The sequence below is a fragment of the Massilia eurypsychrophila genome, from assembly GCF_002760655.1.
Classification (GTDB): Bacteria; Pseudomonadota; Gammaproteobacteria; order Burkholderiales; family Burkholderiaceae_D; genus JAFCUW01.
In genome coordinates this window covers 115,343-171,153 of record NZ_PDOC01000006.1, presented here as the reverse complement: position 1 = coordinate 171,153, position 55,811 = coordinate 115,343, and the positions used below count along the sequence as shown (strand labels likewise).

Here is a 55,811-nt window from a genome sequence, read left to right as displayed (position 1 = left end):
CGCCGTCCTGTCGGGCAACCGCAACTTCGACGGCCGCATCCACCCGTACGCCAAGCAGGCTTTCCTCGCCTCGCCGCCGCTGGTTGTCGCCTACGCCATTGCCGGCACCATCCGCTTCGACATCGAAAAAGACGTGCTGGGCTACGCCGACGGCAAGCCGATCAGGCTGGCCGACATCTGGCCGCTCGACGAGGAGATCGACGCCATCGTCGCATCCAGCGTCAAGCCCGAGCAGTTCCGCCAGGTCTACACGCCGATGTTCGCGCTGCAGGCCGACAAGGGCGACAAGGTCAGCCCGCTGTACGACTGGCGCGCGCCGAGCACCTACATCCGCCGCCCGCCGTACTGGGAAGGCGCGCTGGCCGGCGCCCGTTCGCTGGCCGGCATGCGCCCGCTCGCTGTCCTCGGCGACAACATCACCACCGACCACCTGTCGCCGTCGAACGCCATCATGATGGACAGCGCCGCCGGCGAGTACCTGCATAAAATGGGCCTGCCGGAAGTCGACTTCAATTCCTACGCCACCCACCGCGGCGACCACCTCACCGCGCAGCGCGCCACCTTCGCCAACCCGACCCTGAAAAACGAGATGGTCAAGGTCGACGGCAAGGTCAGGCCCGGCTCGCTGGCCCGTATCGAACCGGAAGGGCAGGTCACCCGCATGTGGGAAGCGATCGAAACCTACATGGAGCGCAAGCAGCCCTTGATCATCATCGCCGGCGCCGACTACGGCCAGGGTTCTTCGCGCGACTGGGCCGCCAAGGGCGTGCGCCTGGCCGGCGTCGAGGCAATCGCCGCCGAAGGCTTCGAGCGCATCCACCGCACCAACCTGGTCGGCATGGGCGTGCTGCCGCTCGAATTCAAGCTCGGCGTCAACCGCATCACGCTCGGCATCGACGGCACCGAAACCTTCGACGTCATCGGCGCGCGCACGCCGCGCGCCACCTTGACCCTGGTGATCAACCGCGCCAACGGCGAGCGCGCGGAAGTACCCGTCACCTGCCGCCTCGACACGGCCGAAGAAGTGTCCATCTACGAAGCCGGCGGCGTGCTGCAGCGCTTCGCCCAGGACTTCCTCGAATCGACAGCAAAGGCGGCCTGACCATGTCCCACCTACCTCAGGTGAAAATCGCCGCCACCTACATGCGCGGCGGGACCAGCAAGGGCGTCTTCTTCCGCCTGCAGGATTTGCCGCAGACCGCGCAGATGCCGGGCCCCGCCCGCGACGCGCTGCTGCTGCGCGTGATCGGCAGCCCCGACCCGTACGGCAAGCAGATCGACGGCATGGGCGGCGCCACGTCGAGCACCAGCAAGGCCGTCATCCTGTCGCGCAGTAATCGTGAAGGCCACGACGTCGACTACCTGTTCGGCCAGGTCGCCATCGACAAGGCGTTCGTCGACTGGAGCGGCAATTGCGGCAACCTGTCGTCCGCGGTCGGCTCGTTCGCCATCAGCGCCGGCATGGTCGACCCGGAACGCATCCCGCAAGACGGCGTGGCCACCGTGCGCATCTGGCAGGCCAACATCGGCAAGTCGATCATCGCGCACGTGCCGGTCAGCGGCGGCGCGGTGCAGGAAACGGGCGAATTCATGCTCGACGGCGTCACCTTCCCGGCGGCCGAAGTGCAGCTCGAATTCATCGATCCGGCAGCCGAGGAGGAGGGCGCCGGCGGCGCCATGTTCCCGACCGGGAACCTGGTCGACGACCTCGAGGTGCCCGGCGTCGGCACGCTCAAGGCGACCATGATCAATGCCGGCATCCCGACCATCTTCATCAACGCGCGCGACATCGGCTACACCGGCACCGAGCTGCAGGAAGCGATCAACGGCGACGCCAAGGCGCTGGCCATGTTCGAGGCCATCCGCGCCCACGGCGCCGTGCGCATGGGCCTGATCCAGCACGTCGCCGAAGCGGCCAAGCGCCAGCACACGCCGAAGGTGGCGTTCGTGGCCGGCCCGTCCGATTACGTCTCGTCGAGCGGCAAGCAGGTCGGCGCCGCCGACATCGACCTGCAGGTGCGCGCCCTGTCGATGGGCAAGCTGCACCACGCGATGATGGGCACCGCGGCAGTGGCCATCGGCACCGCGGCGGCCATTCCCGGCACACTGGTGAACCTGGCCGCCGGCGGCGGCGCGCGCAGCGCGGTGCGCTTCGGCCATCCGTCCGGCACCTTGCGCGTCGGCGCCGAAGCGAGCCTGGTCGACGGCCAGTGGAACGTCGGCAAGGCCATCATGAGCCGCAGCGCGCGCGTGCTGATGGAAGGCTGGGTGCGCGTCCCCGGCGACGCATTTTAAGTGAACCAAATGGCGTTTTTCATGGTCTGACTCTGTAGGAGTCAGACTCGCGCCGACCCTTTGCATTCCCCTCCTGGCCGACATCGTCGACCGCATTCCCGCCCTGGCCCTGCACTGCGGCCAAATACAGCGCCAAGGCCGGTCCTCCGAACGGTGTATATGTTTCCCAATTGCCGCTCTTTGTGGTTTATGATCCTTTAACAGCGGCCCGGTTGAGAGGCCGCGTGCGCACCATTTTGCACGAAGCGGGGACATGGATCGATTACCAACACATCAGCTCACGCTGAGCATGGAAGGCGCGCTGCGGCTGATCGGCGCGCCGGCGTGCGCGGTTGACGGCGCCGGCATTGTCATCGCCGCCAACGCCGAACTTGAAACGCTGCTCGACGCGGCGCTGGCCGGCCGCGCGCTGGCCGACTTCCTCGTGCCGGCCTGCCTGGCCCCTGGCCTGGCGCGGTTGCGCGCCGGCGTCGCCGCGCCGCAGACGTGGGACGCGGTGCTGCTGGTCGGCAGCGAGGAGATCGCGGTGCAGTTGCACGCCAAGCCGCTGGCCGCCGGCGGCCCTGGCTGCACCGTCGTCATCACCGACACGCGCCGCTTCGTGCGCGACCAGGCCGAGCTGCGCCAGACGCTGCTCGAACAGAAGGCCATCCTCGACAACGCCTCGGTCGGCATCCTGTTTAGCAATCGCGGCATGATGATGTCGTGTAACCCGCGCTTCGCCGAGATGTTCGGCTACACGTGCGAAGAGATGACCGGTCAGCCGTCGGTGAGTCTGTTTACGTCGCCGGAAGCATACCGCCGCTTCGGCGAGGACGCCGGTCCGCTGCTTGGCAAGGGCCTGCCGTTCGAACGCGGCGAAATGCAGTTCGTGCGGCGCGACGGCTCGCTGATCTGGTGCCGCGTGCGCGCCAAGGCGGTCGACACCGACCGCAGCCAGGAAGGCACCATCTGGATCCTCGAGGACGTCACCGACGCGCGCCAGACGATGGTCGAGGTGCAGGCGATCATGACGAATGCGTCGGTCAGCATCCTGTTTACCAAGAACCGCCTGATCACGCGCTACAACCGCGGCTTCGCCGAGATGTTCGGCTACGAGGGCGACGAAGGCCTCGGCCTGCCGGGGCGCGCGCTGTACCCCGACGACGCTACTTACGCGGCGGTCGGCGCGGTGGCGTTCCCGCTGCTGTCGGTCGGCAAGCCGTTCCAGACCGAAGTCGAGATGGCGCGCAAGGACGGCTCGGTGATGTGGTCGCAGCTGATCGCCTACGTCGTCAATCCGGCCGACCCGGCCGCCGGCACCATCTTCATCATCGAGGACCGCACCGAGCACAAACGGGCCGAAGAATCGCTGCGCAATACGCTGCTGGAAAACCAGGCGATCCTCGACAGCGCGGTGCTCGGCATTTCGGTGGTGGAGAATGGCTTCAACCTGCGCTGCAACCGCAAGATGGAAGAGCTGTTCGGCTACGCCCCGGGCGAAATGGCGGGGCTGTCGGTGCAGGACCTGTACCCCGACATGCGCGGCTGGGACGAGGCGCGCAGCGAGACCTCGCGCGACTTCCACGCCGGCCGCGTCAGCATGTACGAGTACCAGCTGGTGCGCAAGGACCGCAGCCTGTTCTGGGCGCGCCTGTCGGGGCGGCCGTTCGACCTGGCCGAAGTGACCGGCCGCTCGGTATGGCTGGTCGACGACGTGACGGCGCGCCGCGAGGCGGCCGAATCGGTGCGCCGCGCGCGCGACGAACTGGAAGTGCGGGTGCTCGAGCGCACCGCCGAACTGGCCGGCGCCAACGCGCTGCTCGAGGCCGAGATCGTCGAGCGGCGCCAGGCCGAGGCGCGCGTGCACCACATGGCGTATCACGACAACCTGACCGGGCTGCCGAACCGCGCGCTGCTGGCGGACCGGCTCGACCGCGCCATGATGGCCGCCGAGCGCACCGAGCGCAAACTGGCGGTGATGTTCATCGACCTGGACCGCTTCAAGACGATCAACGATTCGCTCGGCCACCAGACGGGCGACCACTTGCTCAAGGAAGTGGCCGGACGGCTGTGCCGCGCGGTGCGCGCCAGCGACACGGTGGCGCGCCTCGGCGGCGACGAGTTCGTGGTGCTGGTGCCGGGCATTCGCAGCGCCGACGAATGCAACCGCGTGGCCGAAAAAATCATCGACGCGCTGGCCTCGCCGTTCCCGTTCGAAGGGCGATTGCTGCACATCACGCCGTCGATCGGCATCTGCGTCTATCCGGACGATGGCGGCGACGTCGAGACCTTGATGCGCCACGCCGACGCGGCCATGTATCACGCCAAGGCGAGCGGGCGCAACAACCACCAGTTTTTCACCGAGCGCATGAACCAGGCGGCGGCGCTGCACTTCGAACTCGAGAGCAGCTTGCGAGGCGCGCTGGCCAAGGAAGAATTCGAGCTGTTCTACCAGCCGATCATGGACATCGGCACGCGCCAGGTGCACACGATGGAGGTGCTGCTGCGCTGGCGCCGGCCGGAACATGGCCTGATTTTGCCGGACCACTTCATTCCGATCATCGAGGAGAACGGCCTGGTCGTGCCGGTGGGCGAATGGGTGATCCGGCGCGCCTGCGAGCAAAGCATGGCGTGGCAGCAGATGGGATTGCAGCCGGTGCCGCTGGCGGTGAACCTGTCGCCGCGCCAGTTCATGAACCGCGGCCTGATCGATTCGATCCGGCGCATCCTCGACGAGACCGGCATCGACCCGGCGCTGCTCGAGTTCGAGATTACCGAGACGGCGCTGATGCAGCACGGCGAGCAGACGCTCGAGATCCTCGGGCAGATCAATGCGATGGGCATCCGCTTGTCGATCGACGACTTCGGCACCGGCTATTCGAGCCTGGCGTACCTGAAGCGCTTCCCGGTCAGGAAGCTCAAGATCGACCGCGCGTTCATCAAGGACCTGGAAGAGAGCGCCGAAGACCGCGCCATCGTGTGCGCCATCATCGCCCTGTCGAACAGCCTGCAGCTGTCGGTGGTGGCGGAGGGCGTCGAGACCGAAGGCCAGTTCGACATACTGCTGCAAAACGGCTGCCGGTTCGCGCAGGGCTACCTGTTCTCGCAGCCAACCGAAAGCGCCGCGGCGCAGGCGCTGCTGCGGCCCGCGTGAATCCGGATGAATCCCGACACGCGGCGCCTGTTGCCGGTATCTAAGCAGCGTCAACCACGCCGACTCGTCCGCGCGCTTCAACATGCTGTTGGGCAAAGGCGAAGCCGCCGCCCGCCGCGCCTGGATCGAAGACCACGGCAACGAAACCGAAGCCGACATTCAAGCCCCCAAAAAATTGGGGTCAGACCCGTTTAATCGACACCTGATCCTGACGAAGACCGAATAAAAACAGGGTCTGACCCCAATTAATTTACCGCTAGCGGTATCTGCGGCGCGAGGCAAAGGCGGAGATTCAACAACCTAAAAGAATTGGGGTCAGACCCGTTTGTTCGCAGGCGAGAAGTGAGAATGGCCGAATAACAAACGGGTCTGACCCCGAATTGCTCGTGAGCCCGGCTAGTTGAGGGTGGCCACTACCGGCACGTGGTCGGAAGGCTGCTCCCACTTGCGCGGCGCGCGGTCGATGGCGCAGGCGGTGCAGCGCGCCGCCAGTGCGCCGGAGAGCAGGATATGGTCGATGCGCAGCCCGCGGTTGCGGCGAAACGCCAGCTGGCGGTAGTCCCACCAGCTGTACGATTTGTCGGCCTGTTCGAACATGCGGAACGAGTCGACCAGCCCCAGTTCGTTCAGCGCCAGCAGCGCGGCGCGCTCGCGCTCGGAGCAGTGGATCTGGCCTTCCCATTCGGCCGGATCGTGGACGTCGCGGTCGGCCGGCGCGATGTTGTAGTCGCCGAGGATGGCCAGCTGCGGGTGCGCCGCCATTTCGTCGGCCAGCCACTCGCGCAGCGATGCCAGCCATGCCAGCTTGTAGGCATACTTATCCGAATCGACCGCCTGCCCGTTGGGTACATAGGCGCAGATGATGCGCATGCCGTCGATGGTGGCGGCGAGGATGCGCTGCTGCGCGTCCTCGTAGCGCGGGTTGTTGGCGACAACGTCGGTGATCGGCAGCTTCGATAGAATCGCCACGCCGTTGTAGGTCTTCTGGCCGCTGAAGACGACCTGGTAGCCGGCGGCGTTGATGTCGGCGACCGGGAATTTATCGTCCGTCAGCTTGGTCTCCTGCAGGCATAGCACGTCGACCGGGTTGTCGGCTAGCCATTGAAGCAGATGGGGCAGGCGGACTTTGAGTGAATTAACATTCCAGGTGGCGATTTTCATTTTGCTTGTTTGATGAGGTGGGCGCGGCGGGCAGTATTGACGCTGGATGAGATTGACGCAATACCGCGTGCTGCGGCGTGCGAAAACTGCGGCATTAAATCAGGTTAACCACTTGCTTATATCGCTGCAGGAAATAACGGTTGCCAGGAATATTTAATGTGCATACACAAAAAGCGTTGTCACTCTGACTTAGCCGGGCTATAAGTGTAGCAAAGTGTAACAAAATAGAGACAAACCCAGCAAATAACCTATTGTTACTGAGGGGGAATGAATAATTGCTTTATTATAACGATCGGTGTAGTATTGATATATTGACGGTTTGCAATTGAAATACGCGGTTCGTATTTGTTTTTGAGCAAGAGTAACGAGCCCTCGACAGCCAGTGGAATTGACTGTGCCGACAGGTGATACTATTTTGAAATGTTGCAGTTTCAATAGTTTGTGAAATGCGACTACAGCATTTGTGAAGGAAAAAAATGCGCAATGCATTTGAGGCATGGGCACAACGTGACGGACATATCGTCCGCCGCCGTGAGGACAAGCCTGACGAATATCTGGTGTTCGAGACACAGCGCCGTTGGGTAATCTGGCAGGCTGCGCTCGCGCATGGCAAGACCGCGGCGGCAACGCCGAAGTCAAGCACCAAGGCGTCGCCGAAGGAGGTCGCCACCGAGCCGGTGCGCGCGAGCGCGCAGAAGGCGCTGCAAGGCGGCAGCGACGAGGCGGCGATGCGCAATCGCGTACTCAACGAAGTGCTCGACGCTTTCAGCGACCTCGATGACGCCGCCGGTATCGAAGGCGCGCTGAAGGTCATCCAGAGCCTGAAGAAAAAGCAGAAGGCGCTGGCAGAAGACAAAGCCGAGGGCTGATGCATTATCGGCATTACAAGGGCGGTCTGTATGAGCTGGTCTGCATGGCCACGCTCGAATCGGACCTGTCCGAGATGGTTGTCTACCGCGGGGCCGATGGTTCGATCTGGACCCGGCCCAAAGACGTATTTTTTCAGCTGGTCGACGTCGACGGCCAACTGGTGCCGCGCTTCGCGCCGGTCTGCTGACGTTTCTGGCCCAGCGCCATTCTCTCTTTTCCCGGGATTCCTATGCAATTGACCAAAGCAGCTGTTGGCCTGGCTTTGTCCGGCCTGTTCTTTGCCGCGTCGGCTGAAACCGTCGGCTCGGTCGATACCGCCTTCAAGCTGATCGGACCGGATCACAAGGTCGTCGTCGAAGTGTTCGACGACCCGAAAGTGGTGGGCGTGAGCTGCTACCTGTCGCGCGCCAAGACCGGCGGCATCAAGGGCGCCGTCGGCCTGGCCGAAGACACCGCCGACTCCTCGGTGGCGTGCCGCCAGGTCGGCCCGCTGTCCTTCCCCGGCAAGGTGCCGCGCCAGGAGGAAGTGTTCTCCGAACGCGCGTCGATCTTCTTCAAGCACGTGCGGGTCGTGCGAATGGTCGACCCGAAGCGCAATGCGCTGGTCTACCTGACCTATTCCGACCGCCTGATCGACGGCAGCCCGAAGAACAGCGTGACGGCGGTGCCGGTGCCGGCCAACCAGCCGATCCCGCTGAAGTAAATTCATGATTGCCGGGATGGCGCCGTAAACAGGTCAGGATGAATCAACGGACCGCTCTCGTGAACCATAAACTGAAAACCGTCATGCTGGCTTGCGTGGCCGCCGCCGCGCTGCAAGGCTGCGCCACCGTGTTCGACACCAACGAGCAGGAGATCGCGGTCCGCGCGGTGCTCGACCATCGCGAAGTGGGCGGCGTCGGCTGCGTGTTGTCGAACAAGGCGGGCCGCTGGTTCGTCATGGCGCCCGGTCGCGTGACGGTGCGCAAAAGCGTCTACCCGCTGGTTGTCGACTGCAAGAAGGAAGGCGTCGGCGCGGCCAGCGAGACGGTCGACTCTCACTTTGGCATCATCAAGCTGGTAGGAAACTTCGTCGCCAGCGGCGGTTGGGGCTACCTGGTCGACCGCGATTCCGGCGCCGGCTTCGACTACCCCGTGACGCTGACGGTGCTGATGCGCCGCGCCGTGCCCAATACCCAGGATGAGGAGCAGCCCGGCGCCAGTAATCAGGTGTATTGAAATCCAGCGCCCAAAGAAAAGGCCGCCCACAAGGCGGCCTTTTCTTTTGGTGAACCGCTTACTGCGCGCGGTTGATCAGGAAGGTCGACAGCAGCGGCACCGGACGTCCAGTAGCGCCCTTGGCGCCGCCGGACTTCCATGCGGTGCCGGCGATATCGAGGTGCGCCCAGGTGTAGCTGCGGGTGAAGTTCTCGAGGAAGCATGCGGCCGTGACGCTGGCGCCGCCGGGCGAGCCGATGTTGCCGAGATCCGCGAAGTTCGACTTGAGCTGCTCGTTGTAGGCTTCTTCGATCGGCAGGCGCCATGCGGTGTCGCCGGTCTGGCGGCCGGCGTCGAGCAGTTCGCGCGCCAGCGCTTCGTGGGCGTCGTCGCCGCGGGTGAACAGGCCGCTGTTGTGGTGGCCCAGCGCGACGATGCAAGCGCCCGTCAGGGTGGCGATATCGACCACCGCGGCAGGCTTGAAGCGCTCGGCATAGGTCAGCGCGTCGCACAGCACCAGGCGGCCTTCGGCGTCGGTGTTGAGCACTTCGATGGTCAGGCCGTTCATCGAGGTGACGATGTCGCCCGGTTTGGTGGCGCGGCCCGACGGCATGTTTTCGCAGGCGGCGATGACGCCGATCACGTTCAGCTTCAGGTCCATCTCGCCGAGCGCGCGAAAGGTGCCCAGTACCGAGGCGGCGCCGCACATGTCGTACTTCATTTCATCCATGGCCGGACCCGGCTTGATCGAGATGCCGCCGGTGTCGAACGTGATGCCCTTGCCGACCAGGACCACCGGCGCGTCTTTCGATTTGCCGCCCATGTGTTTGAGGACGATGAACTTCGGCGGCTCGTCGCTGCCGTTGGTGACCGACAGGAAGCTGCCCATCTTCAGCGCCTCGAGCTGCTTGCGCTCGAGGACTTCGACGTCGAACTGGTATTCCTTGGCCAGCTTGCGCGCCGTGTTGGCCAGGTAGGTCGGGGTGCAGACGTTGGCCGACAGGTTGCCCAGTTCCTTGGTCAGGTCCATGCCGTTGGCGATCGCTTCGGCCTGCGCCAGCGCGGTCTTGGCGCGGCTGTCGGCGCTCGCGACGGCCAGGGTGACCTTGCGCACGCCGGTCGGCGCCGGATCTTTTTTGCTCTTCTGGCCGTCGGTGCGGAAAACGCTCTCGTGGGCGGCGCAGACGATGGCGCGCAGACCCCAGCCGAGGTCACGCTCTTTCACATCTGTCAGCGGGAGTGCGATAATGGCATCCGCGGCGCCGAGTTGGGTGAAGGCCTTCAGCGTGGCGCCGACGGCCGAGGTGAAGCTCTTCTCGCTGATCGTTTCGTCGGCGCCCATACCGACCAGCAGCACGCGCTCGGCGCCGCCGCCGCTGCGGCGCAGCAGCAAGGTGGTGCCTGGCTTGCCGGTGATGTCGCCGGATTTGAGCGCGGCGCTGATGTCGCCATCTTGATCGAGGGCCTTGGCCGCTTGCGACAGTTTTTTGTTTTCAAATACCGCAACGGCGATGCAGCCCGATTTGGCCGCCGCGATGGGGTTTTTTGTGTCGAATGCTTTTATGCTAAAGTCCATTTGATTCTCCGTTTCGTTTGAGACGCGCACTGCCTAACCTGTGATTATAACTTTCGAATGATCTTCCAACGCGCTCTCCGACGAGAACTGGCCAGTTCCGCCGGCGCCACCTTCACGGTGCTGTTCTCGATCCTCGTCACCTGGACGCTCATATCCATCCTGGGCAAAGCGGCCGGCGGCAAAGTCGCCTCGGGCGACGTCATCGCGCTGATCGTCTTCGCAGTGCTGAATTATCTGCCAACTATCCTGATCCTCACCAGCTTTATTTCGGTTTTGATGGTCGTCACGCGCAGCTACCGCGATTCGGAGATGGTGGTCTGGTTTGCGTCCGGCCAGTCGCTGATGCGCTGGGTCTACCCGGTGCTCACGTTCGGCCTGCCGCTGGTGGTGCTGACGGCCGCCCTGAGCTTGTTCGCCACGCCGTGGGCGAAAATGAAAAGCACCGAATTTGTCGAGCGCTTCGAAAAGCGCGAGGACCTGAAAAAAGTCTCGCCCGGCCAGTTCAAGGAATCGACCGGCTCGAACCGCGTGTTCTTCGTCGAAGGTGCCGCCGCCGGCTCGAACGCGGTGCAGAACGTGTTTGTCAATACGATCGAAAAAGATGGCAACACCGTGGTGGTGGCGAAAGAGGGCGTGATCGAATCCGACGGCAAGGGCGGCCAGTTCCTGGTGCTCAAGAACGGGCGCCGCTACCAGGGCGTGCCTGGCCAGGCCGATTTCCAGTCGATGGAATTCGAGCGCTACAGCATGCGCGTGACAACCAAGGTGCCGGTGCTCGGCCAGAATGTACCGTTCGGCAGCATGTCGACGGCGGCGCTGCTGGTCGAGCCGAACCGCTACATGCTGGCCGAACTGCTGTGGCGGATCGCCTCGCCGATCATGTGCGTGCTGCTGATGCTGCTGGCCATTCCACTCGGCTTCGTCAATCCGCGCGCCGGCAGTTCGGTCAACCTGATGCTGGCCATGCTGATCTTTATCACCTACTCCAACCTGATCAAGGTGTCGGAGGCCAGCGTCGCGCAGGGCAAGGCGAGCTTCAGCGCCGCCTGGTGGCCGCTGCACCTGCTGGTCGCGCTCAGCGTGCTGGCGCTGTTTGCCTGGCGCCTGAACGTCAACCACCGCTACCATCCGCTGGTGCTGCTGAACGCGATCAAGCATCGCCGCAACCCGCGCGAGGCGATCGCCAAATGAAGATCCTCCAACGTTATTTTGCGGTCAGCATCATGCAGGCCGTGTTCTTCGTGCTGGTGGCGCTGCTGGCCCTGACGGCGTTCATGGACCTGACGGGCGAACTCGGTTCGGTCGGGCAGGGCGGCTACATGATCCAGCACGCCTTCCTGTACGTGCTGATGCTGCTGCCTGGCCACGTGTACGAGGTGATGCCGATGGCGGCGCTGATCGGCACCATCTTCACGATGGCGCAGTTTGCCGCCAGCTCCGAATTTACCATCATGCGCGCGTCGAGCATGTCGACGCGCAGGGCCGCGTGGATGCTGTTCAAGATCGGCATCGTGTTCGTGCTGATCACCTTCGTGTTCGGCGAGCTCATAACGCCGCGCACGGCGCCGCTGGCCGAAAAGCTCAAGCTGTCGGCCAAGGGCGCGGCGGTGTCGCAGGAATTTCGCTCGGGGATGTGGACCAAGGATGTGGTGCGCAGCGACGGCATGAAGGGCACGGTGACCGGCTCGCGCTTTTTCAACGTGCGCCAGTTCCGCACCGACGGCCAGCTGATCGACGTCAAGCTGTACGAGTTCGACTCCAGCTTTCGCATGCGCTCGCTGATCACCGCGGCCACCGCCACGTTCGAGGGGAGTAACACCTGGCGCCTGGCCGAGGTCACCGAGACGCTGTTTTCGAACAGCAGCGCGCTGCCGCCGCCGGATGCGCAGGGCGCAAAGGGCGCAAGCTACCAGAGCATGTTCACCAGCCAGGAAACCAGCGCGGTATCGACCAGGAAGCTGCCGAGCATGAAGCTGATCTCGGAGATCACGCCGAAGATCCTGTCGGTGTCGTCGGCCGACCCGGAGCGCATGTCGGCCAACGAGTTGGCGGTCTACACGCGCCACCTGGCCGAGAACAAGCAGGAGACGGACCGCTTCAAGATCGCCTTCTGGAAGAAGCTGATCGACCCGCTGGCCATTTTCGTGCTGATGGCGATGGCGCTGCCGTTCGCCTACCTGCAGTCGCGCAGCGGCGGCATCAGCCTGAAGATTTTCATCGGCATCATGATCGGAGTGAGCTTCATGTTGATCAACACGCTGTTCTCGCATCTGGGCCTGCTCAGTACCTGGCCGCCCTTCGTCACCGCGGTGGCGCCAAGCCTGCTGTTCCTGATGCTGGCACTGGGGGCGCTGTGGTGGGTGGAGCGACACTGATGGGCCGCGCACTCATCCTGTTTGCGCACGGCGCTCGCGCCGCGTCGTGGGCGGCGCCGTTCGAACGGCTGCGCGACCTGACCGCGGCGCGCTTGCCGGACGTGCCGGTGTCGCTGGCGTTCCTGGAATTGATGGAGCCGCGCCTGCCGGCCGAGGTGGCGCGGCTGGCCGCGCAGCGTATCGACGAGATCACGGTGGTGCCGGTGTTCCTGGGCCAGGGCGGGCACCTGCTGCGCGACCTGCCGCTGCTGGTCGACCAGTTGCGGCTCGATCATCCGGGCGTGACGATCAAGGTGGCCGGCGCGGTCGGGGAAGATCCGGCGGTGCTGGCGGCGATGACGGATTATTGTGTCGGGTCGCTCTAGCTAGCGTCGCAGGCGCTTGCTGTCGGACCGTCTCAGGCGGTCAGGCGTACTGCTTCTTCTTCGGTGTCGGACTGCTGATGCTCGCGCATTTGCAGGGCGTCGCCCAGCATGACCAGGACCGGGCCGCGCGCTTCGCCCAAGCCGCGCGCCAGGGTCGCCAAAGTCAGGCGCGAGATGCGCTGGTCGGCACGGCTGCAGTTTTCAATCACCACCACCGGCGTGTCCGGGCGCCAGCCCTGGTCGAGCATGCGCTGCGCCGTGACGATCGCCTCGCGCCCGCCCATGTACTGCACCAGCGTGTCGGTGTCGGGCACCTTGACCTGGTCGGCATGTTCCGGCGCGGTGCTGGACGTGAAGAAGGCAACGCTGCGCGAGACGCCACGCTTGGTCAGCGGCTGCTTGGTCGCCGCCGCCGCCGCCAGCGCGGTGGTGATGCCAGGGACGACTTCGACCTCGACGCCGGCGCCTTCCAACGCGCGCAGCTCTTCGTCGGCGCGGCCGAACAGCATCGGGTCGCCGCCCTTGAGCCGCACCACCAGCGCATATTTCTTGGCGCAATCGAGCATCTGCTTGTTGATGAATGCCTGCGCGGTCGACAGCTTGCCGCAGCGTTTGCCGACCGCGACCTTCACCGCCTGCGGGCACAACTCGAGCATCTCGGGCGTCACCAGCGCGTCGTGCAGCACCACGTCGGCAAGCGCCAGCAGGCGCGCACCGCGCAGCGTGATGAGGTCCTGGGCGCCGGGGCCTGCGCCGATCAGATAGACTTTGCCGAGTGCTTTCATGCTGTGCTCCTTAAGCGTCGAGACGGATCATGCCGGCTGCGACCGTCTGGTGCGTCACTTCGTCGATCAGGATGAAGGCGCCGGTGGCGCGGATGTCGTCGTAGGCGTCGGCCGCCAGCGGCTGCTGCACCGTCAGGCCGATGCGGGCGATGTCGTTCAGTTTAAGCCCTTCGGCCGGATGGCGCTGCTGGGTGTTAATGTCCAGTAGCGTGTCGACTTTCGTGACCTTGGCAGCGGTCTGGCGGGTGCCGTGCTTGATCCAGTACTTGCGGCGCACGTCGAGCGGCTCGTCCGACATCCAGCAGACGTCGGCCACCACGTTCTTGAGCAGGGTGGCCGGCTGCGCGGCGCCGGCCAGCAGGTCGCCGCGCGAGATGTCGAGGTGTTCGCCCAGCAGCAGGGTGATCGACTGGCCGACCACCGCCGAAGCGTGCGAGCCTTCCAGGGTCAGGATGTCCTTGACCGTCGCTACTTTGCCGGACGGCTGCACCACCAGCTTGTCGCCGACGCTGACCATGCCCGCTTCGATGCGGCCCATGTAGCCGCGGAAGTCGTCCGCCTCGTGGCCGTTGTGGCGCGCCACCAGCTGGACCGGGAAGCGGAACGGCGCATGGTGCGATTCGTCGTACACCGACAGCGATTCGAGCAGCTCGATCAGGGTCGGGCCCTGGTACCAGGCCATCTTCTCGCTCGGCGCCACCACGTTGTCGCCGGACAGGGCGGACAGCGGGATCGGCGTGATGTCCTTCAGTCCCAGCGTGGCGGCGAACTCGCGGTAAGCCTTGACGATGCGGTCGTAGACTTGCTGGTCGTAGTCGACCAGGTCCATCTTGTTGACGGCAACGACGATGTGTTCGATCTTGAGCAGGTGGGCGATGGTCGAGTGGCGCTTGGTCTGGATCAGCAGGTCGACACCGCCGTCCTCGCGCAGCTTGACCTTGGAAACGTCGACCAGGATGATCACCGCGTCCGCGGTCGAGGCGCCGGTCACCATGTTGCGGGTGTATTGCTCGTGGCCCGGCGTGTCGGCGATGATGAACTTGCGCTTGGGCGTGGCGAAGTAGCGGTAGGCGACGTCGATGGTGATGCCCTGTTCGCGTTCGGCTTCGAGGCCGTCGGTCAGCAGCGACAGGTCGACGGCGTCGCCGACGGTGCGCTTGTGCTTCGAGCGCGACATCGCGTCGAGCTGGTCGGCGAAGATGCCTTTGCTGTCGAACAGCAGGCGGCCGATCAAGGTGCTCTTGCCGTCGTCTACCGAGCCGGCAGTAATGAAGCGCAGCAGGCCGCGTTCAGTGAGTTTTTCAGAGGTGGTGTCAATGCGGGCGTTCATCAGAAGTATCCTGCTTTCTTGCGTTTTTCCATCGATGCTTCGGAAGTCTGGTCGTCCATCCGGGTGGCGCCGCGTTCGGTGATCTGCGTGATGGCCGTTTCGGCGATGATCGCTTCAACAGTCGACGCGGTCGACGACACCGGGCAGGTGCAGGAGATGTCGCCGACGGTGCGAAAGCGCACGACCTGGGTCTCGACGGTTTCGCCGTCGCGCGCCGGCGTCAGGTCGGTCAGCGGCACCAAGAGGCCGTTGCGCGCAATGACCTGGCGCTCGTGCGCAAAGTAGATCGGCGGCAGTTCGAGCTTTTCGCGCTGGATGTAGAGCCACACATCGAGCTCGGTCCAGTTCGAGATCGGGAACACGCGCATGTTCTCGCCCGGGTGAACGCGCGTGTTATACAGGTCCCAGAGTTCCGGGCGCTGGGCCTTCGGATCCCACTGGCCGAATTCGTCGCGGAAGGAGAAGATGCGCTCCTTGGCGCGCGCCTTTTCTTCATCGCGCCGCGCGCCGCCGATGCAGGCGTCGAACTTGTATTCGGCGATGGTCTCGAGCAGGGTCACCGCCTGCGCCGCGTTGCGCGAGTCGGTGGCGGGATTGCGCAGCCGTACGGTGCCGCGCTTGATCGAGTCTTCGACCGAGCCGACGATGAGGCGCTCGCCAAGTTCGGCGGCGCGCTTGTCGCGGAAGGCGATCACTTCGTCGAAATTGTGGCCGGTATCGATGTGCACCAGCGGGAACGGGAATTTACCGGGGCGGAAGGCCTTTTCGGCCAGGCGCAGCAGCACCACCGAGTCTTTCCCGCCCGAGAACAGCAGGGCAGGGTTGGCGCATTCGGCCGCGACTTCGCGCATGATGTGGATCGCTTCGGATTCGAGCGTGTCGAGGTGGCGCGCGTTCATCACGTCGGAGAGCGAGGGCAGGGAGTCGGTAAGTGTGTTCATTGGCGATGCCTTGTGGTGGTGGCTTACGCTGCCACGGATTTAATGCGAATCAGTTTGCCGTCGACCATGTGCAGGCCGCATTCCTTGGAGTCGGGGTTTTCCCACCACCAGCGGCCGGCGCGCACGTCTTCGCCGGGCTGTACGGCGCGGGTGCACGGGGCGCAGCCGATCGACGGGAAGCCCTGGTCGTGCAGCGCGTTGTACGGCACCTGGTTGTCGCGCAGGTACTGCCAGACGTCGTCCTCCGACCAGTCGGCCAGTGGATTGAACTTGGTCATGCCGTGCGCGGCGTCGATCTCTTCGATGGCCAGTTCGGCGCGCGTGGTCGACTGGGCGCGGCGCTGGCCGGTGACCCAGGCGCGGTTGCCGGCGAGGGCGCGCCCGAGCGGCTCGACCTTGCGGATGCCGCAGCACGAGCGGCGCATCTCGATGCTGTCGTAGAAAGCGTTGATGCCATTGGCGGCGACGTACTGGTCGACCGCCTGCTGGTTCGGGTGGAACAGTGCGATGTCGTAGCCGTAGCGCGCCTTGACGGCATCGACCACGGCCAGCGTTTCCGGGTGCAGGCGCCCGGTATCGAGCGAGAAGATCCCGATCGGCAGGCCGGCTCTTAAAATGAGGTCGGTCAGCACCATGTCTTCGGCGGCCAGGCTGGACGCGAACACGGCGGGCGAGAAGTCGCGCGCGATGCGATCGAGCGTGGCCTGGGTGTCGGCGACGAGCGACGGCAGGCGGTTTGGCAGGCCATTCGTGATGTCATTCATGCGCCGCTCCTAGATGCCGTAGCCGACGTCGGTGTTCTCGACGCGCACGTCGCGCACGGCGCGGCGGTACAGCGGCAGGTCCTGGTCGACCGAGGCCTGGTAGGTTTCGCTGAACACGGTCAGGCCCTTGAGCGCATCGTGGATGTCGCGGTCCGGGCGCGTTGCGTAGGCGTCGAAGCCGACGCGGTGCATCGAGAACAGCTGGTCGCGCAGGACGTCGCCGATGGCGCGCAGTTCGCCCGCATAACGCAGGCGCTTGCGCAGGTTGTAGGCAATCGAGTAGCCGCGGCCATCGGTAAATTTCGGGAAGTCGATGGCGACGACGGCGAAGCGATCAAGTTCGCCCTTGATGACGTCGGCGCTTTCATCGGCACCAATCCAGACGCCGACCGCAGTACGCGCGGCCAGGGCGTCGTGCTGCGCCAGCCACACGGCCAGCGGCACGATGATTTTCCCTTCGGGGACGATAACGACATCTGGCGAGTCGGCGCCGGAGGGATCCTCCGGCTCCAGGCGCAGCACGCTCCAGTCGTCGGCGACGACTTCACGGCCCTTGATGATCTGGCTGTGGGATTCAAGCATAGTGGTCTTCTCCAACCAGGTTGCCGGCCACGATAGGGGTGGCGTAGACGTGTTCCTTGAAAGGCGCGATGCCGAGGCGCTGCGCGGTGTCCACAAAATGTTCGCCTTCGATCCGGTTGCGCACGTAGACCTGCAGCAGGCGGTCGATCACCTCGGGCATTTGCAGCGCCGAGAACGACGGCCCGATGATCTTGCCGATGGCCGGCGCATTGCCCTGCGCGCCGCCGATCGACACCTGGTACCACTCGGCGCCGTCCTTGTCGACACCGAGCACGCCGATCGAGCCGACGTGGTGGTGACCGCAGGCGTTGATGCAGCCGGAGATATTGAGTTCGATCTCGCCGATGTCGTGCTGGAAGTCGAGGTTGTCGAAGCGCTCGGCGATGGCCGCGGCGATCGGCAGCGACTTGGCGTTGGCCAGCGAGCAGAAGTCGCCGCCGGGGCAGCAGATCATGTCGGTCAGGAGGCCGATGTTGGGCGTGGCCAGGCCACGCGCCTTGATTTCGGTCCACAGGGCGAACAGGCGCGATTGCTCGACGTCGGCGAGCACGATGTTCTGCTCGTGGGTGACGCGCAGTTCGCCGAAGCTGTAGCGGTCGGCCAGGTCGGCCATGAAATCCATCTGCTCGGCGGTGGCGTCGCCGGGCGGCACGCCGGTTTTTTTCAGCGACAGGATGACCGACGCGTAACCCGGCATCTTGTGCGGGTGGATGTTGCGCGCCAGCCAGTTGGCGAATGGCTTGCTGTCTTCGTGGCCGGCGGCCGGGTCGACGTCAGGCAGCGACGCGTAGGCAGGCGCCGTGAAGTAGGCGGAGACGCGCGCCAGTTCTTCAGCGGTGAGGGTCTCTTCGTTGTCCTTCAGGTCGGCCCATTCGGCTTCGACCTGGCGGGTGAATTCTTCGACGCCGAGGGCCTTGAGCAGGATCTTGATGCGCGCCTTGTACTTGTTGTCGCGCCGGCCGTACAGGTTATAGACGCGCATGACCGCTTCGGTGTAGGTCAGCATGTGCTGCCACGGCAGGAAGTCGCGGATCACGCTGCCGAGGATCGGCGTGCGGCCCATGCCGCCGCCGGCCATGAACTTGAAGCCGACTTCGCCGGCCTCATTGCGCACCATCGTCAGGCCGATGTCGTGCACGGCGATGGCGGCGCGGTCTTTCTCGGCGCCGTTGATGGCGACCTTGAACTTGCGCGGCAATGCGATGAATTCGGGGTGGAAGGTGCTCCACTGGCGCAAGATCTCGGCGAACGGGCGCGGATCGATGATTTCATCGAAGGCGACGCCGGCGAACGGATCGGAGGTGGTGTTGCGGATGCAGTTGCCGGACGTCTGGATCGCGTGCATTTCGACCGAGGCGAGCTCGGTGAGGATGTCGGGCGTCTGTTCGAGCTCGATCCAGTTGAACTGGATGTTCTGGCGCGTGGTGAAGTGGCCGTAGCCGCGGTCGTACTTGCGGGCGATGTGGCCGAACATGCGCATCTGCTTCGATGCCAGCAGGCCGTATGGCACCGCGATGCGCAGCATGTAGGCGTGGCGCTGCATGTACAGGCCGTTTTGCAGGCGCAGCGGCAGAAATTCGTTTTCGCTCAGTTCGTCGCTGAGGCGGCGCTGCACCTGGTCGCGGTACTGGGCGATACGCTCGCGGACGATGAGATGGTCGTACTGGTCATAGCGGTACATATGATCGGTTCCTAAAAGGCGCTTGGAGCCCCAAACTAGTCCCTATGGTATTAAACTCTGCCTTTATTCCAAACTACTGAGTATTTATTTGCTTATATTCGTATCCGGCATAAGCATTCTTATAAAATGCGCTTGTTGCGTGCTGTTGCATGCAGAAAATTATCTAAAGAACACCCAATGAACCTCCACCAACTGCGCTTCGTGCGCGAAGCGGTACGCCAGAATTACAACCTGACCGACGCGGCCAAGGCCTTGTTCACGTCGCAGCCGGGCGTGTCCAAGGCCATTATTGAGCTGGAGGAAGAACTCGGTGTTGATATTTTTACAAGGCACGGCAAGCGTATCCGCGGGCTGACCGAGCCGGGCCGCCTGGTGCTCCAGTCGGTCGAGCTGATCATGCAGGAGATCGAAAGCCTCAAGCGCATCGGCAAGGAATACGCGGCGCAGGACAGCGGCAGCTTCACCATTGCCACTACGCACACCCAGGCGCGCTACATCCTGCCGAAGGTGGTGCAGGCGTTCATGCTGCGCTATCCGAAGGTACGCTTGTCTTTGTTGCAAGGAAATCCGCGCCAGATCGCCGAGATGGTCAAGGGCGACCAGGCCGACCTGGCGATCGCCACCGAATCGATCGCCGGCATCGATGGGCTGATCACGTTGCCGTGCTACCAATGGGAGCACGTCGTCGTGGTGCCGCCCGACCATCCGCTGCTGCGCTCGAAAGCGGTGTCGCTGGAAGAAATCGCCACGTATCCGCTGATCACGTACGACACCGCCTTTGCAGGGCGCAGCAAGATCGACCACGCGTTCGGCCTGCGCGCGCTGAAACCGGACGTGCTGCTCGAGGCGATCGACGCCGACGTCATCAAGACTTATGTCGAACTTGGCATGGGCATTGGTATCATAGCGGGGATGGCGTTCGATCCCGAGCGCGACAAGAACCTGCGCGCAATTCCGGTCGGCCACCTGTTCGGCATGAATGTGTCGCGCGTGGCGGTCAAGCAGGGCGCCTACCTGCGCAGTTATATCTATACCTTCATCGAGCTGCTGGCGCCGACCCTGAACCGCAAAATGGTCGAGTCGGCCATGAGCGGCGCGAAAGAAACCTACGAGCTCTAAAGCATTAATAAGAAAATCATGATTACTGAACAATCCGCACAGTTTTACGCCAAGAGCGCTTCCAGCCATGACCTGGTGTACGACAAGCCCGAACGCCAGGCCGACCTGGCCGCCATGCGCAGCCACGTTGCCGAGGCGCTGCGTGGCCACGTGGTGCTCGAACTTGCCTGCGGCACCGGCTACTGGACCAGCATCATTGCCGACAGTGCCGACTCGGTAGTGGCTACCGACATCAATCCGGAAATGATCGCGCTGGCAAATGCGCGCGTACTGCCGGCCGACAAGGTGCAGTTCCGCGTCGCCGACGCCTGGAACCTGCCGGACGACATCGGCGGCTATACCGCCGTGTTCATCGGCTTCTGGTGGTCGCACGTCAAGCGCGAGCAGCAGGAAAAATTCCTTGCGCACGTGCGCAGCAAGGTCGGCGATGTGGTGCTGGTGCTGCTCGATGATGTGTATGTGGAAGGCAGCAGCGAGACGGTTGCGCGCACCGACCTGGAAGGCAACACCTACCATATCCGCGTGGCGCCCGATGGCGAGCGTTATGAAATTCCGAAGACGTATCCGTCCGACAGCGCGCTGCGCAAGAAGCTGGCGTCGTCGGTGCGCGAGATCCGCATCACGCGGCTCGAATATTACTGGATGCTGACCTGCCGCCTGAAATAGAGCGCGAGCAATTGATGAAAAAAAGGGCTGGCCAAATGGCCAGCCCTTTTGCGTGTTGCACCGAACCTTGATTAGAACGTATGGCGCACGCCGACGTTGAAGACGGTAGGATCGGCGCCCAGTGCGGTAGCGACCGGCGTCACGTTGGTGCTCGACGAGTTCAGGCCGAAGGTGGCCAGGCCGTTGTTGCGCATCGACGCGTAGCTGGTGTACAGGTTGGTGCGCTTCGACAACGAGTAGCTGTAGGCAATCGCGAAGCCGTTGCCCTTGGCGCCGTTTTCGAACTTGTTCTGCTGCAGGTTGACGAAGGCCTTGCCGGCGCCGAACGTCATCGCCGCGCCAATGTTGGCTTGCTCGAACTTGTTGTTGTTGCCGACCTGGTCGCCGACCAGGAAGTTGCCCTTGACTTCGACGGTGCCGAATTTGTAGGCGGCGCCGAACGCGTATTCCTTGTCGTCGCCGGCAGCCAGGCGCTCGATCACCTGGTAGCCTGCGCCGAGGAACAGCCCGCTATTGGCATATTCAAGCGCCACACCCATCAGGTCGCCAGAAGGCTCGACGGTGCGTTCGCCGGCGCTGAAGCTGGCGCTGCCGGTGAAGCCGCTCATCTGCGTGGTCTTGTAGTTGACCGAGTTGCTGACGCGGCGGGTCAGGCGGTTGGAGGTGAAGGCCGACAAGTTGCTGCCGTAGAAGCCCTGGCCGAAGATGTCCGAGCCGCCGGCGATGAACGAGATCGGCGTGTATTCGCGGCCGACGGTGACGGTGCCGAACGAACCCTGCAGGCCGACCACCGAGCGGCGGCCGAACAGGGCCGAGTCGCCGACGCCGGTGTCGAGCGCCAGGCCGGCTTCGACGTTGAACAGCGCTTTCAGGCCGTTGCCGAGGTCTTCCGTGCCGCGAAAGCCGAGGCGGCTGCTCGACTGGTTGCCGGAGTTGATGACCGTTTGGCTTTTTTCGCCATTCGCGCCGGTGTCCTGGACCCCGATGGAAGCGTCCATGGTGCCGTAAACGGTGACGTTCGATTGCGCTGCGGCCAGCATTGGGGCGGACACGACGAGGGCAACTGCCAGGCGTTTGAATTGCATGTAGATCTCCAGAAAGTAAGCAACAAGATTGTTGGTTGACGATGAATACTCATGATCGACCGGGATCTTATCGAACCCATATGTCATCTTGATGACATGCGGCATTTCGGAGACAACCGGGGATTTCGGCCGGCGCTGTTATGCGTGCTCGGCCGGCTTTGGCAACGGCAGCACGATGTCGATGCGGGTGCCGGGTGGTTCGTCCGAACTGATGGTGATGTCGCCGTCCATCGCCCACACGCGTTCGCGCATGCCCACCAGGCCGAGCGACTGGGCCTTTTCCATGTCGGCGGCGGCGATGCCGCGGCCGTCGTCGCGCACCGTCAGCAGCACCTCGCCGTCGACGCGGTACAGCGTGATGGTGACGTTGCTGGCGTTGGCGTGGCGGGCGATATTGGTCAGCGCCTCCTGCACGATGCGGAAGATCGCCGTACTGGCGGCGTTGCCAAGTCGCAGTTCGACTTCGTCGGCGTACAAGGTGCAGGCAATGCCGTAGCGTTCGACGAAATCGTCGCGCAGGCCTTGCAGCGCGAAGAACAGGCCGCCTTCGTCGAGCGAGCGCGGGCGCAGGTTGGTGGCGATGCGGCGCAGCGAGGTGATGGCGGTGAGCAGGTTCTGCTCCATGCCGCGGATCAGGCGCGCGGCGGCGTCGCCGGTTTCCTGTTGCTGCAGCAGCGACAGGTCCATGCGCAGCGCGGCCAGCAACTGGCCGAGGTCGTCATGCAGCTCACGGGCGATGTGGGTGCGTTCTTCTTCGCGGATGGTCTGCAGCGCGGCCGACAGCTGGCGCAGCTGGGCGTGCGAGCGGGTCAGCTTATCCTGCACCTGGTGGCGACCGGAGACGTCGCGCACGATGATGGTGTGGATCGGCGTGTCGCCTTCCATCACGGTCGACACCGAGCCTTCCAGCGGGAACGTTTCGCCGCCGCCGCGAATGCCGCTGACGGCGTAATCGGTGGCGCGCCGGCCGACCCGGCCGCCATCGCCGAAATAGGCGACGCCGCCGTCGCCCACGCTCGGCTGCGGCGTGATGAAGCGCGACAGCGCGCTGCCTTGCATGGCCTCGACGGTGGAGCCGAACATCGCCGCCGCCGACGGGTTCGCCATCAGGATGGCGTAGTCGGCGTCGGTGGAGATGATGGCATCGCTGGCGTGCTCGATGATCTGGTCGCCGTGCTCGTGGGCGAGGCGGGCGGCGCGGCGGCGGCGCGCCAGGGTGCTGCCGGCGGCCAGGCCGAGCAGCAGCATGGCCGGGCCGGGGCCGCGAAATAGTGGCTTGATGAGTCGAAACATTGGCGTGCTTGCCGGTGATGGCTCGCGGATGCGGGCCCGGCGCTTACCTTACGGCGCGGTGGCGGTGATGGCCTTGAGGCGGCGCAGGGGGCAGACCCGATTTTTCTATTAAAAGAAAAAACGGGACTCGGCGTCCCCGTCAGACCCCCTCGGTTACATTTGCTTGAACAGGTGCAGGAAGCTGCGGCTCACTTCGAGCTTGTCGGACTTGCCCTTGATGAGCACCAGGTGGCGGCCGCGGATGTCGCGCGTGACGCCTTCGATGGCGTTGACGTTGACCAGGGTGGCGCGGTGGATCTGCCAGAACAGCGATGGATCGAGCTCCTCGGCCAGGTCGCGCACGGGCTTGCGGATCAAGGCTTCGAATTTCTCGGTCTGCACGCAGGTGTACTTTTCGTCGGAACGGAAAAACAGGATGTCCTCGACCGGAATCATGCGCAGGTCCTGGCCGATGCTGGCCTGGATCCACTGCAGGTAGGCCGGCTTGGGCGCGGCCATCTTTTCGGCCAGCTGCGACAGCATCTGGGTGACGCTGTCGCTGACCACCGCGGCGGCCTTCGGCTTGGCGAGGCGCTCCTTGAGGCGGTCGACCGTCAGCTGCAGGCGCTCCTGCTCGGGCGGCTTGAGCACGTAATCGACCGCGCCGCGCTCGAACGCTTCGACCGCGTACTGGTCGTAGGCGGTGACGAAGACGATGTTGCTCTGGCTGCCGATCTGGCGCGCCGCTTCCATGCCGGTGATGCCAGGCATGCGGATGTCGAGGAAGGTCAGGTCGGGCTTGAGCTGGGTGACGAGCTCAACAGCCTCTTCGCCGTTTTTAGCTTCGCCGACAATTTCCAGTTCGGGCCATACCTGGTGCAGGCGCATACGCAGCTGGTCGCGCATCAATCTTTCGTCGTCGGCAATAATTGCAGTTGGCATAGTCGGTTGGGCTGGAGAGGTGGATGCCAATTATTCAACGAATCGGCGCATTAATCAATCGTTACGTCGGCTACCTGGTCGGCTGCGACGTCTGGTACGGCACTTCGACCGTGGCGATGACGCCGCTTGGCGAATTGGCGGCGATGTGCAGATGACCCTGGTCGCCGTGGAGCAGCTTGAGCCGTTCGCGGATGGTCGGCAGGCCGAGGCCGGTGCCGTTGCTGGGCACCACGCCGAAGCCGACGCCGTCGTCGGCGACGATGACGCGCAGCGTGTTGCCGGCCACTTCGGCGGAAATTTTCAAGGTGCCGCCCTCCGGTTTGCACTCGAGGCCGTGCTTGATCGCGTTCTCGACCATCGACTGCAGCATCATCGGCGGGAAGGCGGCGCTGCGCAGCTCGTCGGGAATGCGCAGGTCGACCGTCAGGCGTTCTTCCATGCGCATCTTGAGCAGGCTCAGGTAGGCCTTGACCATGTCGACTTCGCGCCCGAGGTTGGTGACGACGACGTTGTCGCGCATTTGCGGCAGCACCGCGCGCAGGTACTGGATCAGGCTGCGCTGCATCGCCGAGGCGCGCGGCGGGTCGGTCTCGATCAGGTGCTCGACCGAGGCGAGCGTGTTGAACAGGAAGTGCGGCTCGACCTGCGCCTGCATCATCTGCATCTTCGCTTCCGACAGCTGGCGCTGCATCGATTCGCGTTCGACCGCGGCGTTGGCGGTCTGGGTCAGCGCTTCGGCGCGCTTCTTGCCGCCGACCAGCGCCTTGGTGGCGAACAGGGCCAGCACCAGCAGCGACACGAAACTGTTGAACCAGGTCGAGGCCTGCTTGTGGTAGCGCGTCACTTTCGCTTCGGCCGCTTCGTTGACGGCCGTCTCGATCGCGTTCGACAGCTCCTCGCCAATCTGCGGCGGCAGCGGAATGTGGACTTCGCCGCTGCCGGCGCGCACCGGCGGCACCGGCGTGGCCGGTGCGACCGGCGGCACCGGCAGTTCGGCATCGGTGGGCGGCTCGACCGTCGCTTTGGCCTTGGCGCGCGAGCTGAACCGGATGCCGCTCTCGTCGATCAGGATGTTGCTTTCTTCCTTGCTGTTGGGCCCGTGATCGGTGCGCACGACGATTTCCTCGCCGCCGCCGGAAAACAGTTCGTCCTGCAGGATCTTGCCGGCGATGAGCGCGACGACGGCAAAGAAGAAGAACTTCCACCACGACAGCTGGCTGACCCAGGTGGCCGTGGCGTCGAAAACGCGGTACAGCCAGCCAAGGATGCTGGTGAAAGTGCGGGGGGTGAAGCGCCTAGCTTGCATTGGGTGGTCCGTGAGCGTCGAAGATTAGTGCATCGCGAGTGTAACTGCTAGCGCCGCCGCGTGCTGCTAAAAATGCATCCCGACGCCGTCAGCACTGTTGGGATGATGCAACTGTAAGCGAATCGGCGCGGCGGCGGGCGTCGTTTGCGACAGCCTGCACGTTTGGAGGGGTGGATTGCATCAGGCTGCGGCGCAGGCGCGCAGCAGTTGTTCGGCGGCGTCGGCGCTGAGCGGCTCCTTGTAATAAATGCCCTGCATTTCGTCGCAATTGTTCGATTTGAGGAAGTTCATCTGCGCGCGCGTTTCAACGCATTCGGCAATCACCGTCAGGTTCATGTTGTGGCCGATGTCGATCAGGCTCTTGGCGATGATGCCGCAGTGCGTTTCGGCGGAAATCTGGTGGACCGCCATTTTCGCCAGCTTGACATGTGACAACGGCAACTGCTGCAGATAGTTCAGGTCCGACAAGCCGTTGCCGAACGCGTCGACCGAGCGCAGCACGCCCAGATCGCTCAGTTGTGCCAGCAATTCTGCGCCGCGCAGGTGGTTGGTGACCAGGCCGTCCTCGCGCACTTCGACGTCCAGGCTGGACGGCGCAATGCCGAAGCGCGCCAGCGTGTCGGCGACATTGTCGACGTAACGGCCGCGCGCGTATTCGCGTTGCGACACATTGATCGACACCGGCAGCTGGCCGAAGCCGGCCTTGGCGAGGCGCTGCAGGAACGCGCAGGTGTGCTGCAGCACGACGTTGCCAAATGGGACGATCATGCCGTTCTCTTCCGCTTCCGGCAGGAACGAGGAGGGCAGCAGCACGCCCTGCTCAGGATGGTGCCAGCGCAGCAGCGCCTCGAAGCCGCTGATGCGGCCGGTGCGCAGCGAAATCTTCGGCTGGAACACCAGGAACAGTTCGTCCCTGTCGACCGCGGCGCGCATGCCATTCTCGACGAGTCGCTTGGCGTCGCTGGTCGTTTTCATTTCCTGCGAAAAGAAATGGACGTCGCTCTTGCGGGTGGCCTTGGCGTGGTACATCGCCACATCGGCCGCGCGCACCAGCTCGAAGGCGGTGGCGCCGTCGTGCGGGTAGACGCTGACGCCGATCGCCGCGCCGACCGCGATCTGATGCGTGCCGAACACGACTGGCCGGATCATGCAGTTGCGCAAGCGCTCGACCATGCGCAAGGTGAAGCGCAGCGACGGCTGGTTGACCAGCACGAGCACGAATTCGTCGCCCGACAGGCGCGCCACGGTATCGCTGTCGCGCACCGACGACAGCAGCCGGTTGGCGACGACGGTGAGCACTTCGTCGCCGGCTTCATGGCCGAGCGTGTCGTTGATTTTCTTGAAGCCGTTCAAGTCCATCAGCACGGTGGCCACCAGCGTCTTGTTGCGCTGGGCCATATGGATCGCCTGGTCGAGCCGGTCCCACAGCAGCGTGCGGTTGGCCAGGCCGGTCAGCGCGTCATGGTGCACTTCGTGCTCGAGCAGGGCGGTGCGCTGCTTGAGCGCGGTGATGTCGTTGATGACGCCGATGAAATGGGTGATGCGGCCTTTCTCGTCGGCGACCGGGGTGATGGTCAGGTCGTTCCAGAACAGCACGCCATCCTTGCGCTGGTTGCGGAACGTGACGTGGACCTCGCGGCGCTCGTCGATGGCGCGGCGCAGCAGCGCGCGCGCCTCCGAATCCATGCCGGGCGCGGCCATGAAGCGCGAATCGCGGCCGATCGCTTCGTCGAGCCGATAGCCGGTGATGCGCTCGAACGCGGGGTTGACGTATTCGATCGGATTGTCGCGGCCGCTGCAGCGCGTGATGACGATGCCGTTGCTGGCGGCGTGCAGCGCGCGCTCGCGCAGGCGCAGCTGCTGCTCCTGCTGATGGCGCAACGAGATGTCGAGTCCCATGCCGCACAAGTAGTGCTCGCCCTTGCATTCGATGCGCGCGCCGGTGAGCAGGTAGGGCGTGCCCTTGCCGTCCTGCTTGTTGAGCAGGTTCGCCTCGACGAAAACCTGTTCGCCGCGCTCGAACACGTGGCGTATTTTGTCGGCGATCTTGGCCTGTTCGGTCAGGTCGAACATGTCGCCGGCGTGCGCGCGGTGCACGTCATCGGTGCTAAAGCCGGTGACGGTCTCGAGCGCTTTGTTCCACAGCGCGAAAGTCGAGTCGTTGCGCAGCACATAGAAGGTGCCCGGAAGGACATTGATGATGGAACGCAAGGGCATGCTGCCGATCATTTCTCCGCCGCTGCTGTGGCGTTGCAGCGCGAACATGGCGACGCAGGCGGTGAACGCCCCGTCGAGCCCGTGCTGCGGCGACAGCGTCAGCTCCGCCTGGCGGACGGCGCCGTCGGCGACGGCCAGGTCCACGTCAATCGCCAGTGAATCGCTGCTCGATTTTAAGGAAGCCCAGTGGCGCTGGAAAGCGTCGCCGCTCGCCTGGGTGAGTAGCGAGTGGGCGGGGCGGTCAGCAATATCGGCTTTGCTGATGCCGAACAGGTGTTCGCAGCCGTGGTTCCAGGTGACGATGATGCCCGCATCGTCGATCAGGAACGCGGCGCGGGTCGTCAGCGCACTGGCAAGCATGGGGTCCTTCGTTCTTGTTGTTGCGCTTAGTTAGAAGCTTGTTGGACAGGCGAAGCAAGCATTCGTTCATGCACGACGATGACGGCCGACCAATAAAAAGGCTATGTCACCGCTAAGTCGGGGAACGCGCCGAGCGCCGATCTCAGCAGCATTTCTGGCGAACTGATGCGGTCGGCGTCGATCGCTCAGCGCCAGCCTAGATAATTTGGCAGGTAGCGGCTCGCCACACCATTGAAGCGGCGCAGCCACTGCTTGAAGCGGAAGTGATACGCGTTCACGTTCTGCACGTGCAGCGCACCGTCGACCCGCCGGCCGGCCGACTGGTTGACGGCGCGGTGGCTGATGTGCGCGTCGCGCGCAAACGCCGGATAGGCGGGATGGCCGTCGGTGACCAGCAAGATATCGGCCGCGACCACGCTCGGCAGGCATCGTTTCAGATGGGCCGGCCGCAGCGGCGCCCGTCCGGTGACAAAGTCGACCGTCCTGCCGGTGCGGTCGCGTGCCACCAGAATGCAGTCATGCTCGTGCGACAGGCCGCGCCAGCGCGCAGATCCGCCGCGCCGGCGCGGCTGCCGGTCCAGGTGACGCGATCCCTTCTGCGATTCGAGCAGCGGCCGCTTACGCAGCGGCGACTTCTTCACGCGCGGGCAGCGCGATCTGGTTGTCCGTGCTGAACTGGTAGTCCTTGAACACATGCTCGGCGGACAGGATCTGGTACTTGCCGTCGGCGAGCTTGTGGGTCGTGTCCTTCAGCCGGTAGGTGTAATGGCCGCAGGTCCAGCAGTTAAAGTTGCGCATGTGCGTGCACAGGCAGGTCTTGTCCATCACCACGACAGTTTTCCTGTCCGGGTTGGCCAGCACTTCACGGTTGTACGAGTTGATGTACGAACAGTTGCCGGTCGCATCGAGCAGGTAGCCGTAGGATTCGCAGCCGGGACGGATGCCGGAACCAATTGCCGGCGTGCTCTTGAGCATGCGCATCGGATAGCCCGTCGGCGAGATGCCGTTGACGATGATGTCGTCTTCGGTGGCGCGCACATACTCCTGCTTGACGCTGTCGGGCAGGCCGCATTCGTGGGTGATGGTGAAACGGGTCGCCACCTGCACGGCGCCGGCGCCTTTTTCGAGGAAGCCGACCGCATCGGACCCGGTAAATACGCCGCCGGCCGCAATCACCGGAATCTGCAGGTTTTCGGCGCGCATGAAGGCGTGCACCTCGTCCATGATGGTGTGCAGGTCGAAATCGGCCCAGTCGAGGCCGAAACCGAGGTGGCCGCCAGCGAGCGGCCCTTCGACGATGACGTAGTCGGGCAGGCGGTCGAGCTTGGCTACCTTGCGCAAGAACAGCTGCAGCGCGCGCACCGACGACACGATGATGCCGAGCTTGGCGTCGCGAAAGCGCGGGTGGTCGGCGATCAGCGCGAACGAACCGAGGTGCAGGCCGGCCGACATCGTGATGCCGTCGACGCCGGCGTCGAGCGCGGCCACCAGGCGCGTACGCAAGGTTTCCTTCGGCGAATTCATCGTCAGCTTTTCCATGCAGTTGACGAAGATGAGGCCATCGCCACGCTTCGCTTCCATGGTCTTGCCGACGTGCAGCATCGTCGCCTCGGCCAGGCGCGCCAGGTCGAACTGGACGACTGCCTTGTCCATGTTGTTGATGTTGAACTTGTAGGTCTTGGTTTTTTCCTTGACGAAGCTCGTGTCGAACTTGCGGTCGGAAACGTCTTGCACCATTGCATCGGAAATGTGGCCGATACCACCCAGGCGGCACACTTCCAGCGCCAGTTCCGAGGTCGAAATATCGACGCCCATGCCGCCAATCATGATTGGCACATATTCCTTGTTGCCTAGACGCAGGCGGAAATCATCAACACATTTCATTGCAATCCTTAAACTACTACCTACCAACATGACTGGCTGCGCTACACCCGTTGTTCACGGCAGAGCTTGCGCATACTCAATTCTACCCTAAGCGCGTTCCGGTTTCAGAGGGGCGCGTACGGGGCGCGCGGGCGAATACCGGGTCAGGTCGCCAGCGCAACCAAGGGCGCAGTGCCCCGTGATGGACCCGAAAGCGGGCCGGCCGGGCGGAAACTCAGTCGCGAAAGTTGTTGAACTCGAGCGGCATGTCCGGCACGTCCTTGCGCAGCATGGCCATCGCGGCCTGCAGGTCGTCGCGCTTGGCGCCGGTGACGCGCACCGCTTCGCCCTGGATGCTGGCCTGGACCTTCATCTTGCTGTCCTTGATGACGCGCACGATCTTCTTGGCGTCGTCGGACTCGATGCCATTCTTGATCTTGATGACTTGCTTGACCTTGTCACCGCCGATCTTTTCGATCTTGCCCGGGTCGAGGAAGCGCACGTCGACCTTGCGCTTGGCCAGCTTGGTGGTCAGCACGTCGCGTACCTGTTCGAGCTGGAAGTCGGCGTCGGCGAAGGCGGTCAGCTCGTTGTCCTTCTGCTCGACCTTGGCGGAGCTGCCCTTGAAATCGAAACGGGTGGTGATTTCCTTGTTGGACTGCTCGACCGCGTTCTTCACTTCGATCATGTCTGCTTCGGAGACGACATCAAATGAGGGCATGGTAGATTCCTTTTTTCTTGCGCATTATGAATGGCGATATTTTAACGGACAACCGGGCCCCAGCCCGTCCCGCGGGGCGCTTTTTTAGCGGTTTAGGCATCGTTTCCAATTATAATCGTCGAAACTACGACACTGCCATGCTCCCAGACCTCGCTATCGCCCACGATTTTTCCCTCAAATCCTGCAACACCTTCGGCATCGACGCGCGCGCGCGCCGCTACCTGCGCATCCACAGCGTGGCCGAACTGGCCGCCGCGCTGGCGAATCCGTCGCTGGCCGGCATGCCGCGCCTGCTGCTGGGCGGCGGCAGCAATATCTTGCTGACGGGCGACTTCGACGGCGTCGTGCTGCACATGGCCATCGCAGGGCGCGCCGTGCTCGGCGAGCGCGGCGGCCACACGCTGGTGCGCGCCGCGGCCGGCGAAAACTGGCACGCTTTCGTGCAATGGACACTGGCGCAAGGGCTCGGCGGCCTCGAAAACATGTCGCTGATCCCCGGCACGGTGGGCGCCTCGCCGATCCAGAACATCGGCGCCTACGGCGTCGAACTGAAAGACGTGTTCGATGCCGTGACGGTGTATGACATTGCCAGCGGCCAGTTGCGCAGCATGGACGCGGCCGCGTGCCGCTTCGGCTACCGCGACAGCATCTTCAAGCACGCCGATGGCGCCGGCCTGGTCATCGTCGACGTCACCTTCGCGCTGCCGACCGCCTGGGCGCCGAACCTGCGCTATGCCGAACTGGCGCAGGCGGTGGCGCAGGCCGGCATGGCCGCGCCGAGCGCGCAGGGCATCAGCGAGACGGTGGTGGCGATCCGGCGCCGCAAGCTGCCCGACCCGGCCGTGATCGGCAATGCCGGCAGCTTTTTCAAGAATCCGGTCGTCTCCAGCGCGCGCTGCCGCGATCTGTTGGCGGCGTTTCCGGCGCTGGTGCACCACGCGCAGGCCGACGGCAGCGAAAAGCTGGCCGCCGGCTGGCTCATCGACCAGTGCGGCTGGAAGGGTAGGAACCTGGGCGCGGCCGGCGTCTATCCGAAGCAGGCGCTGGTGCTGGTCAACAACGGCGGCGCCAGCGGGGCCGAAGTGCTGGCGCTGGCCAACGCGATCCGGGATGACGTCGCCGCCCGCTACGGCGTCACGCTGGAAGCGGAGCCGGTGTTCGTCTAGCCGAGAACGCTGGGGTCAGGTCTGACATTCGGACATTTCAAGTGCGAAATGTCCGAATGTCAGACCTGACCCCAGCTTTTTTTGCTCCTGGCCAACGCGATCCGGGATGACGTCGCCGCCCGCTACGGCGTCACGCTGGAAGCGGAGCCGGTGTTCATCTAAGTGAAAACGGTCGGGCGCAACGCTGGTGTCAGGTCTGACCCCAGCTTTTTTTGCTTAGCCGAAGTGGCAGATGTAGCTGAGGGTTTCAAGCGTCTCGATGTCGAACGAGGCATTGGCGGCGACGGCGAACTGCTGGCCAGCAGCAAACTCTTGCCAGCCGGTTTCGCCCGGCAGGCGCACGCGGCAACGGCCGGCGGCGATTTCCATGATTTCCGGCGCCCCGGTGCTGAACGTCAGGCTCGACGGGAAGATGACGCCGACCGACTTGCGGCTGCCGTCGGCGCACACCACCGTGTGCGACACGCACTTGCCGTCGAAGTAGATGTTGGCGTTGGCGGTGACGCTGACGTTGTCGAGTGTGCTCATGGTTTTTCCTCTGGTGTCGGGGCGACGATGACCTGGTTGCGGCCGTCGTTCTTGGCGCTATAGAGCGCCTTGTCGGCGCGCGCGACCAGGCCCTCGGCGGAGTCGTCTTTCGACGGCACGATGCTGGCCACGCCGATCGACATGGTGATGATGCCTGTTGGCGACTGCGGGTTGTCGATCGCCAGTTGCTCGATGTGGGAACGGCAGGCGTTGGCAATTAGCAGCGCGCCGTCGAGGCCGGTGTCGGGCAGCACGATGGCGAACTCTTCACCGCCGTAGCGCGCGACCACGTCGGCCGGGCGCTTCAGGTGTTCGGTCAGCACCGCCGCCGCTTTTTTCAGGCACAGGTCGCCGGCCAGGTGGCCGAAGGTGTCGTTATAGATCTTGAAGCAGTCGATGTCGCACATCAGCAGCGACAGCGGCTTCCGGTCGCGCTTGCCGCGCTGCCACTCCGAGCGCATCACTTCGTCGAAGCGGCGGCGGTTGGCGATGCCGGTCAGGCTGTCGAGCGCGGCGAGCTTTTGCAGTTCGATGTTGGCGTCGGCCAGGTTTTTCTGGCTGGCGCGCAGGAACTGGAACGCTTCGTCGCGCTGCAGGCGCGAAATGTAGGCGGCCGAGTGGTAGCGGATGCGCGCCAGCAGTTCGAGCCGGTCGGGCAGCTTGACGACGTAATCGTTGGCGCCGACCGAAAAGCTGTGCGCCTTCAGCTTGGCGTCGTCCTTGGCCGACAGCACGATGACGGGCACATGCCGCAGCGCCGGGTCGTCGCGGTAGCCGCGGATCAGGGTGAAGCCGTCCGAATTGGGCATTACCAGGTCCTGCAGGATCACGGTCGGCTGCAGCTCCAGGGCAGTGCTGGCGGCATCGGAGGCGTCGGTCACGTAATGAAATTCGATGTCGCTCTGGTCGCTCAGCATGCGGCGCACCGCCTCGACGATGATCAGCTGGTCATCGACCAGCAGCACGCGCACCTTGAACTGGGTGACGGCCTGGTCTTCAAAGGTGCTGGCGGCGATGGCATCGGACATTGTGTTACTTTCCTTGATATGGTGAGTGGGACATCGTTACGGTTGACGCTTGCCAATTTTACTGCGCAACGCCCCCGAAATGTCTTCTAATGACATGATTCGTTCCGCCGCATCGAGTTCGGCCGCCGCGCGCGGCATGCCGTAGACGGCGCTGCTGGCCTGGTCCTGGGCGATGGTTGCCTTGCCGGCCTGGCGCATCGCCAGCAGGCCGCTGGCACCATCGCGGCCCATGCCGGTCAGCAGCAAACCGGTGGCGTCCTTCGCCCAGTGCGCCGCCACGCAGCGAAAGAACACGTCGACCGACGGCCGGTAGGCATAATCGAGCGGATGGGCATGGTAATGCAGCCGGTGGCGCGGCGACAACGTCAGGTGGTCGTTGGTGCGCGCCACCAGCACCACGCCGGCCTCCAGCGCGTCGCCGTCGTCGATGGCGCGCACCGGCATGGCGATCTGCTCGCCGAGCCACTTGGCGAAGTGGCCGGCGAAGTTGGCGTCGATGTGCTGCACCACGACGATGGCGGTGCCGGGCGCCGGCGTCCAGCCGGCCAGCACCTTGGCGATCGCACCGGGTCCGCCGGTGGAGGCGCCGATCGCCAGCAGGTGGCGAATCGCAGCGCCGGCGATGGGGGGCGCCGGCGCCGGCGCCTGGTCGCCGGCGCTGACGCGAATCAGCTTGCCGATGGTCTTGATCTTGGCCAGCAGGGCGGTGTCGCCGCCGGCCGCGCTCAGTTCCGGCGTGGCGGTGACGTCGAGCGCGCCGGCGCCGAGCGCGCGAAACACCTGGCTGACATTGTCTTGCGGGCGCGCGGTGACGATCAGGATCGCGCAGGGCGAGGCCTGCATGATTCTCCGCGTCGCCTCGACGCCGTCCAGTTCCGGCATGGTCAGGTCCATCAGCACCAGGTCGGGCCGGCTCTCGGCGCACAGGCGGACCGCTTCCTTGCCGTTGCGCGCCACCCACAGCACCTCGTGCTCGCGGCTGGCCACGACCGCGCGCCGCAGCGCCTCGGCCGCCATGGCGACGTCGTTGGCGATGCCGATCTTCATGCGCCGGCCTCGCCGATCAGGTCGAGCACCGCGTCGAGCAGCGTATCGTCGTGAAAGCTGCCCTTGGTCAGGTAGTAGTCGGCGCCGGCGGCCATGCCGCGCGCGCGGTCTTCCGGCCGGTCCTTGTACGACACGATCATCACCGGCAGCTTGTGCAGGCGCGGATCCTTGCGGATCAGGCTGACCAGCTCGACGCCGTCCATGCGCGGCATGTCGACGTCGGTGACGACCAGGTCGTAGTCGCCGCTGCGCACCACGTTCCAGCCGTCGATGCCGTCGATGGCGATGTCGACCTGATAGCCGCGTCCGAGCAGCAGCTTGCGTTCCATCTCGCGCACCGTCAGCGAATCGTCGACCACGAGGATGCGCTTGGCCTTGCGCTGTTCCTGCTCGCCTTGCGACAGCTGGTGCAGCGCGCCTTCGCCGAGCAGCTTCTCGATCGACAGCAGCAGGTCGGCGCAATCGAGGATCAGCACCGGTGCGCCGTCATCGAGCAGGGCGGCGGCGGCGACGTCGCGCAGCTTGCCGAACAGTGGATCGAGCGGCTGCACCGCCAGGCTTTGCTCGCCGCGGATGGCGTCGACCACCAGCGCATAGCGCTGGTTGGCCGAACCGCCGGCGCCGATCACCACCACCGCCAGGTCGCCCACGCCGGGAGCCATCTGGCCCAGTTCGAGCACCTGCGCCGCCGACACCAGGCCGAGATGCTCGCCGTCGTAGTCGAAGAACTGCTTGCTCTCGAGCGTGTGCAGCTGCGACTGCGCCAGTTTCAGCACCCGCTCGACCTTGACGATCGGGATCGCATACGCCTCGCCCTGGATGTCGATGACCAGCGCGCGCACGATCGACTGCGTCAGCGGCAGCGTGATCGAGGTGCGAAAGCCGCGGCCCGGGTCGGAGTCGATGCGCACGTTGCCGTTCTGCGCGCGCACCGCCTGCTGCACGATGTCGAGGCCGACGCCGCGGCCGGAAATCGCGCTGGCCGTTTCCTTCAGGCTGAAAGCGGGCAGGAACAGGAACTCCAGCAGTTCGGCCTTCGACATTGCCGCCGCCATTGGCGCGCTGGCCAGCTTGCGCCGCACGACGGCGTCGCGGATGCGTTCGAGGTCGACGCCGCGGCCGTCGTCGCTGATGACGATCGACAGCATGCCGTTGCGGTGGCGCGCTTCGAGCCGGATGGCGCCGGCGGCCGGCTTGCCGGCGGCGACCCGCTGGTCGGCGCTCTCCAGGCCGTGGTCGACCGCGTTGCGCAGCATGTGGTTGAGCGGGCCTTCGATATTGGCCAGGATGTCGCGGTCGACCAGCGTGTCTTCGCCGGTGATGGTCAGCTGCGCTTCCTTGCCCAGGCTGCGCGCCAGGTCGCGCACCATGCGCGCAAACGCATGCACGCCGTCGCGGAAAGGGCGCATGCGCAGCGCCAGCACTTCGTCGATCAGGTTGTTCGACACGCTCAACACGCGCCGCTCGTAGCCGTCCAGGTCGGCCATGTGGTCGTGCAGGAACTGCTTGAGCGCGTGCGTCTTCTGCAGCGCCAGCGCCGATTTTTCCACCAGCGCCGGGTCGGCGCTGCGCACCAGCGCCTCATGCAGCTGCTCGATCGACTGGAACAGGCTGGACTGGTTGCGCTTGAAGCGCTGCAGCGACGCCATCGCCGGCTGCAGTTGATGGGCATTGATGCGCGTCTCGCTGGCCAGTGCCAGCAGCTGGTCGAAGTTCTGCACCGGCGCGCGCGGTCCCTGCGGCGTTGCCTCGGCGGCCGGCTCGGGCGGTGCCGGCTGCTCCGGCGCCGACACCCGCGGCGCCGGCGGCGGCGGGGCAGGGGCCTCGCGCAGCGCCGCGACCTGCGCGATCGACTCCATCGTGGCGCTGATGCGCGCCGCATGCTGGCCCAGCCAGCCGGCGACGGCGTCTTCGGCAAGGGTCGCGCACTGCACGATCAGGTCGACCCCGCCCAGCAGCACGTCGATGCCGGCAGGCGAGAGCTGCAGGCTGCCGGTTTGCGCGGCGACGAAGGCGTCTTCCATGCGGTGCGCCAGTTGCACCACGACGTCGAGGCCGACGATGGCGGCGGCGCCCTTGATCGAATGGGCCGCGCGCATCAGCGACTCGGTGGTGGTGGCGTCGTCGGCGCCGCGTTCCATCGCCAGCAGGCCGTCGGTGAGGATGCGCGCCTGGCCGTCCGCTTCCATGCGGAACAGGTCCATCATCGAGAGAGCGCTCAGGTCGTCCTGGTCCATGCTCATCGCAGCAACCTCGCCAGCTGGTGGCCGATCAGCGCCTCATCGAGCACGCCGATGCGCATCTCGCCTTGCGCCATTACGCCCGTCAGGAAGCGGTCCAGTCCCTTGTTGATGGTCGCCGCCGGCGCCGCCAGGGCGCCTTGCGCGTAGCGCTCGATGCCGTGCAGGTCGGCCACCGGCAGCGCGAACGAGCGGCCTTCCCATTGCATCACCAGCAGGCGCGCGAACACGTGGCGCCCGCTCGTTGCCGGCGTATCGTGTTGGTCGATGCCGAGCATGGCGCCGAGCGACATCAGCGGTGTCAGTTTGCCGCCGACGCTGACGACGCCGAGCAGGCCGGGGGCGGTGCGGTGCGGCAGGCGGTGACCGGTGGCCAGCGGCGCGATCGAACCGACCGCGCGGGTCGGCAATGCGAGCCACTCGCGGCCGATGCGAAACACCAGCGCCGACTGGTCGAGCGCGGCGCGCTGGTCGGCCTTTTCGCGGAAGTGGCCGGCCCACTCGCGCCGGTAGGCGGCGTCGATCGGGCGCTGCAGGTTGCGCTGGGCGGCGGCGGTATAGACGTCGCAGTTGCGGCAGTGGATGTGCTGCGCGAGCCGGGCGCAAGTCTGGTCGCCGCTGACGCCGATGCGGTTCCAGCAATCGTCGATCGCCGGCGCAGTGGTCTGCTGGTTCATCGGCTGATTCATCGGCTGATTCATCGGCTGTGCCCCGCGCGGCGCTCGAACACGCGCGTGGCGCGCTGGCGAAATACGCCGGCTTGCGCGGCGTCGCCGGTCTGTTCGGCCAGCAGGGCCAGGTGGCACAGCGCGTCGTAGTGGTCCGGCTGCAGGTAGACGCAGCGGCGCCAGTAGTCGTCGGCCGCGCCGCTGTTGTGCTGGCATTCGCTGATCACGCCAAGCAGGAAGTAGGCATCGGCCGAATTCGGGTCGGCCGCCAGCAGCGCATGGGTTGATGCGGTCGCCTCCTGGTAGTGGCCGCGGTCGGCCTGGCGGCGCGCGGCGGCCAGCAGGCTGGCGCAGTCGAGCGCTAGCGGCGCCACCGCGGGCGCCGCCTTGGCGGCGCTGGTTGCCGGCGCCGGCTTGCGTGCCGGCGGCCGGGCCGCAGCGGCGCGCGGCTTGGCCGCCGGCGTGGCGCCGGCCTTTTGCAGCGCGAACGCGCCGGGCAGGCGCAGCGGCGCAAAGCCGTTGCGGCAGAACGCCGGCACTTCGGCATAGCCGGCGAACAGCATGCCGTCGTCGGCCAGCAGCGTGCTCAGAACGGCGATTGCGGCGGTGGTGGTCGGGTCGTCGAAATAGATCAGCAGGTTGCGGCAGAAGACGACGTCGTAGCGGCCGGCCGCGCTGGCGCTGTCGAACGCCAGCAGGTTGGCCTGCGAAAAGGTGACCTGCGCGCGCAGTTCGTCGCTGATCTGGTATTCGTCGCCGCGGCGGCTGAAGTAGCGTTCGCGGAACGCCAGGTCGACGCCGCGGAAGGCGTTGCGCGTGTAGCGCCCGGCGCGCGCCCGTTCGACCGCCACCTTCGACAGGTCGGCCGCCTCGATGCGGCAGGCGCCGGCCGCCACGCCGGCGTCGCACAGCGCCATCGCCATCGAGTACGGCTCCTCGCCGCCGGCGCACGGCACCGACAGGATGCGCACGATGCGGCCCGGCTGCGCGGCGAGCTGCTGCTGCACGAAAGCGGTGGCGGCGCTGAAGGCGCCCGAGTCGCGGAACATCCACGATTCGGGCACCACCACCAGTTCGATCAGCGCCGCCAGTTCGGCCGGCGAGAGCTGCTGCAGGTATGCGGCGCTGTCGGTCACGCCGCAGTGGGCCATGCGCTCGCGCAGTGCGCGCTCGACCACCTGCTCGCTCAGGTCGAGGCCACTAACGCGCTGCAGCAGTTCGCGCGCGTTCATGCCGGCGTTTCCTGGAACAGCTGGGCGCTGACGTCGGGCGTGAGCAGGCGTTCGATCTCGACTAACTGCAGCATGCCGCCGGCGCCGGGCGCCACCTGGCCGAGGAAGGGCGCGGCCTTGACGCCGCCGTCGGTCAGCGCGTTGTCGTCGAGCGTTTCGATGCCGATCACGTGTTCGGCCAGCAGGCCAAGCTGGCGCGTGGCGCCACCCCCCAGCGGGTAGTCGACCAGGATGATGCGGGTGTCGAACCAGACCTGCTCGGGCGTGAGGCCCGCCAGTCGCGACAGGTCGATCACCGGCACCGGCGCGCCGTGCAGGTCCATCAGGCCGGCGACGAACGCGGGCGACAGCGGCAGGTGCTTCAGTTCGAGCGCCGGCAACACGCGCGCGATCGCGCCGAGGCGCAAGCAGTAGCGGTCAGGCCCGATCGAAAACACCAGCACTTTCATTGCCGTCCTTAGCTGTTGACGGCGAAGGTGGCCACCGACGACTGCAGGTCGCCGGCGGCGTACTGCAACTGGTGTACCGCTTCGCTGGTGGCCTTGAGCGACTCCACCGTCTGCTGGGTGGCGTCGTTGAGCTGCATCATGGTGTCGGAAATTTGCGAGGCGCCGACCGCCTGCGACTGCATCCCCTGCAGCACCAGGTCGAACTGCGGCGCCAATTTCTGCACCTGGTCCATCACCGACGACAGCTGCTCGGCGACCTGGCGCACTTCGCCGACGCTGCGGCGGATCTCTTCCGAAAATTTGTCCATCCCCATCACGCTGGCCGACACCGCCGACTGCATCTCCTTGAGCATCTGGTCGATGTCCCAGGTCGACACCGACGTCTGGTCGGCGAGGCGGCGGATTTCGGTCGCCACGACCGAGAAGCCGCGGCCGGCGTCGCCGGCCTTCTCGGCCTCGATGGCGGCGTTCAGCGACAGGATGTTGGTCTGGTCGGCGACCTTGGTGATCGTGATGAGCACACTGTTGATGTTGCTGGCCTTTTCCGACAGCGCGGCCAGCTTGGCGTTGATCGAATCGGTGGCCGACACCATGTGCTGCATCGTCAGGTCCATGCGCTTGAGGTTGTTCTGGGCGTCGGCGGTGGCGCTGGTGGTGAAGTCAGCCACCGCGGTGGCCTCTTCCATGGTGCGCAGCAGCTGCGTGGTGTTGGCCGAAATCTCCTTGGTGGTCGACAGGATCTCGATGCTGGTCTGGGCCTGCTCGATGCCGGTCGCTTCCTGCTGCTTGGCCGAGGCGGCGATTTCGGTGGCCGAGGTGGTGACCTGGATGCCGGCCTTCTGCACGTCGTTGAGCAGGCGGCGTAGGTTGACGAACATGGTCTTGAGGCCATCGCCGAGGCGGCCGATGGCGTCGTCGCCGCTGATGGCCACTTCGCCCGTCAGGTCGCCCGATGCCGCCTTCGATACCACGCCGAGCAGCGAATCGACCTTGCCGCGCAATTCGTTGGTGGCGGCGAGCTCCTTGGCCTGGCTGTCCTGGATCGACTGCGCCATGCGGTTGAATTCGACCGTCACCTTGCCCAGTTCGTCGTTGGCGCCGACGTCGGCGCGCGCCCCCTGGTCGCCGGCGGCGATCTGGCCGACCGCGCGGGTCAGGTTGTTGAGCGGGTGCAGCAGCGCGCGCACCAGCAAGAAGCCGATCAGCGCGGCGAGCACCAGGCAAATCACGCCGCCGGCCGACAGCAGCCTGAACATCGACTTCTGCAGGATGCTGGCCTGCTTGGTGCGATCGGCGAGCAAGCGCGTTTCATCGTCGGCGATCTCGCTGATCAGCTTGCGGATGTCGGCCACCACGCGCGCGCCGTTGAGGACGTCGGCGGCGCTGGCCACCTGCTGCGATACACCGGTCGATTTATTCAGTTCGCGGCGCTTGGCGATCAAGGGATCGATGACGTTGGAGATCCAGTTCTCGAGCATGGGGTCGAGCCGGCGCAGCCGATCCTGCTGGGTAGGATTGTCGGCGGTGAGCACGAGCGACCTGGCCAGGTGGCCGCGTGCCTCGACTTCTTCCTTTTCGATCGGCAGCACCAGCGCCTCGTTACCGGTCAACATGAAGCCGCGCGTGGAGGACTGGATCTGCAGCATCGAGGTGGTGATGTGATTGGTTTCAAGCAGCACTTCGAGCGTATGGCGGTCCCATTCGTTGGCCTGGGCGAGCTTGGAGAAGTTGTTGTAGGCAAGGGCAAGCAGGAGCAGGAAAAGCGCGACGATGGCGCCAAGGCCGATGGTGATTTTGCTCTTGATGCTCAAGTCTTTTAACATGGGGTCTCCGGATGCGGTATTGATCGCCGTCAATGTAACATTTTGGCGGCCCCGACGGGCTGATTTGCCCGTGAAACGTGGTTTTTCAGCGCGTAAAAAAAGGCCGCCCGCAGGCGGCCTTGTCATGCCAACAATCTTACTGGCCGCGCTTGGCGCGCGCCACCGCGGCGATGCGCATGCGCAGCGCATTGAGCTTGATGAAGCCGCCGGCATCGGCCTGGTTGTAGGCGCCGCCGTCTTCGTCGAAGGTGGCGATGTTCATGTCGAACAGCGAGTCGGTTTTCGAATCGCGCGAGACGACGATTACGTTGCCCTTGTAGAGCTTGACGCGTACCCAGCCGTTCACCGATTGCTGGGTATGGTCGATCAGCGTCTGCAGCGCCACGCGTTCCGGCGCCCACCAGTAGCCGTTGTAAATCATCGACGCGTAGCGCGGCATCAGGTCGTCCTTCAGGTGCGCCACTTCGCGGTCGAGCGTGATCGACTCGATCGCGCGGTGACCCTTGAGCATGATGGCGCCGCCGGGCGTCTCGTAGCAGCCGCGCGACTTCATGCCGACGTAGCGGTTCTCGACCAGGTCGAGGCGGCCGATGCCGTGCTTGCCGCCGAGGCGATTGAGTTCGGTCAGCACCGCCGCCGGCGACAGGCGCACGCCGTTCAGCGCGACGATGTCGCCCTTTTCGTATTCGATGTCGAGGTACTCGGCCTGGTCAGGGGCCGCTTCCGGGCTGACGGTCCAGCGCCACATCGTTTCTTCCGCTTCGGCGCTCGGGTTTTCCAGGTGGCGCCCTTCGAAGCTGATGTGCAGCAGGTTGGCGTCCATCGAGTATGGCGCGCCGCCGTTCTTGTGCTTCATGTCGACGGCGATGCCGGCGTCCTCGGCATACTTCAGCAGTTTTTCGCGCGACAGCAGGTCCCATTCGCGCCACGGCGCGATGATCTTGACGTCCGGTTTGAGCGCGTAGGCGCCCAGCTCGAAGCGCACCTGGTCATTGCCCTTGCCGGTGGCGCCGTGCGAGATGGCGTCGGCGCCGGTCTCGTTGGCGATCTCGATGAGGCGCTTGGCGATCAAGGGACGGGCGATCGAGGTGCCGAGCAGGTATTCGCCTTCGTAGACGGTATTGGCGCGAAACATCGGGAACACGAAGTCGCGCACGAACTCTTCGCGTACGTCGTCGATGTAGATGTTCTCCGGCTTGATGCCGAACTTGATCGCCTTGGCGCGCGCCGGCTCGAGCTCTTCGCCCTGGCCCAGGTCGGCCGTGAAGGTGACGATTTCGCACTGGTAGTTATCCTGCAGCCATTTCAGGATGACCGAGGTATCGAGGCCGCCCGAATAGGCGAGAACTACTTTTTTAATGTCGCTCATGATGCTTCCGTAGAGTGGTGTTGAATTCGGTTTGGCGCTAGGCGATTTCGCCCAGCAGCAGGTATTCGATCAGCGCCTTCTGCACGTGCAGGCGGTTTTCCGCCTCGTCCCAGACGACCGACTGCGGGCCATCGATGACGTCGGCGGCCACTTCCTCGCCGCGGTGCGCCGGCAGGCAGTGCATGAACAGGGCGTCGGCGCTGGCGCGCGCCATTTTCGGGGCGTCGACCATGAAGCCGTCGAAGGCCTTCAGGCGCTCGGCGTTTTCCTTCTCGTAGCCCATGCTGGTCCAGACGTCGGTGTTGACCAGGTGCGCGCCCTCGCAGGCGTCAAGCGGATTGTCGAAGAAGGTGTAGCGCGTTGTCGCAACCAGCGTTGGATCGATGTCGTAGCCTTTGGGGGTCGACACGTTCAGGTGGAAGCCGAAGATCTCGGCCGCCTGCAGCCACGAGTAGAGCATGTTGTTGGCGTCGCCGATCCAGGCGACCGTCTTGCCGGCGATCGAGCCGCGGTGTTCGACGAAGGTGAAGATATCGGCCAGCACCTGGCACGGGTGGTGTTCGTTGGTCAGGCCGTTGATCACCGGGACGCGCGAATTGGCGGCGAAGCGCTCGATGATCTCCTGGCCGAAGGTGCGCACCATGATGATGTCGCACATGCGGCTCATGACCTGGCCGGCGTCTTCGACCGGCTCGCCGCGGCCAAGCTGGCTGTCGCGCGTGTTGAGGTAGATGGCGGCGCCGCCCAGCTGGTGCATGCCGGCTTCGAAGGACAGGCGCGTGCGCGTCGAGTTCTTCTCGAACACCATCACCAGGGTGCGGTCGATCAGCGGGTGGTACACCTCGTAGTTCTTGAATTTGCGCTTGATGATCTTGGCGCGCTCGATGACGTACTCGAATTCGGCCAGCGTGAAGTCGGAGAACTGCAGGAAGTGCTTGATCGGTTTGGGCGTAGTCATACTGGCAACTTTGAGGCGGGTAGCTCTTAATTATAAGGCGTTTGCATGTTTACCGGGCAAGTCGAGCGAAGGCCGGCTTTTCCACCAGCCGAAGCACTGTCGGTCTTTAAGTCGGGGCGTGTTGTCTAATATAAGGTCTGCGCCGATTCGTGCAGCAGCTGGCCGTACAGCGTGTGCCGGAACCTGGCGATCTTGCCTTCGGCGACCGCGGTCAGCACTGCGCACTGCGGCTCGATCAGATGGCGGCAGTTGTAGAACTTGCAGCCACCGAGATAAGGTTTGAATTCGACAAAGGCGCGCTCCAGCATCCCTTCGGAGAGGTGGTACAGGCCGAATTCCTGGAAGCCGGGCGAATCGATGATCGAGGCGCCGCCGTCCAGCGCGTACAGGCGCGTGAAGGTGGTGGTGTGCTTGCCGGTGTCGAGCGCCGCCGAAATCTCGCGCACGGCGATGTCGGCGTCCGGCACCAGCAGGTTGATCAGCGACGACTTGCCCATGCCGGATTGGCCGATGAAGATCGACGACTCGCCCTCGAGCAGCGGCATCAAGGTCGCTACCGCGTGCTCCGGATTGGCGCGCGCCGACACCTCGTGCAGCGGGTAGCCGAGCGAGGTGTAGGCCAGCAGCCGCTCGCGCGCCTTCGGCAGCAGGTCGGCGACGTCGGTCTTGTTGAGGATCAGGTGCGCTTCGATGCCGGCCGCTTCGGCCGCCACCAGCGAGCGCGAAATCAGGTCGTCGGCGAATCCCGGTTCGGTGGCGACGACGATGAACAAGCGCGTCAGGTTCGCCGCCAGCAGCTTCGACTTGTACTGGTCGGAGCGGTACAGCAGCGTCTTGCGCTCGGCGATCGACTCGATCACGGCCTGGTCTTCCGACGTCATCTTCAGGTTGACGACGTCGCCGACCGCGATGTTGGTCTTTTTGCCGCGGGTGACGCACTGCAGCTTGCGCCCGTCGACGTCGGCCAGGTAATGGCGCCCGTGGGCGGCGATGACGGTGCCGGTCAAACCGGTAGCGCCGCTCATGCGCCGGCCCGCAGCGCGTAGATCGCGTTGGCCTTGGCCGCGCAGATGAAATCGTTCTGCGACAGGGCGCCGCCGGCGGAATGGGTGTGGTAGCTGACCACGCAGTTCTTGTACGTCACGCTCAAGAGCGGGTGGTGATCCTGCTGGTGCACCATCTCGGCGAGCGAATTGACGAACTTGATCGTCTCGTGATAATCGCGGAAGGCGAAATTACGGCGCAGGTAGCCGTCTTCGATGCTCCAGCCGGGGACGTCAGGCAGGGCGGCGTCGATCGCCGATTGGCCCAGCGCCGGGGCGCCTTCGATGCAGTGTTGGTCGAGCAGGGTCATTGGGCCGCCAGGTTCAGGTGCCGGATCCGCACGGTGGCGGGCGGATGGGAATCGTAGAACGCCGAGTGCAGCGGATCGGGCGTCAGGGTCGATGCGTTATCTTCGTACATCTTGACCAGCGCCGACACCAGGTCGCGCGCGTCGGTGTGGGTGGCGGCGAAGGCGTCGGCCTCGAATTCGTGCTTGCGCGAGGTGATCGAGGTCAGGGGCGAGAGCACGAAGGTAAACACCGGCAGCACCAGCATGAACAGGATCAGCGCCATGGCGTCGCTGGCGAACAGCGGGTCGACGCCGAGGCCCTGGTAGAACCAGGTCTGCGTCTTGAGGTAGCCGAGCAGCGCGAGAAAGCCGAGCGACACGGCGAACATGACGGCGATGCGCTTGACGATGTGCTTGAGCTTGAAGTGGCCCAGTTCGTGCGCCAGCACCGCTTCGATCTCCTGCGGCGCCAGGCGCGCCAGCAGCGTGTCGAAAAAGACGATGCGCTTGTTGGCGCCGAAGCCGGAGAAGTAGGCGTTGCCGTGCGCGCTGCGCTTGGAGCCGTCCATCACGAACAGGCCCTTGGAGGCGAAGCCGACGCGCTGCATCAGGCCTTCGATGCGGCTTTTCAGGCTGTCGTCGGCGAGCGGGGTGAACTTGTTAAACAGCGGCGCGATCACGGTCGGGAACAGCACCATCATCAACAGCTGGAAGCCGCTCCACACCAGCCAGGCGTACAGCCACCACAGCGCGCCGGTCTTTTCCATCAAGGTGAGAACGATCCAGATCAGCGGCAGGCCGATCGCCGCGCCGATCAGCACGCCCTTGGCCATGTCGGCCAGCCACAGCTTGATGGTCATCTTGTTAAAGCCAAAACGCTGTTCCAGCACGAACTGGCGATAGTAATCAAATGGCAAGTCGAGCAGGCCGGAGATGACGGCGAAGGCCACCAGCAGGCCGATCTGGTAGGTCATGCCGGGGCCGGTGATCGGCGCCAGCGTCACGGCCAGCCACTGCAGGCCGCCCATCAGCGTGAAGCCGATCAGCACGGCGCTGGAAAACAGCAGCGCGACGAGGCCGAGCTTGGTCTTGACGACGGTGTAGTCGGCCGCCTTCTGGTGAGCGGCGAGGGGGATGCTGGAAGCGAATTCGGCCGGCACCTGGGCGCGATGGGCGAGCACGTGGCGCACATGCCGGTTCGCCAACCAGAAGCGCAAAATCAAGGTCAAAAGGAAGAAACCGACAAACAAAACCGAAAACGCGAGTGAATACATTCTGTGCCTGTGAGAAAATGCAGGATTGATTAGGCCAAGAGAGAATTATGTCACAAGCGACCGAATTAGCCGTACCCGCCGGCGGCCACCGTCCCAACGAGATGAACCTGATCTGGGTCGACCTGGAAATGACGGGACTCGAGCCTGACACCGACCGCATCATCGAGATTGCGGTCGTCGTCACCGACATGAACCTCAACACCATTACCGAGGGCCCGGTGTTTGCGATCCACCAGTCCGAAGAGACGATGGACAAGATGGATGCATGGAACAAGGGCACCCACGGCCGCAGCGGCCTGATCGAGCGGGTGCGCAACTCGACCGTGACGGAAGAGCAGGCCGAGGCGGCGCTGATCGCCTTCCTGAGGCAGTTCGTCCCGGCCGGCAAGTCGCCGATGTGCGGCAATACGATCTGCCAGGACCGCCGCTTCATGGCGCGCACGATGCCGAAGCTGGAAGCGTTTTTCCACTACCGCAATCTTGACGTGTCGACTTTGAAAGAGCTGTGCCGCCGCTGGAAGCCCGAGCTGGTCGGCGGCTTCAAGAAGCACCAGAAGCACACGGCGCTGGCCGACATCATTGAATCGGTGGAAGAGCTGAAGTACTACCGCGAGCATTTCATCAAGCTGTAATTTCTGACGTCCATACGCGGTGCGGCAAACTGTCGCGCGCGTGGATGGGCATACTGCGGGATCTGGGTCGCCCAACAGGGCCGGCGCCAATTGAACTTCCCCCGTGGAATCACGCCGAAAATTTCCGAAGCAGAAGCACGTGCGCTGCTCAGTCGCCCTCTCCGTTGCGCGGGCGATTTCGCGTGGATATCGCAAAAGAGTGAACCGCCAGCCAGGATTCTCTCTGCAGGTATCGTCGACCATGCTGGCAGGCGAACGAATTTGGCCGTCAAGCTCATTTACACGCGCGGTGTCAGCAGGACCAGGTATCTGTTTTCTGTTTTTTTGCTAAACCGTTCCAGCACGGAGCGTGTGTATCAGCTCGAAGTGAGCCATACGCTGCGCAAGCAGAAAGACGCCCACGCCATGTCCCACGAACACATAGGTGATCGGCGCCAAAATGGGGCGGCGGTCTGGCAGCATTGGAGCTATGATGAAGTGTTGGCGTATTTTTGCGCACAAACCAACATCAGTTTTGCGCCACTACCTCCCTTTCCTTAGCGGATTATCCAGCGAGGCAATCATGGACTGCGAATCTCTCTCCAAGATCATCGGGTACTACTGCTATCCCGTTTCCGAAGACGGCAATATTGTGCTGATCGAGACGCCTTTTCGCTTCGAGGACGGTGATGATATCTTTGCATACGCAGAACTTTTCCCGCACTCGGTGCGTTTTTTCGATGATAGCGACGTTTACTGGCACTTTGCGGGGCTTGGTATTCGAATGGAAATTGACGAGAACAAAAAATTCGTCACGGATATCTCCGAAGCGCACGGACTCACCCGCACCGACTTGTGGGAAGTCGAGATAGTGGCGCGACCAGAACAGGTCGCAGCAGCATTTGCGCAGTACATGGCCGCCATGCTCGAATTCGTGAAGTGGGAAAAAGAGCGCGATGAAGCATTGGAGGCGTTGTATCGCGAAGAGCGCGGGCTCGTCGCCCCAGCTGCTGGAGCCTGACGTGGCGGACGGCTTCGACAAAAACGAACACCGGTTGCTGAAATGTGTCAATGCAGCTGCGGGCCGGCGCGCGGCACCAGTTGTTCCTCCTTGAGCATCGTCTTCTCGGTCCAGTCGCTGCCGGGCAATTGCGCGTCCATGGCATGCTCGACCGGACTGACGCCCTTGACGCGCATCCCTTGCTCGTAGACGAGCCGGCCGCCGAACCAGCCGGAAACGAGCACGCCGACGGCGGCAATGGCCGACAGCGCGAGCGAGCCGCCGGTGTGCGCAGGCCGGTCTTTGCGCATCGCGACATTTGCTGCCGTCAAGGCGAGCGCACCGCCGTTGAGGATCGCATGCATGTTGGCCGTGCGCTTGACGTCCGTGTCGGACTCGATCATCAGGTAGTCCATCGCGCCGGCGGTGGCGGCGGCAACGCCGCCAATAAGTCCTCCAACCAGGCTGAAGTAGGCGGCATTTGAATAGCTCGCCTTGCTCGTCGCGCCGTGCATCGCGTCGAGGATGAATCCGAACGGGATCAGTGCGGCCGGTGCGACGATCAGCATCGGGTGCAGTGGGTGGCCGGCAAAAGTTGATTTTGGCATCACAGGTCTCCTTGAGCATGCCCAGTGTTCGACTGCCGGCGGGCCAATCGGGTTCAGTGTAAGGCAGACGAACTGTCCGGAACTGCTGCTGCCGCTCAGTGTCCAATATTCTTGAGGATCGCCATGAACACTTCGAGGAGAACGTTTCTGCACCAGTCTGTTGCCCTTGCCGCCACCCCGAATCCGGCTGCCGCGGCCAGGCATGTCGTCCTGCTGGGCGATTCGATTTTCGACAATGGCGCTTACACCGGAGGCGAGCCGGACGTGATCGCCCATTTGCGGCGCCTGACGCCGCAAGGTTCGACCGCCACCTTGCTGGCGCGCGACGGCGCAACCACCGGCGGCATCCCCGCCCAGTTGGCGCGCCTGCCGCGCGACGCGACGCACCTGGTGCTCTCGGTTGGCGGCAACGACGCATTGCAACGGCAGGGCCTGTTGCAGGCGCCGGCCCGCTCGGTGGCCGAAGCGATCGAGATGCTGGCGGGAGCAGTCGGCGAGTTCGAGCCGGCCTACCGCAAGATCATCGACGCCTGCCTGGCGCAGCGCCTGCCGCTGGTGATCAGCACTATCTACAGCGGCAACTTCAGCGACGCGCGGTATGGCAAGCTTGCGCGCAATGCCGTGGCGCTGTTTAACGATGCCATCATCCGCACCGCGCTTGACTACAAGCTGAAGGCGATCGATCTGCGTGCTGTCTGCGCGCGGCCGGAAGACTATGCCAATCCGATTGAGCCGTCGAGCATAGGCGCGGCCAGGATCGCGCGTGCCATTGTCGCGGTCGTATCGGGATCGGCGGAAGGGAGGGGTGCGTTACTGTTCGGCGGCGTTACCTGATGCGTGGGCCCCCGGAAGCGCAACCTGCGATCGCGGCGGTAATGTGGTGTGGCGAACAGTCAATCAATTTCTCCAGGGGTAAGGTATGGTTTTACCCAAGGAGACTGCCATGACGAAAACCAAAACCGAACCAGGCGAGCAATTGCAGCGCGATGCTGAGCAGGCTCAGCTTGACGCCAACAAGAGCCAGCAGCAGGCGGAAGAGCAGGAACTTGTCGGACGTCAGCAAAATGATGGCCTCAAGCCGCATCAGGGCACGGGCGCTCCACGCGGCCAATAGCCAGAGTGCAGCTAACAACAAAGCCGGCGAGTAATTCAGCCGGCTTTTTTGTTTTGCGCTAACTGCTTAGCGCATCTGCGTGTAGTTCACCGGAATGAAGTCGTAGCCTTTCGCTTCCTTGACGATGTGGCCGATGCCGGGGAATTGCAGGTGTGCGGCGCCGACCAGGTAGCCGGCGCGCGCGGCTGCATCGAAGGCCTGGCGGCGCTCGGCGGCAGCGGTCTTCTGGTCGCTGTCGAACGCGATGGTCACCTGTGGCCGGTCGAACTGCACAGCTCCCACATGGATCAGGTCGCCGATCAGAACCAGCTTCTGTCCCTTGCTTTCCACCATGTACGTCGCATGGCCGGGCGTGTGCCCCTTGCCCGACAGCGAACTGATGCCTGGCACCAGTTCGACGTTGCCTTCAAAAGGCGAGAACTTGCCCGCCGTGACGTAGGGGTTGAGCGACGCCATCGCGCCCTTGAAGGCATCGGCTTGCTTTGGATTCTTGTCCATGTTGGCCGGGTTAAGCCAGAAGTCCGCTTCCTGCTTCTGCGCCCGCACGGTCGCGTTCGGGAACGTGCGCTGGCCGTTCGCTGCCAGGCCGCCGACGTGGTCGGAATGCATATGGGTAATGTAGATTTCGTCGATCTGTTCTGGCTGGTAGCCGGCCGCTTTCAAGTTGGCGACAAACTTGCCCAGGGTGGGGCCGAACAGGCCGGCCGCACCGGCGTCGACCAGCACGAGCTTGCTGCCAGTGTTGATCAGGAAGGTATTGACCGAGGTCTCCAGCGGCACTTTCAGGAACGACTTCGTCAGCGCCGCGGTGATGGCGGCCGGCTTTTCGCCCTGCAGCAGCTTGTCGACCGGCAGGTCGACGGTGCCGTCGTTGATTGCGGTCACTTCGAAGTCGCCCAGCATCATGCGGAAGTAGCCTGGCGCCGGCGTCTTGACCATCGGCGCGGCAGCGAATGCGGGGGCGGCGAACAGCGCGGCGGTGACGAGCGCGGCTAGCGCTGTTTGCTTCAATTGTCGGGTCATGTTTTTATCCTCTGGGGTTGGGCGGTCGGTCGACACACCTGCGGCGCGAACAAGGGGCGCCGGACCGGTGTTGTCATATCGTACATCAAGCCGCCCTTCGCTGCGCGGCGGCAGAAATGGGCGCTGCCGGATGCCCGCGGCAGGAATGTGAAATAATTGCAGGGTTGTAGGACCAGCGATCGGGAAGCATGGCGGGGTTGCAAACGAAGTGGCTGCAAAAATTACTGCCGGCGCCGACCAATGCGAGCGGGCGCGAGCAGCTGCGCGCCGGCGGTGGCGCCATCGTCGGCCTGACGCTGACGGCGTTCATGAGCTACTTCCTGCTGAAGGGACACAGCGGCATGGCGTTCCTGATCGCGCCGATGGGCGCCTCGTCGGTGCTGCTGTTCGCGGTGCCGGCCAGTCCGCTGTCGCAGCCGTGGTCTGTAATCGGCGGCAACATGGTGTCCGCGCTGGTTGGCGTCGCCTGCGCGCAGGGGATCGATAACGTGTTGCTGGCCGCGCCGCTGGCCGGCGGGCTCGCCATTCTCGCCATGTTCCTGCTGCGCTGCCTGCATCCGCCCGGCGGCGCAGTCGCATTGACGGCCGTGTTGGCCGGCCCGGCTGTGCAGGCGGCCGGCCATGAATTCGCCTTCATCCAGGTCGGCCTGAATACCGCGCTGCTGGTGTGTGCCGCGCTGGTCTACAACAACCTGACCGGGCGGCGCTATCCGCACACCCAGCATTCGATCCTGCAGCAGGTGCACGACACCGACGACCCGGTCGCGACCGAGCGGGTCGGCTTCACCCATGCCGACCTCGACGCGGCGCTGAAAAGCTACGGCCAGGTCCTCGACATCAGCCGCGACGATCTCGAAGACATCATCCTGGCGACCGAGATGAAGGCGTACGAGCGGCGTTTCGGCATCATCACCTGCGGCGAAATCATGTCGAAAGACATCGTGTCGGTCGAGTTTGCGACCGAGCTGAAAGCGGCATGGCAGCTGATGCGGCGCCACCGGCTGCACGCCTTGCCGGTGCTGAGCAGGGCGCGCCGGGTGATCGGCATCGTGGTGCAAAGCGACTTCCTCAATCACAGCGAGCAGGGCGATTCGGTGTCGTTTGCCGAGCGATTGCGTCGCTTCCTGATGAACAGCCCGGACACGCATTCGGACAAGCCGGAGGTGGTCGGCCAGATCATGACGGCGAAGGTGGTGACGGCCAGGGCGGAGACCCCCATCGTCGAGCTGGTGCCGCTGATGTCGAATGCGGGACTGCACCATATTCCCATCGTCGACGACGAGAACCGGTTCGTCGGCATGGTCAGCCAGTCAGATTTGCTGGCGTCGCTCTATCAGGGCAGGCTGAGGGTGGAAGGGGCGGCCCCGGCTGTTGCTGTCGCTGTCTGAACCTGGTTTTCCGGCCGCAACACAAGCACGGTCAGACCCCATGCAAGCAACATCGGGGTCTGACCCCTTAGCGTTTTTTCAGGATCGAGCCGAGCACGCCGCGGATGATTTCGCGACCCACCGATGAGCCGATGCTGCGCGCCGCCGATTTGAGCATCGCCTGCGCCGGCGATTCGCGCTTGCCGTTGCCGCCGAACAGGCCGCCGAGCATGCCGCCGAACGAATTGTCGGCCGCTTCGGGCTGCTTGCCGGCCGGCGCCGGTTTTGCCGGTTCCGCCTGCTGCTGCGCGGCGGCCACGCGCGCGGCGATGATTTCGTGCGCCGACTCGCGGTCGACCGCGCGCTCGTAGACGCCGGCGACGACGGACTTGGCGATCGCGGCCTTGCGGGTGGCGGGGTCGAGCGGGCCGATGCGCGACGCCGGCGGCAGGATGAAGGCGCGCTCGACGATGTTCGGCCGGCCCTTTTCGTCGAGGAAGGAGACCAGCGCTTCGCCGACGCCCAGCTCGGTGATGACCTGGGCGGTATCGAGTGCCGGGTTAGGGCGGAACGTGTCGGACGCCGCCTTGACCGCCTTCTGGTCGCGCGGCGTGTAGGCGCGCAGCGCGTGCTGCACGCGGTTGCCGAGCTGGCCGAGGACGGTGTCGGGAATGTCGAGCGGGTTCTGGGTGACGAAGAACACGCCGACGCCTTTCGAGCGGATCAGGCGCACCACCTGCTCGATCTTTTCGAGCAGCGGCTTGGGCGCATCGTTGAACAGCAGGTGCGCCTCGTCGAAGAAGAAGACCAGCTTCGGCTTGTCGAGGTCGCCAACTTCGGGCAGTTGCTCGAACAGCTCCGAGAGCAGCCACAGCAAAAAAACCGCGTACAGCCGCGGCGAGTGCATCAGCTTGTCGGCGGCCAGGATGTTGATCACGCCCTTGCCGGCGGCATCGGTCTGCAGCAGGTCGTCGATATTGAGCATCGGCTCGCCGAAGAACTGGTCGCCGCCTTGTTCCTCGATGGCGATCAGGCCGCGCTGGATGGCGCCGATGCTGGCCGCCGAAATGTTGCCGTAGCTGGTGCGGTAGTCGGCGGCATTGTCGCCCACTTGCTGCAGCATCGCGCGCAAGTCCTTGGTGTCGAGCAGCAGCCAGCCGTTGTCGTCGGCAATCTTGAAGACCAGCTGCAACACGCCTTCCTGGGTGTCGTTCAGGTTCAGCATGCGCGCCAGCAGCAGCGGGCCGAGGTCGGAGATGGTGGCGCGCACCGGGTGGCCCTGCTCGCCGAACACGTCCCAGAAGGTGACCGGGCAGGCGGCCCACTGCGGCGGCGCCATGCCGAGCATCGTGAGCCGCTCGTCCATCTTGGGCGAGGGCGCGCCGGCCTGCGCCAGGCCCGACAGGTCGCCCTTGACGTCGGCCATGAACACCGGCACGCCGATGCCGGACAAGGCCTCGGCAATCACCTGCAAGGTCACCGTCTTGCCGGTGCCGGTGGCGCCGGTGATGCAGCCGTGGCGGTTGACCAGGTTCGACAGCAGGCCCTGCAGGGCGGGCGGTTGCGTGGCGATGCTGGTGGCGACGGGCAGTAAGGTGGACATGGTGGCGGCCTCATGGAAGGTGGTACAGCGATTGACTCGTCGAGCGTAAAACGACGCCGGCCGCTCGAAAGCGGCCGGCGGTGACTGCTCTATTCCGCCTTGTCGGCGCCGCAGCACTTCTTGTATTTCTTGCCGCTGCCGCAAGGGCAGTCGTCGTTGCGGCCGACCTTCGGCTCATCGCGCTTGATGGTTTGCACCGCGGACTTGCGCAGCGGCAGCCAGAACTTGTAGATCGACGGCAAGTTCGCCTCGATCTCGAGCGCCAGCTTGTGGCCCTTGACCGGATCGTCGACTTCTTTCAGTTCCTCTTCCTCGATCTCGTCGGCGCCGAGCAGGTAGATCGGGCGCATCAGTGGGGCCAGGTCGGATTCCCAGATCGGATTCCACGATCCCGGGCGCAGCTCCATGCCTTCCCAGAAGCCCCAGCACCAGGCTTCGGCGTCGATCAGCGTCTCTTCGCCGTGCTCATGTTCGCAAAACAGCGGTTCGAATTCCTTCGGCGCCACTTCGAACGTGACGGCCACTTCATTCATGAAGCGCATGATCAGTTCGAAGATGCGCTCGGCTTCTTTCGGATTCTTCCATTTCGGTTCGCTGTTGGCGTCTTCGCCCCACACTTTGGGCAGCCATTCGCTCGGCATGATGGTTTCCGGGCCGATCGCGATGGCCGTCAGGAAGCCGTGCAGCGTATCCATCGTCATGGCGTCGTCGGAACTGCGGTCGGACAACAGGAACTGGTCGAGTTCGTTGAATTCTTTTTCTGACAGGGGCTGATCGTATTGCATGGGGTGCTCTTTCTTGGAATGAAGGCGCTAGTTTAACGCCTGCGCGCCCGAAACCCGGTGCCTGCTGCAATTTAAATGGCCGCGACCGAATAAAATTGGGGTCTGACCCCGATTGTTGAAAAGCGACGCGTGGCAAGTTTCGCGGGGCCTGAGCGCGACCTCGACAGCACCAAAACAATTGGGGTCAGACCCGTTTTTTCTACGGTGGCCTTACAATGGACCTATGAATATTCTTACCACCGACGCGGACGAGCCCGCGGAACATCCCTTCTCCGCGCTCGAGCCATCCTGCGTCCTCGATGCGCTCGACTCGGTCGGCCTGTTCGGCGACGGACGCCTGCTGGCGCTCAACAGCTACGAGAACCGCGTCTACCAGGTCGGCCGCGAAGAGGGCGGCCCGGTCGTCGTCAAGTTCTACCGGCCCGACCGCTGGAGCGACGCCGCCATCCTCGAGGAACACGCGTTCGTCGCCGAGCTGGTCGAGCGCGAGATTCCGGTAGTGGCCGCGATGACGCTGGAAGGGCGCACGTTGCATGCATTTGCGGGCTTTAAGTTCGCGGTATTTCCCAGCCGGGGCGGCCGCGCGCCGGAGCTGGACGACCCCAAGGCGCTCGAATGGATCGGCCGCTTCATCGGCCGCATCCACGCCGTCGGCGCGCTGGCGCCGTTTCACGAGCGGCCGGCGCTGACGGTCGATACGTTCGGCCGCGCGCCACGCGCTTACCTGCTGGCGAACGGCTTCATTCCGCCGGAACTGCTGCCGGCGTGGACCAGCGTGGTCGACCAGGCCCTCGAAGGCGTGGCGCGCTGCTATGAACGGGCAGGCGAGCAACCGGTCCTGCGGCTGCACGGAGATTGCCATGCCGGCAACGTGCTGTGGACCGACGCCGGCCCGCACTTCGTCGACTTCGACGACAGCCGCACCGGTCCGGCCGTCCAGGACCTGTGGATGCTGATGTCGGGCGAGCGAGCCGACATGGTGCGCCAGATGGGCGACATCCTGGCCGGCTACGAGGATTTCGCCGATTTCGACCCGCGCCAGCTGTACCTGGTCGAGGCGCTGCGCACCTTGCGCCTGCTGCACTATTCGGCCTGGCTGGCGATGCGCTGGGACGACCCGGCCTTTCCGGTCGCCTTTCCATGGTTTAACACGCAACGTTACTGGCAAGACAGAATTCTCGAGCTGCGCGAACAGGTTGCGCTGATGGACGAGCCGCCGCTCTGGCCGGCCTAGCCATAAAGCGGGGAAATGAGGCGCTTTCCCCCGTCTGCTTGGTGCGCCGTCCAAACCATTGCTGACCGATAATCGACGAGATGACTTCCGCTTTGGAAGGCGCCCCTTCAGCTTAGCGAGAACGACCATGCAATCAGTACCGGCCCAGCACGACGACGCACATGTGAGCATTGACCTGCCGGCGGCAGAGGCAGCGCCCGCGGCCGAGGCGCCTGGCCGCGCCAAGTCGGAAATGCGGGCGATTCACGAGGCGATCGCGCGTGTCGAGGCCGAAGCGAAGGCGTCGTGCGCGGCCGAGAGCCGGGCCCACGCTGAAGCGCGCGCGCGCAGCCTGGCCGAGGAGCGCGCCGCGATGGATGCCGCCGCCGCCGCCGCCGCGCTGGAACACGCGCAGGCGTCGGAAGACGCGATCGAAGCGAACCGCGACCGCCTCGATTCGCTGCGCGCCGCCGCCCAGGCCAGCATGGAGCGCCTGCAAGCGGTGCGCCAGGAGACGGCCGAACTGCGCGCTCGCGTCGAGGCCGACACCAAGATCAAGCTGGCCGCCGAAGCGCGCGCCAGGTCCGAAGAAGAAGCGCGCCGCCGCGCCGCCGAACAGATCGAAGCCGAAGCGCAGATGGCCGAACGCGCCGCGCGCGCCGTCGAAGACCTCGAAGTGCACACCGAGCAGGCGCGCCTGCAGGCGGTCGAACGGGTCGCCGCGGTGCACGCGGCCAAGGAAGAAGTGCTGCACATCGCCACC

At 64.5% G+C, this 55,811-nt stretch carries 54 protein-coding genes and 1 pseudogene (2 of these 55 running past the window's edge); 22 read left to right on the top strand and 33 right to left on the bottom strand.

The annotated features are described in order from the left end of the window. From acnD to CR105_RS28330, 4 genes are all read left to right on the top strand, one after another. Positions 1-1,102, top strand: the end of a protein-coding gene (gene acnD / locus CR105_RS12505) for a Fe/S-dependent 2-methylisocitrate dehydratase AcnD (protein WP_099788785.1). It extends 1,493 nt beyond the left edge of the window; the window shows 1,102 of its 2,595 coding nt (coding positions 1,494-2,595); its start codon lies off the left edge, out of view; it ends in the stop codon at positions 1,100-1,102. Between the two features lie 2 nt (positions 1,103-1,104). Then, on the top strand, positions 1,105-2,295 hold the full coding sequence (prpF, locus tag CR105_RS12500) for a 2-methylaconitate cis-trans isomerase PrpF (RefSeq protein ID WP_099788784.1): 1,191 nt from the start codon (positions 1,105-1,107) through the stop codon (positions 2,293-2,295). Positions 2,296-2,548: 253 nt separating this feature from the next. Beyond that, positions 2,549-5,431: a sensor domain-containing protein gene (locus CR105_RS12495; RefSeq protein WP_099788783.1), complete on the top strand. Its 2,883-nt coding sequence runs from the start codon at positions 2,549-2,551 to the stop codon at positions 5,429-5,431. 82 nt (positions 5,432-5,513) lie between these two features. Beyond that, positions 5,514-5,657 (top strand): hypothetical protein, encoded by a 144-nt coding sequence (locus CR105_RS28330; RefSeq protein WP_180288168.1) that lies wholly within the window; start codon positions 5,514-5,516, stop codon positions 5,655-5,657. 170 nt (positions 5,658-5,827) lie between these two features. Here the strand turns inward: CR105_RS28330 and xth are convergent, their stop codons facing one another. Beyond that, entirely contained in the window at positions 5,828-6,592 is a 765-nt protein-coding gene (gene xth / locus CR105_RS12490) for an exodeoxyribonuclease III (RefSeq protein ID WP_099788782.1), read from the bottom strand. A gap of 476 nt (positions 6,593-7,068) precedes the next feature. Here xth and CR105_RS12485 point away from each other — a divergent pair, with 476 nt between their 5' ends. From CR105_RS12485 to CR105_RS12470, 4 genes are read left to right on the top strand one after another with little or no spacing between them, the layout of a single operon-like run. Then, positions 7,069-7,461 (top strand): phiTE_015 family protein, encoded by a 393-nt coding sequence (locus CR105_RS12485; RefSeq protein ID WP_099788781.1) that lies wholly within the window; start codon positions 7,069-7,071, stop codon positions 7,459-7,461. Next, positions 7,461-7,649, top strand: a complete 189-nt coding sequence (locus tag CR105_RS12480; RefSeq protein WP_099788780.1) for a DUF1653 domain-containing protein — start codon at positions 7,461-7,463, stop codon at positions 7,647-7,649. Before CR105_RS12485 ends, CR105_RS12480 begins: the two co-directional genes overlap by 1 nt. 42 nt (positions 7,650-7,691) lie before the next feature. Next, entirely contained in the window at positions 7,692-8,165 is a 474-nt protein-coding gene (locus CR105_RS12475) for a CreA family protein (protein ID WP_099788779.1), read from the top strand. A gap of 59 nt (positions 8,166-8,224) precedes the next feature. Next, the gene (locus tag CR105_RS12470) at positions 8,225-8,680 is read left to right on the top strand and encodes a hypothetical protein (RefSeq protein ID WP_229413909.1); all 456 of its coding nucleotides are present in this window, start codon (positions 8,225-8,227) and stop codon (positions 8,678-8,680) included. A gap of 58 nt (positions 8,681-8,738) precedes the next feature. On the opposite strand, the gene CR105_RS12465 is transcribed toward CR105_RS12470, so the two are convergent. Continuing rightward, the gene (locus CR105_RS12465; RefSeq protein WP_099788777.1) at positions 8,739-10,235 is read right to left on the bottom strand and encodes a leucyl aminopeptidase; all 1,497 of its coding nucleotides are present in this window, start codon (positions 10,233-10,235) and stop codon (positions 8,739-8,741) included. A gap of 57 nt (positions 10,236-10,292) precedes the next feature. Between CR105_RS12465 and lptF the strand changes: the two genes are divergently transcribed. From lptF to CR105_RS12450, 3 genes are read left to right on the top strand one after another with little or no spacing between them, the layout of a single operon-like run. Continuing rightward, positions 10,293-11,426 (top strand): LPS export ABC transporter permease LptF, encoded by a 1,134-nt coding sequence (gene lptF, locus CR105_RS12460; protein WP_099788776.1) that lies wholly within the window; start codon positions 10,293-10,295, stop codon positions 11,424-11,426. After that, entirely contained in the window at positions 11,423-12,610 is a 1,188-nt protein-coding gene (gene lptG / locus CR105_RS12455) for an LPS export ABC transporter permease LptG (protein ID WP_099788775.1), read from the top strand. Before lptF ends, lptG begins: the two co-directional genes overlap by 4 nt. Then, positions 12,610-12,975 (top strand): sirohydrochlorin chelatase, encoded by a 366-nt coding sequence (locus CR105_RS12450; protein ID WP_099788774.1) that lies wholly within the window; start codon positions 12,610-12,612, stop codon positions 12,973-12,975. Before lptG ends, CR105_RS12450 begins: the two co-directional genes overlap by 1 nt. 32 nt (positions 12,976-13,007) lie before the next feature. Here CR105_RS12450 and cobA read toward each other — a convergent pair whose 3' ends face one another. From cobA to CR105_RS12420, 6 genes are read right to left on the bottom strand one after another with little or no spacing between them, the layout of a single operon-like run. Next, positions 13,008-13,760: a uroporphyrinogen-III C-methyltransferase gene (gene cobA, locus CR105_RS12445; RefSeq protein ID WP_099788773.1), complete on the bottom strand. Its 753-nt coding sequence runs from the start codon at positions 13,758-13,760 to the stop codon at positions 13,008-13,010. A 10-nt stretch (positions 13,761-13,770) separates the two neighbouring features. Next, positions 13,771-15,090 carry a sulfate adenylyltransferase subunit 1 gene (locus tag CR105_RS12440; protein WP_099788772.1) on the bottom strand — a complete coding sequence of 440 codons (1,320 nt, stop codon included), beginning with the start codon at positions 15,088-15,090 and terminating at the stop codon, positions 13,771-13,773. Then, positions 15,090-16,031 (bottom strand): sulfate adenylyltransferase subunit CysD, encoded by a 942-nt coding sequence (gene cysD, locus CR105_RS12435; RefSeq protein WP_099788771.1) that lies wholly within the window; start codon positions 16,029-16,031, stop codon positions 15,090-15,092. Before cysD ends, CR105_RS12440 begins: the two co-directional genes overlap by 1 nt. A gap of 23 nt (positions 16,032-16,054) precedes the next feature. Continuing rightward, positions 16,055-16,795, bottom strand: coding sequence for a phosphoadenylyl-sulfate reductase (locus tag CR105_RS12430; protein ID WP_099788770.1), 741 nt, complete (start codon positions 16,793-16,795; stop codon positions 16,055-16,057). Positions 16,796-16,804: 9 nt separating this feature from the next. Beyond that, positions 16,805-17,377, bottom strand: coding sequence for a DUF934 domain-containing protein (locus CR105_RS12425; RefSeq protein ID WP_099788769.1), 573 nt, complete (start codon positions 17,375-17,377; stop codon positions 16,805-16,807). Further along, complete coding sequence (locus CR105_RS12420) at positions 17,370-19,058, bottom strand: nitrite/sulfite reductase (RefSeq protein ID WP_099788768.1); 1,689 nt, start codon at positions 19,056-19,058, stop codon at positions 17,370-17,372. Before CR105_RS12420 ends, CR105_RS12425 begins: the two co-directional genes overlap by 8 nt. A gap of 177 nt (positions 19,059-19,235) precedes the next feature. Between CR105_RS12420 and CR105_RS12415 the strand changes: the two genes are divergently transcribed. Together CR105_RS12415 and CR105_RS12410 are read left to right on the top strand one after the other, a co-directional pair. After that, positions 19,236-20,177, top strand: coding sequence for a CysB family HTH-type transcriptional regulator (locus CR105_RS12415; protein WP_099788767.1), 942 nt, complete (start codon positions 19,236-19,238; stop codon positions 20,175-20,177). Between the two features lie 18 nt (positions 20,178-20,195). Continuing rightward, entirely contained in the window at positions 20,196-20,843 is a 648-nt protein-coding gene (locus CR105_RS12410; protein WP_099788766.1) for a class I SAM-dependent methyltransferase, read from the top strand. Between the two features lie 71 nt (positions 20,844-20,914). On the opposite strand, the gene CR105_RS12405 is transcribed toward CR105_RS12410, so the two are convergent. The 8 genes and pseudogenes from CR105_RS12405 to CR105_RS12370 all read right to left on the bottom strand — a co-directional run bounded on the left by CR105_RS12405 (position 20,915) and on the right by CR105_RS12370 (position 30,609). Then, entirely contained in the window at positions 20,915-21,928 is a 1,014-nt protein-coding gene (locus CR105_RS12405) for a porin (RefSeq protein WP_099788897.1), read from the bottom strand. Positions 21,929-22,066: 138 nt separating this feature from the next. Next, complete coding sequence (locus CR105_RS12400; RefSeq protein ID WP_099788765.1) at positions 22,067-23,221, bottom strand: PAS domain-containing sensor histidine kinase; 1,155 nt, start codon at positions 23,219-23,221, stop codon at positions 22,067-22,069. Between the two features lie 153 nt (positions 23,222-23,374). Further along, the gene (locus CR105_RS12395; protein ID WP_099788764.1) at positions 23,375-24,142 is read right to left on the bottom strand and encodes a LytR/AlgR family response regulator transcription factor; all 768 of its coding nucleotides are present in this window, start codon (positions 24,140-24,142) and stop codon (positions 23,375-23,377) included. Between the two features lie 70 nt (positions 24,143-24,212). Beyond that, complete coding sequence (locus CR105_RS12390) at positions 24,213-25,448, bottom strand: sensor histidine kinase (protein ID WP_099788763.1); 1,236 nt, start codon at positions 25,446-25,448, stop codon at positions 24,213-24,215. A 180-nt stretch (positions 25,449-25,628) separates the two neighbouring features. Next, positions 25,629-28,025, bottom strand: a complete 2,397-nt coding sequence (locus CR105_RS12385) for a sensor domain-containing protein (RefSeq protein ID WP_099788762.1) — start codon at positions 28,023-28,025, stop codon at positions 25,629-25,631. Between the two features lie 101 nt (positions 28,026-28,126). Beyond that, positions 28,127-28,636: pseudogene (locus CR105_RS12380) on the bottom strand (IS1595 family transposase); the annotation flags it as partial. Between the two features lie 7 nt (positions 28,637-28,643). Next, the gene (locus CR105_RS12375) at positions 28,644-29,909 is read right to left on the bottom strand and encodes a nitronate monooxygenase (protein ID WP_099788760.1); all 1,266 of its coding nucleotides are present in this window, start codon (positions 29,907-29,909) and stop codon (positions 28,644-28,646) included. Between the two features lie 214 nt (positions 29,910-30,123). Beyond that, positions 30,124-30,609, bottom strand: coding sequence for a YajQ family cyclic di-GMP-binding protein (locus tag CR105_RS12370; RefSeq protein WP_099788759.1), 486 nt, complete (start codon positions 30,607-30,609; stop codon positions 30,124-30,126). Between the two features lie 137 nt (positions 30,610-30,746). On the opposite strand from CR105_RS12370, the gene murB reads away from it, so the two are divergent. Next, positions 30,747-31,775 (top strand): UDP-N-acetylmuramate dehydrogenase, encoded by a 1,029-nt coding sequence (gene murB, locus CR105_RS12365; RefSeq protein WP_099788758.1) that lies wholly within the window; start codon positions 30,747-30,749, stop codon positions 31,773-31,775. A gap of 216 nt (positions 31,776-31,991) precedes the next feature. On the opposite strand, the gene ppnP is transcribed toward murB, so the two are convergent. From ppnP to CR105_RS12300, 13 genes are all read right to left on the bottom strand, one after another. Further along, positions 31,992-32,303, bottom strand: a complete 312-nt coding sequence (ppnP, locus tag CR105_RS12360) for a pyrimidine/purine nucleoside phosphorylase (RefSeq protein WP_099788757.1) — start codon at positions 32,301-32,303, stop codon at positions 31,992-31,994. After that, positions 32,300-33,331: a diguanylate cyclase gene (locus CR105_RS12355; RefSeq protein ID WP_099788756.1), complete on the bottom strand. Its 1,032-nt coding sequence runs from the start codon at positions 33,329-33,331 to the stop codon at positions 32,300-32,302. Before CR105_RS12355 ends, ppnP begins: the two co-directional genes overlap by 4 nt. A 36-nt stretch (positions 33,332-33,367) precedes the next feature. Further along, on the bottom strand, positions 33,368-34,378 hold the full coding sequence (gene cheB / locus CR105_RS12350) for a chemotaxis-specific protein-glutamate methyltransferase CheB (protein WP_099788755.1): 1,011 nt from the start codon (positions 34,376-34,378) through the stop codon (positions 33,368-33,370). Continuing rightward, positions 34,375-36,621: a hybrid sensor histidine kinase/response regulator gene (locus CR105_RS12345; protein WP_099788754.1), complete on the bottom strand. Its 2,247-nt coding sequence runs from the start codon at positions 36,619-36,621 to the stop codon at positions 34,375-34,377. The genes cheB and CR105_RS12345 overlap by 4 nt, the downstream gene beginning before the upstream one ends. Continuing rightward, complete coding sequence (locus CR105_RS12340) at positions 36,618-37,307, bottom strand: chemotaxis protein CheW (protein ID WP_229413908.1); 690 nt, start codon at positions 37,305-37,307, stop codon at positions 36,618-36,620. Before CR105_RS12340 ends, CR105_RS12345 begins: the two co-directional genes overlap by 4 nt. An 8-nt stretch (positions 37,308-37,315) precedes the next feature. Beyond that, positions 37,316-38,518 (bottom strand): CheR family methyltransferase, encoded by a 1,203-nt coding sequence (locus tag CR105_RS12335; protein ID WP_099788753.1) that lies wholly within the window; start codon positions 38,516-38,518, stop codon positions 37,316-37,318. Further along, a complete protein-coding gene (locus CR105_RS12330; protein WP_099788752.1) occupies positions 38,515-38,967 on the bottom strand; it encodes a chemotaxis protein CheW in 453 nt (150 codons plus the stop codon). The genes CR105_RS12335 and CR105_RS12330 overlap by 4 nt, the downstream gene beginning before the upstream one ends. A gap of 8 nt (positions 38,968-38,975) precedes the next feature. Further along, entirely contained in the window at positions 38,976-40,790 is a 1,815-nt protein-coding gene (locus CR105_RS12325; protein WP_099788751.1) for a methyl-accepting chemotaxis protein, read from the bottom strand. A gap of 136 nt (positions 40,791-40,926) precedes the next feature. Then, on the bottom strand, positions 40,927-42,159 hold the full coding sequence (locus CR105_RS12320) for an argininosuccinate synthase (protein WP_099788750.1): 1,233 nt from the start codon (positions 42,157-42,159) through the stop codon (positions 40,927-40,929). A gap of 37 nt (positions 42,160-42,196) precedes the next feature. Next, positions 42,197-43,117 (bottom strand): ornithine carbamoyltransferase, encoded by a 921-nt coding sequence (gene argF / locus CR105_RS12315; RefSeq protein ID WP_099788749.1) that lies wholly within the window; start codon positions 43,115-43,117, stop codon positions 42,197-42,199. 125 nt (positions 43,118-43,242) lie between these two features. Then, complete coding sequence (gene rsgA / locus CR105_RS12310) at positions 43,243-44,142, bottom strand: ribosome small subunit-dependent GTPase A (RefSeq protein ID WP_099788748.1); 900 nt, start codon at positions 44,140-44,142, stop codon at positions 43,243-43,245. Beyond that, positions 44,139-44,471: a 4a-hydroxytetrahydrobiopterin dehydratase gene (locus CR105_RS12305; RefSeq protein WP_099788747.1), complete on the bottom strand. Its 333-nt coding sequence runs from the start codon at positions 44,469-44,471 to the stop codon at positions 44,139-44,141. The genes rsgA and CR105_RS12305 overlap by 4 nt, the downstream gene beginning before the upstream one ends. Beyond that, positions 44,468-45,724: a M48 family metallopeptidase gene (locus CR105_RS12300; RefSeq protein WP_099788746.1), complete on the bottom strand. Its 1,257-nt coding sequence runs from the start codon at positions 45,722-45,724 to the stop codon at positions 44,468-44,470. The genes CR105_RS12305 and CR105_RS12300 overlap by 4 nt, the downstream gene beginning before the upstream one ends. A 47-nt stretch (positions 45,725-45,771) precedes the next feature. Here CR105_RS12300 and orn point away from each other — a divergent pair, with 47 nt between their 5' ends. The 3 genes from orn to CR105_RS12290 all read left to right on the top strand — a co-directional run bounded on the left by orn (position 45,772) and on the right by CR105_RS12290 (position 47,356). Next, positions 45,772-46,356: an oligoribonuclease gene (gene orn / locus CR105_RS12295; RefSeq protein WP_180288177.1), complete on the top strand. Its 585-nt coding sequence runs from the start codon at positions 45,772-45,774 to the stop codon at positions 46,354-46,356. 90 nt (positions 46,357-46,446) lie between these two features. Continuing rightward, on the top strand, positions 46,447-46,896 hold the full coding sequence (locus tag CR105_RS28325; RefSeq protein WP_180288176.1) for a hypothetical protein: 450 nt from the start codon (positions 46,447-46,449) through the stop codon (positions 46,894-46,896). A gap of 22 nt (positions 46,897-46,918) precedes the next feature. Then, on the top strand, positions 46,919-47,356 hold the full coding sequence (locus CR105_RS12290) for a DUF1828 domain-containing protein (RefSeq protein ID WP_180288175.1): 438 nt from the start codon (positions 46,919-46,921) through the stop codon (positions 47,354-47,356). A 47-nt stretch (positions 47,357-47,403) separates the two neighbouring features. On the opposite strand, the gene CR105_RS12285 is transcribed toward CR105_RS12290, so the two are convergent. Beyond that, positions 47,404-47,943 (bottom strand): DUF2231 domain-containing protein, encoded by a 540-nt coding sequence (locus CR105_RS12285; RefSeq protein WP_099788744.1) that lies wholly within the window; start codon positions 47,941-47,943, stop codon positions 47,404-47,406. 123 nt (positions 47,944-48,066) lie between these two features. On the opposite strand from CR105_RS12285, the gene CR105_RS12280 reads away from it, so the two are divergent. Both CR105_RS12280 and CR105_RS28320 read left to right on the top strand, forming a co-directional pair. Next, on the top strand, positions 48,067-48,777 hold the full coding sequence (locus CR105_RS12280; RefSeq protein ID WP_099788743.1) for an SGNH/GDSL hydrolase family protein: 711 nt from the start codon (positions 48,067-48,069) through the stop codon (positions 48,775-48,777). A 109-nt stretch (positions 48,778-48,886) separates the two neighbouring features. Next, positions 48,887-49,057 carry a hypothetical protein gene (locus tag CR105_RS28320; protein WP_180288174.1) on the top strand — a complete coding sequence of 57 codons (171 nt, stop codon included), beginning with the start codon at positions 48,887-48,889 and terminating at the stop codon, positions 49,055-49,057. A 66-nt stretch (positions 49,058-49,123) separates the two neighbouring features. Here the strand turns inward: CR105_RS28320 and CR105_RS12270 are convergent, their stop codons facing one another. Further along, a complete protein-coding gene (locus CR105_RS12270) occupies positions 49,124-50,080 on the bottom strand; it encodes an MBL fold metallo-hydrolase (protein WP_099788741.1) in 957 nt (318 codons plus the stop codon). A 188-nt stretch (positions 50,081-50,268) separates the two neighbouring features. On the opposite strand from CR105_RS12270, the gene CR105_RS12265 reads away from it, so the two are divergent. Continuing rightward, entirely contained in the window at positions 50,269-51,468 is a 1,200-nt protein-coding gene (locus tag CR105_RS12265) for an HPP family protein (RefSeq protein ID WP_099788740.1), read from the top strand. Positions 51,469-51,535: 67 nt separating this feature from the next. Here the strand turns inward: CR105_RS12265 and CR105_RS12260 are convergent, their stop codons facing one another. Continuing rightward, positions 51,536-53,050: a helicase HerA-like C-terminal domain-containing protein gene (locus tag CR105_RS12260; RefSeq protein ID WP_099788739.1), complete on the bottom strand. Its 1,515-nt coding sequence runs from the start codon at positions 53,048-53,050 to the stop codon at positions 51,536-51,538. Between the two features lie 89 nt (positions 53,051-53,139). Then, entirely contained in the window at positions 53,140-53,835 is a 696-nt protein-coding gene (locus tag CR105_RS12255; protein WP_099788738.1) for a UPF0149 family protein, read from the bottom strand. A 223-nt stretch (positions 53,836-54,058) separates the two neighbouring features. Here CR105_RS12255 and CR105_RS12250 point away from each other — a divergent pair, with 223 nt between their 5' ends. Together CR105_RS12250 and CR105_RS12245 are read left to right on the top strand one after the other, a co-directional pair. After that, positions 54,059-55,069, top strand: coding sequence for a serine/threonine protein kinase (locus CR105_RS12250; protein WP_099788737.1), 1,011 nt, complete (start codon positions 54,059-54,061; stop codon positions 55,067-55,069). Between the two features lie 127 nt (positions 55,070-55,196). Then, positions 55,197-55,811 carry the beginning of a coiled-coil domain-containing protein gene (locus CR105_RS12245; RefSeq protein WP_099788736.1) on the top strand. It continues 1,635 nt past the right edge of the window, so 615 of the gene's 2,250 nt are visible here — the first part of the coding sequence; the start codon lies at positions 55,197-55,199; its stop codon lies beyond the right edge, outside the window.

Coding starts and splice junctions, on each gene's coding strand:
- CR105_RS12340 (WP_229413908.1), bottom strand. CDS start 37,307: ATGAATCAGCCGATGAACCAGCAGACCACTGCGCCGGCGATCGACGAT.
- prpF (WP_099788784.1), top strand. CDS start 1,105: ATGTCCCACCTACCTCAGGTGAAAATCGCCGCCACCTACATGCGCGGC.
- CR105_RS28320 (WP_180288174.1), top strand. CDS start 48,887: ATGACGAAAACCAAAACCGAACCAGGCGAGCAATTGCAGCGCGATGCT.
- CR105_RS12355 (WP_099788756.1), bottom strand. CDS start 33,331: ATGTCCGATGCCATCGCCGCCAGCACCTTTGAAGACCAGGCCGTCACC.
- lptG (WP_099788775.1), top strand. CDS start 11,423: ATGAAGATCCTCCAACGTTATTTTGCGGTCAGCATCATGCAGGCCGTG.
- CR105_RS12385 (WP_099788762.1), bottom strand. CDS start 28,025: ATGCTTGCCAGTGCGCTGACGACCCGCGCCGCGTTCCTGATCGACGAT.
- CR105_RS28330 (WP_180288168.1), top strand. CDS start 5,514: ATGCTGTTGGGCAAAGGCGAAGCCGCCGCCCGCCGCGCCTGGATCGAA.
- CR105_RS12465 (WP_099788777.1), bottom strand. CDS start 10,235: ATGGACTTTAGCATAAAAGCATTCGACACAAAAAACCCCATCGCGGCG.
- CR105_RS12330 (WP_099788752.1), bottom strand. CDS start 38,967: ATGAAAGTGCTGGTGTTTTCGATCGGGCCTGACCGCTACTGCTTGCGC.
- CR105_RS12475 (WP_099788779.1), top strand. CDS start 7,692: ATGCAATTGACCAAAGCAGCTGTTGGCCTGGCTTTGTCCGGCCTGTTC.
- cobA (WP_099788773.1), bottom strand. CDS start 13,760: ATGAAAGCACTCGGCAAAGTCTATCTGATCGGCGCAGGCCCCGGCGCC.
- CR105_RS12300 (WP_099788746.1), bottom strand. CDS start 45,724: ATGTATTCACTCGCGTTTTCGGTTTTGTTTGTCGGTTTCTTCCTTTTG.
- CR105_RS12410 (WP_099788766.1), top strand. CDS start 20,196: ATGATTACTGAACAATCCGCACAGTTTTACGCCAAGAGCGCTTCCAGC.
- CR105_RS12485 (WP_099788781.1), top strand. CDS start 7,069: ATGCGCAATGCATTTGAGGCATGGGCACAACGTGACGGACATATCGTC.
- CR105_RS12400 (WP_099788765.1), bottom strand. CDS start 23,221: ATGTTTCGACTCATCAAGCCACTATTTCGCGGCCCCGGCCCGGCCATG.
- CR105_RS12495 (WP_099788783.1), top strand. CDS start 2,549: ATGGATCGATTACCAACACATCAGCTCACGCTGAGCATGGAAGGCGCG.
- CR105_RS12345 (WP_099788754.1), bottom strand. CDS start 36,621: ATGAGCATGGACCAGGACGACCTGAGCGCTCTCTCGATGATGGACCTG.
- CR105_RS12255 (WP_099788738.1), bottom strand. CDS start 53,835: ATGCAATACGATCAGCCCCTGTCAGAAAAAGAATTCAACGAACTCGAC.
- argF (WP_099788749.1), bottom strand. CDS start 43,117: ATGACTACGCCCAAACCGATCAAGCACTTCCTGCAGTTCTCCGACTTC.
- CR105_RS12250 (WP_099788737.1), top strand. CDS start 54,059: ATGAATATTCTTACCACCGACGCGGACGAGCCCGCGGAACATCCCTTC.
- CR105_RS12430 (WP_099788770.1), bottom strand. CDS start 16,795: ATGAATGACATCACGAATGGCCTGCCAAACCGCCTGCCGTCGCTCGTC.
- rsgA (WP_099788748.1), bottom strand. CDS start 44,142: ATGAGCGGCGCTACCGGTTTGACCGGCACCGTCATCGCCGCCCACGGG.
- CR105_RS12440 (WP_099788772.1), bottom strand. CDS start 15,090: ATGAACGCCCGCATTGACACCACCTCTGAAAAACTCACTGAACGCGGC.
- cheB (WP_099788755.1), bottom strand. CDS start 34,378: ATGAAGATCGGCATCGCCAACGACGTCGCCATGGCGGCCGAGGCGCTG.
- xth (WP_099788782.1), bottom strand. CDS start 6,592: ATGAAAATCGCCACCTGGAATGTTAATTCACTCAAAGTCCGCCTGCCC.
- CR105_RS12290 (WP_180288175.1), top strand. CDS start 46,919: ATGGACTGCGAATCTCTCTCCAAGATCATCGGGTACTACTGCTATCCC.
- CR105_RS12325 (WP_099788751.1), bottom strand. CDS start 40,790: ATGTTAAAAGACTTGAGCATCAAGAGCAAAATCACCATCGGCCTTGGC.
- CR105_RS12305 (WP_099788747.1), bottom strand. CDS start 44,471: ATGACCCTGCTCGACCAACACTGCATCGAAGGCGCCCCGGCGCTGGGC.
- CR105_RS12370 (WP_099788759.1), bottom strand. CDS start 30,609: ATGCCCTCATTTGATGTCGTCTCCGAAGCAGACATGATCGAAGTGAAG.
- CR105_RS12320 (WP_099788750.1), bottom strand. CDS start 42,159: ATGAGCGACATTAAAAAAGTAGTTCTCGCCTATTCGGGCGGCCTCGAT.
- CR105_RS12415 (WP_099788767.1), top strand. CDS start 19,236: ATGAACCTCCACCAACTGCGCTTCGTGCGCGAAGCGGTACGCCAGAAT.
- CR105_RS12390 (WP_099788763.1), bottom strand. CDS start 25,448: ATGCAAGCTAGGCGCTTCACCCCCCGCACTTTCACCAGCATCCTTGGC.
- CR105_RS12450 (WP_099788774.1), top strand. CDS start 12,610: ATGGGCCGCGCACTCATCCTGTTTGCGCACGGCGCTCGCGCCGCGTCG.
- CR105_RS12375 (WP_099788760.1), bottom strand. CDS start 29,909: ATGAAATGTGTTGATGATTTCCGCCTGCGTCTAGGCAACAAGGAATAT.
- CR105_RS12425 (WP_099788769.1), bottom strand. CDS start 17,377: ATGCTTGAATCCCACAGCCAGATCATCAAGGGCCGTGAAGTCGTCGCC.
- CR105_RS12335 (WP_099788753.1), bottom strand. CDS start 38,518: ATGAACGCGCGCGAACTGCTGCAGCGCGTTAGTGGCCTCGACCTGAGC.
- CR105_RS12395 (WP_099788764.1), bottom strand. CDS start 24,142: ATGCCAACTGCAATTATTGCCGACGACGAAAGATTGATGCGCGACCAG.
- CR105_RS12480 (WP_099788780.1), top strand. CDS start 7,461: ATGCATTATCGGCATTACAAGGGCGGTCTGTATGAGCTGGTCTGCATG.
- orn (WP_180288177.1), top strand. CDS start 45,772: ATGTCACAAGCGACCGAATTAGCCGTACCCGCCGGCGGCCACCGTCCC.
- lptF (WP_099788776.1), top strand. CDS start 10,293: ATGATCTTCCAACGCGCTCTCCGACGAGAACTGGCCAGTTCCGCCGGC.
- CR105_RS12260 (WP_099788739.1), bottom strand. CDS start 53,050: ATGTCCACCTTACTGCCCGTCGCCACCAGCATCGCCACGCAACCGCCC.
- CR105_RS12285 (WP_099788744.1), bottom strand. CDS start 47,943: ATGCCAAAATCAACTTTTGCCGGCCACCCACTGCACCCGATGCTGATC.
- CR105_RS12420 (WP_099788768.1), bottom strand. CDS start 19,058: ATGTACCGCTATGACCAGTACGACCATCTCATCGTCCGCGAGCGTATC.
- CR105_RS12265 (WP_099788740.1), top strand. CDS start 50,269: ATGGCGGGGTTGCAAACGAAGTGGCTGCAAAAATTACTGCCGGCGCCG.
- cysD (WP_099788771.1), bottom strand. CDS start 16,031: ATGAACACACTTACCGACTCCCTGCCCTCGCTCTCCGACGTGATGAAC.
- CR105_RS12280 (WP_099788743.1), top strand. CDS start 48,067: ATGAACACTTCGAGGAGAACGTTTCTGCACCAGTCTGTTGCCCTTGCC.
- CR105_RS12405 (WP_099788897.1), bottom strand. CDS start 21,928: ATGCAATTCAAACGCCTGGCAGTTGCCCTCGTCGTGTCCGCCCCAATG.
- ppnP (WP_099788757.1), bottom strand. CDS start 32,303: ATGAGCACACTCGACAACGTCAGCGTCACCGCCAACGCCAACATCTAC.
- murB (WP_099788758.1), top strand. CDS start 30,747: ATGCTCCCAGACCTCGCTATCGCCCACGATTTTTCCCTCAAATCCTGC.
- CR105_RS12270 (WP_099788741.1), bottom strand. CDS start 50,080: ATGACCCGACAATTGAAGCAAACAGCGCTAGCCGCGCTCGTCACCGCC.